General features: G+C 71.9%; 53 protein-coding genes (1 of these 53 only partly in view). 16 read left to right on the top strand and 37 right to left on the bottom strand.

Translation table 11 applies throughout. The features are described from left to right. Nucleotides 1–53 precede the first annotated feature (53 nt). The 9 genes from DZA62_RS32210 to DZA62_RS32245 form a co-directional block, all read right to left on the bottom strand. Nucleotides 54–1,436 (bottom strand): NtaA/DmoA family FMN-dependent monooxygenase, encoded by a 1,383-nt coding sequence (locus DZA62_RS32210; RefSeq protein ID WP_116953074.1) that lies wholly within the window; start codon nt 1,434–1,436, stop codon nt 54–56. Then, nucleotides 1,429–2,691: an acyl-CoA dehydrogenase family protein gene (locus DZA62_RS32215; RefSeq protein ID WP_116953075.1), complete on the bottom strand. Its 1,263-nt coding sequence runs from the start codon at nt 2,689–2,691 to the stop codon at nt 1,429–1,431. Before DZA62_RS32215 ends, DZA62_RS32210 begins: the two co-directional genes overlap by 8 nt. Continuing rightward, entirely contained in the window at nt 2,688–4,337 is a 1,650-nt protein-coding gene (locus DZA62_RS32220; RefSeq protein WP_116953076.1) for a dipeptide ABC transporter ATP-binding protein, read from the bottom strand. Before DZA62_RS32220 ends, DZA62_RS32215 begins: the two co-directional genes overlap by 4 nt. Then, on the bottom strand, nt 4,334–5,245 hold the full coding sequence (locus tag DZA62_RS32225; protein ID WP_116953077.1) for an ABC transporter permease: 912 nt from the start codon (nt 5,243–5,245) through the stop codon (nt 4,334–4,336). Before DZA62_RS32225 ends, DZA62_RS32220 begins: the two co-directional genes overlap by 4 nt. Continuing rightward, a complete protein-coding gene (locus tag DZA62_RS32230; RefSeq protein WP_198664430.1) occupies nt 5,242–6,210 on the bottom strand; it encodes an ABC transporter permease in 969 nt (322 codons plus the stop codon). Before DZA62_RS32230 ends, DZA62_RS32225 begins: the two co-directional genes overlap by 4 nt. Further along, nucleotides 6,207–7,862: an ABC transporter substrate-binding protein gene (locus tag DZA62_RS32235; RefSeq protein WP_116953078.1), complete on the bottom strand. Its 1,656-nt coding sequence runs from the start codon at nt 7,860–7,862 to the stop codon at nt 6,207–6,209. The genes DZA62_RS32230 and DZA62_RS32235 overlap by 4 nt, the downstream gene beginning before the upstream one ends. Nucleotides 7,863–7,963: 101 nt before the next feature. Next, nucleotides 7,964–8,059 (bottom strand): putative leader peptide, encoded by a 96-nt coding sequence (locus DZA62_RS37745; RefSeq protein ID WP_408620085.1) that lies wholly within the window; start codon nt 8,057–8,059, stop codon nt 7,964–7,966. A gap of 12 nt (nt 8,060–8,071) precedes the next feature. Further along, a complete protein-coding gene (locus DZA62_RS32240; protein ID WP_116953079.1) occupies nt 8,072–9,226 on the bottom strand; it encodes an FAD-dependent oxidoreductase in 1,155 nt (384 codons plus the stop codon). A 292-nt stretch (nt 9,227–9,518) separates the two neighbouring features. Then, the gene (locus DZA62_RS32245) at nt 9,519–9,980 is read right to left on the bottom strand and encodes a MarR family winged helix-turn-helix transcriptional regulator (protein ID WP_116953080.1); all 462 of its coding nucleotides are present in this window, start codon (nt 9,978–9,980) and stop codon (nt 9,519–9,521) included. Between the two features lie 139 nt (nt 9,981–10,119). Between DZA62_RS32245 and DZA62_RS32250 the strand changes: the two genes are divergently transcribed. The 7 genes from DZA62_RS32250 to DZA62_RS32280 are packed head-to-tail and all read left to right on the top strand — an operon-like array spanning nt 10,120 to nt 18,104. Next, nucleotides 10,120–11,085, top strand: a complete 966-nt coding sequence (locus tag DZA62_RS32250; RefSeq protein ID WP_116953081.1) for an ABC transporter permease — start codon at nt 10,120–10,122, stop codon at nt 11,083–11,085. A gap of 47 nt (nt 11,086–11,132) precedes the next feature. Further along, a complete protein-coding gene (locus DZA62_RS32255; RefSeq protein ID WP_232827661.1) occupies nt 11,133–11,888 on the top strand; it encodes an ABC transporter permease in 756 nt (251 codons plus the stop codon). Next, nucleotides 11,804–13,477 carry a dipeptide ABC transporter ATP-binding protein gene (locus DZA62_RS32260; RefSeq protein ID WP_116953083.1) on the top strand — a complete coding sequence of 558 codons (1,674 nt, stop codon included), beginning with the start codon at nt 11,804–11,806 and terminating at the stop codon, nt 13,475–13,477. The genes DZA62_RS32255 and DZA62_RS32260 overlap by 85 nt, the downstream gene beginning before the upstream one ends. A gap of 19 nt (nt 13,478–13,496) precedes the next feature. After that, a complete protein-coding gene (locus tag DZA62_RS32265) occupies nt 13,497–15,128 on the top strand; it encodes an ABC transporter substrate-binding protein (protein WP_116953084.1) in 1,632 nt (543 codons plus the stop codon). Next, nucleotides 15,125–15,478, top strand: coding sequence for a 4Fe-4S binding protein (locus DZA62_RS32270; protein WP_116953085.1), 354 nt, complete (start codon nt 15,125–15,127; stop codon nt 15,476–15,478). The genes DZA62_RS32265 and DZA62_RS32270 overlap by 4 nt, the downstream gene beginning before the upstream one ends. After that, the gene (locus DZA62_RS32275; protein ID WP_116953086.1) at nt 15,475–17,082 is read left to right on the top strand and encodes an FAD-binding protein; all 1,608 of its coding nucleotides are present in this window, start codon (nt 15,475–15,477) and stop codon (nt 17,080–17,082) included. Before DZA62_RS32270 ends, DZA62_RS32275 begins: the two co-directional genes overlap by 4 nt. Then, nucleotides 17,079–18,104 (top strand): LLM class flavin-dependent oxidoreductase, encoded by a 1,026-nt coding sequence (locus DZA62_RS32280; RefSeq protein ID WP_116953087.1) that lies wholly within the window; start codon nt 17,079–17,081, stop codon nt 18,102–18,104. Before DZA62_RS32275 ends, DZA62_RS32280 begins: the two co-directional genes overlap by 4 nt. Before the next feature lie 867 nt (nt 18,105–18,971). Here the strand turns inward: DZA62_RS32280 and DZA62_RS32285 are convergent. Continuing rightward, nucleotides 18,972–19,649, bottom strand: coding sequence for a TetR/AcrR family transcriptional regulator (locus DZA62_RS32285; RefSeq protein WP_116953088.1), 678 nt, complete (start codon nt 19,647–19,649; stop codon nt 18,972–18,974). 99 nt (nt 19,650–19,748) lie between these two features. On the opposite strand from DZA62_RS32285, the gene DZA62_RS32290 reads away from it, so the two are divergent. Next, a complete protein-coding gene (locus DZA62_RS32290) occupies nt 19,749–20,672 on the top strand; it encodes an NADP-dependent oxidoreductase (protein ID WP_116953089.1) in 924 nt (307 codons plus the stop codon). Here DZA62_RS32290 and DZA62_RS36075 read toward each other — a convergent pair. Then, a complete protein-coding gene (locus tag DZA62_RS36075) occupies nt 20,591–20,983 on the bottom strand; it encodes a hypothetical protein (RefSeq protein WP_157988041.1) in 393 nt (130 codons plus the stop codon). The two genes, DZA62_RS32290 and DZA62_RS36075, sit on opposite strands and share 82 nt — an antisense overlap. Nucleotides 20,984–21,211: 228 nt before the next feature. On the opposite strand from DZA62_RS36075, the gene DZA62_RS32295 reads away from it, so the two are divergent. From DZA62_RS32295 to DZA62_RS32320, 6 genes are all read left to right on the top strand, one after another. Beyond that, complete coding sequence (locus DZA62_RS32295; RefSeq protein WP_116953090.1) at nt 21,212–21,943, top strand: TetR/AcrR family transcriptional regulator; 732 nt, start codon at nt 21,212–21,214, stop codon at nt 21,941–21,943. Between the two features lie 120 nt (nt 21,944–22,063). Beyond that, nucleotides 22,064–23,059: an ABC transporter permease gene (locus DZA62_RS32300; protein ID WP_198664432.1), complete on the top strand. Its 996-nt coding sequence runs from the start codon at nt 22,064–22,066 to the stop codon at nt 23,057–23,059. Then, complete coding sequence (locus tag DZA62_RS32305) at nt 23,056–23,892, top strand: ABC transporter permease (RefSeq protein WP_116953091.1); 837 nt, start codon at nt 23,056–23,058, stop codon at nt 23,890–23,892. Before DZA62_RS32300 ends, DZA62_RS32305 begins: the two co-directional genes overlap by 4 nt. After that, nucleotides 23,889–25,568: an ABC transporter ATP-binding protein gene (locus DZA62_RS32310; protein WP_232827662.1), complete on the top strand. Its 1,680-nt coding sequence runs from the start codon at nt 23,889–23,891 to the stop codon at nt 25,566–25,568. The genes DZA62_RS32305 and DZA62_RS32310 overlap by 4 nt, the downstream gene beginning before the upstream one ends. Beyond that, on the top strand, nt 25,565–27,163 hold the full coding sequence (locus DZA62_RS32315) for an ABC transporter substrate-binding protein (RefSeq protein ID WP_116953092.1): 1,599 nt from the start codon (nt 25,565–25,567) through the stop codon (nt 27,161–27,163). The genes DZA62_RS32310 and DZA62_RS32315 overlap by 4 nt, the downstream gene beginning before the upstream one ends. Before the next feature lie 2 nt (nt 27,164–27,165). After that, nucleotides 27,166–28,410, top strand: a complete 1,245-nt coding sequence (locus tag DZA62_RS32320) for an LLM class flavin-dependent oxidoreductase (protein ID WP_157988042.1) — start codon at nt 27,166–27,168, stop codon at nt 28,408–28,410. Nucleotides 28,411–28,413: 3 nt separating this feature from the next. On the opposite strand, the gene DZA62_RS32325 is transcribed toward DZA62_RS32320, so the two are convergent. The 19 genes from DZA62_RS32325 to DZA62_RS32410 form a co-directional block, all read right to left on the bottom strand. After that, complete coding sequence (locus DZA62_RS32325) at nt 28,414–29,454, bottom strand: alcohol dehydrogenase catalytic domain-containing protein (protein WP_116953094.1); 1,041 nt, start codon at nt 29,452–29,454, stop codon at nt 28,414–28,416. Beyond that, complete coding sequence (locus DZA62_RS32330) at nt 29,454–29,750, bottom strand: YciI family protein (RefSeq protein WP_116953095.1); 297 nt, start codon at nt 29,748–29,750, stop codon at nt 29,454–29,456. Before DZA62_RS32330 ends, DZA62_RS32325 begins: the two co-directional genes overlap by 1 nt. Further along, nucleotides 29,747–31,144, bottom strand: coding sequence for an amidase (locus DZA62_RS32335; protein ID WP_157988043.1), 1,398 nt, complete (start codon nt 31,142–31,144; stop codon nt 29,747–29,749). The genes DZA62_RS32330 and DZA62_RS32335 overlap by 4 nt, the downstream gene beginning before the upstream one ends. Then, nucleotides 31,141–32,787: an FAD-dependent oxidoreductase gene (locus tag DZA62_RS32340; protein ID WP_116953097.1), complete on the bottom strand. Its 1,647-nt coding sequence runs from the start codon at nt 32,785–32,787 to the stop codon at nt 31,141–31,143. Before DZA62_RS32340 ends, DZA62_RS32335 begins: the two co-directional genes overlap by 4 nt. Nucleotides 32,788–32,816: 29 nt before the next feature. Then, nucleotides 32,817–33,245, bottom strand: coding sequence for a GlcG/HbpS family heme-binding protein (locus DZA62_RS32345; RefSeq protein ID WP_116953098.1), 429 nt, complete (start codon nt 33,243–33,245; stop codon nt 32,817–32,819). Then, the gene (locus DZA62_RS32350) at nt 33,229–34,803 is read right to left on the bottom strand and encodes a GMC family oxidoreductase (protein WP_116953099.1); all 1,575 of its coding nucleotides are present in this window, start codon (nt 34,801–34,803) and stop codon (nt 33,229–33,231) included. The genes DZA62_RS32345 and DZA62_RS32350 overlap by 17 nt, the downstream gene beginning before the upstream one ends. Nucleotides 34,804–34,810: 7 nt before the next feature. Further along, nucleotides 34,811–36,178, bottom strand: coding sequence for an amidase (locus tag DZA62_RS32355; RefSeq protein ID WP_116953100.1), 1,368 nt, complete (start codon nt 36,176–36,178; stop codon nt 34,811–34,813). Next, nucleotides 36,175–37,182 (bottom strand): ABC transporter permease, encoded by a 1,008-nt coding sequence (locus DZA62_RS32360; protein ID WP_116953101.1) that lies wholly within the window; start codon nt 37,180–37,182, stop codon nt 36,175–36,177. Before DZA62_RS32360 ends, DZA62_RS32355 begins: the two co-directional genes overlap by 4 nt. 1 nt (nt 37,183) lies before the next feature. Continuing rightward, on the bottom strand, nt 37,184–38,701 hold the full coding sequence (locus DZA62_RS32365; RefSeq protein WP_116953102.1) for a sugar ABC transporter ATP-binding protein: 1,518 nt from the start codon (nt 38,699–38,701) through the stop codon (nt 37,184–37,186). A 2-nt stretch (nt 38,702–38,703) separates the two neighbouring features. Further along, the gene (locus tag DZA62_RS32370; protein WP_116953103.1) at nt 38,704–39,738 is read right to left on the bottom strand and encodes a sugar ABC transporter substrate-binding protein; all 1,035 of its coding nucleotides are present in this window, start codon (nt 39,736–39,738) and stop codon (nt 38,704–38,706) included. A 164-nt stretch (nt 39,739–39,902) separates the two neighbouring features. After that, entirely contained in the window at nt 39,903–41,654 is a 1,752-nt protein-coding gene (locus DZA62_RS32375; protein WP_116953104.1) for an FAD-binding protein, read from the bottom strand. Between the two features lie 37 nt (nt 41,655–41,691). Further along, nucleotides 41,692–43,068: an FAD-dependent oxidoreductase gene (locus DZA62_RS32380; RefSeq protein ID WP_116953128.1), complete on the bottom strand. Its 1,377-nt coding sequence runs from the start codon at nt 43,066–43,068 to the stop codon at nt 41,692–41,694. 13 nt (nt 43,069–43,081) lie between these two features. Next, the gene (locus DZA62_RS32385) at nt 43,082–44,035 is read right to left on the bottom strand and encodes an ABC transporter substrate-binding protein (protein WP_116953105.1); all 954 of its coding nucleotides are present in this window, start codon (nt 44,033–44,035) and stop codon (nt 43,082–43,084) included. Further along, a complete protein-coding gene (locus tag DZA62_RS32390; protein ID WP_116953106.1) occupies nt 44,032–44,880 on the bottom strand; it encodes an ABC transporter ATP-binding protein in 849 nt (282 codons plus the stop codon). The genes DZA62_RS32385 and DZA62_RS32390 overlap by 4 nt, the downstream gene beginning before the upstream one ends. 10 nt (nt 44,881–44,890) lie before the next feature. Beyond that, nucleotides 44,891–45,655: an ABC transporter permease gene (locus tag DZA62_RS32395; RefSeq protein WP_116953107.1), complete on the bottom strand. Its 765-nt coding sequence runs from the start codon at nt 45,653–45,655 to the stop codon at nt 44,891–44,893. Continuing rightward, on the bottom strand, nt 45,652–46,422 hold the full coding sequence (locus DZA62_RS32400; protein WP_116953108.1) for an ABC transporter permease: 771 nt from the start codon (nt 46,420–46,422) through the stop codon (nt 45,652–45,654). The genes DZA62_RS32395 and DZA62_RS32400 overlap by 4 nt, the downstream gene beginning before the upstream one ends. Then, complete coding sequence (locus tag DZA62_RS32405; protein ID WP_157988044.1) at nt 46,419–47,537, bottom strand: class II histone deacetylase; 1,119 nt, start codon at nt 47,535–47,537, stop codon at nt 46,419–46,421. The genes DZA62_RS32400 and DZA62_RS32405 overlap by 4 nt, the downstream gene beginning before the upstream one ends. After that, nucleotides 47,534–47,953 carry a hypothetical protein gene (locus DZA62_RS36080; protein ID WP_157988045.1) on the bottom strand — a complete coding sequence of 140 codons (420 nt, stop codon included), beginning with the start codon at nt 47,951–47,953 and terminating at the stop codon, nt 47,534–47,536. The genes DZA62_RS32405 and DZA62_RS36080 overlap by 4 nt, the downstream gene beginning before the upstream one ends. Before the next feature lie 3 nt (nt 47,954–47,956). Next, nucleotides 47,957–49,942 carry a primary-amine oxidase gene (locus DZA62_RS32410; protein WP_232827663.1) on the bottom strand — a complete coding sequence of 662 codons (1,986 nt, stop codon included), beginning with the start codon at nt 49,940–49,942 and terminating at the stop codon, nt 47,957–47,959. A gap of 245 nt (nt 49,943–50,187) precedes the next feature. Here DZA62_RS32410 and DZA62_RS32415 point away from each other — a divergent pair, with 245 nt between their 5' ends. Next, nucleotides 50,188–51,087, top strand: coding sequence for a LysR family transcriptional regulator (locus tag DZA62_RS32415; protein WP_116953111.1), 900 nt, complete (start codon nt 50,188–50,190; stop codon nt 51,085–51,087). 22 nt (nt 51,088–51,109) lie between these two features. Here DZA62_RS32415 and DZA62_RS32420 read toward each other — a convergent pair whose 3' ends face one another. Next, on the bottom strand, nt 51,110–51,268 hold the full coding sequence (locus DZA62_RS32420) for a hypothetical protein (protein WP_198664433.1): 159 nt from the start codon (nt 51,266–51,268) through the stop codon (nt 51,110–51,112). Between the two features lie 112 nt (nt 51,269–51,380). Between DZA62_RS32420 and DZA62_RS32425 the strand changes: the two genes are divergently transcribed. Beyond that, nucleotides 51,381–51,689, top strand: coding sequence for a carboxylesterase family protein (locus tag DZA62_RS32425; RefSeq protein WP_116953112.1), 309 nt, complete (start codon nt 51,381–51,383; stop codon nt 51,687–51,689). 13 nt (nt 51,690–51,702) lie between these two features. Here the strand turns inward: DZA62_RS32425 and DZA62_RS32430 are convergent, their stop codons facing one another. The 6 genes in view from DZA62_RS32430 to DZA62_RS32455 are tightly spaced (at most 1 nt apart) and all read right to left on the bottom strand, a layout consistent with a single transcriptional unit that may run on beyond the window. Further along, nucleotides 51,703–53,001: an NtaA/DmoA family FMN-dependent monooxygenase gene (locus DZA62_RS32430; protein ID WP_157988046.1), complete on the bottom strand. Its 1,299-nt coding sequence runs from the start codon at nt 52,999–53,001 to the stop codon at nt 51,703–51,705. Continuing rightward, a complete protein-coding gene (locus DZA62_RS32435) occupies nt 52,998–53,852 on the bottom strand; it encodes a sulfurtransferase (protein WP_116953114.1) in 855 nt (284 codons plus the stop codon). The genes DZA62_RS32430 and DZA62_RS32435 overlap by 4 nt, the downstream gene beginning before the upstream one ends. Further along, the gene (locus DZA62_RS32440) at nt 53,833–54,630 is read right to left on the bottom strand and encodes an ABC transporter ATP-binding protein (protein ID WP_116953115.1); all 798 of its coding nucleotides are present in this window, start codon (nt 54,628–54,630) and stop codon (nt 53,833–53,835) included. Before DZA62_RS32440 ends, DZA62_RS32435 begins: the two co-directional genes overlap by 20 nt. Nucleotide 54,631: 1 nt before the next feature. Then, entirely contained in the window at nt 54,632–55,744 is a 1,113-nt protein-coding gene (locus DZA62_RS32445; protein WP_198664434.1) for a FecCD family ABC transporter permease, read from the bottom strand. Further along, on the bottom strand, nt 55,741–57,033 hold the full coding sequence (locus DZA62_RS32450; protein WP_116953117.1) for an LLM class flavin-dependent oxidoreductase: 1,293 nt from the start codon (nt 57,031–57,033) through the stop codon (nt 55,741–55,743). The genes DZA62_RS32445 and DZA62_RS32450 overlap by 4 nt, the downstream gene beginning before the upstream one ends. After that, nucleotides 57,030–57,174, bottom strand: partial view of an NtaA/DmoA family FMN-dependent monooxygenase gene (locus tag DZA62_RS32455; protein WP_157988047.1) — the 3' portion only. It continues 1,181 nt past the right edge of the window; the window shows 145 of its 1,326 coding nt (coding positions 1,182–1,326); its start codon lies beyond the right edge, outside the window; its stop codon occupies nt 57,030–57,032. Before DZA62_RS32455 ends, DZA62_RS32450 begins: the two co-directional genes overlap by 4 nt.

Consider the following 57,174-nt stretch of genomic DNA (forward strand, 5'->3'; position numbering starts at 1 on the left):
CGGGCGAGGCGGTTCGTGACGCGGGGGCGCGCCCGCACCGCCGGCGCGGGCGGTCACGACGGCCGGCGGTGGGCCGAGCCGGGATGCGTCGGGTCCGGGTACGGCGAGGCCGCGGCCGGGAAGATCCGCTCGCGCAGCGTCTCGCCCGCGCGGTAGGACTCGCGGACCAGCCCGCGCCGCCGCAGGACCGGCACGACGAGTTCCACGAAGTCGCGCAGCGAGTCGAAGCTGACGTTCTGGCTCAGGTTGAAGCCGTCGATCTCGGCGCGAGCGGCCACCCGTTCCAGGGCGGTCGCGACCTCCTCCGGACCACCGACGATCCGGAAGTCGCTCGGCCCGCTCCGGCGCGGCACCGGCTTCGACTGGAGGTCGCGGACGGTCTGGCCGGGCCGCCAGCCGCGGATGAGCATCCGGTACCCGTGGTCCTTGCGCTTGATGATGTCCTCGACCAGTTCGCCGGGGTCGTAGCGGTCCAGTTCCGGCATGCGGCGGGGCTGGGCCAGCACCTCGCGCGGCGTGCGGTGGCGGTCGTACTCGGATGCCTTCGCGGCCGCTTCGTCCGCCGTCCGGCCCACGACCACGTCGACGCTGGTGACGAACGCGATGCGGTCGGCCCGGCGGCCGTACTCGCCCGCCTGCTGCCGGACCGCCCGCACGTTCTCGCGCACCTCGTCCGCGGTCCAGCCGCCGACGAACACCACCTCGGCGTGGCGCGCGGCGAAGCTCAGACCGCGCAGGGATGTCCCGGCCTGGAAGAGGACCGGGAGCCGCTGCGGTGTCGGCGCGACCAGGTGCGGGCCCTTCACCGCGAACCGCGGTCCGCGATGGTCGATGTAGTGCACCTTCGCCGGGTCGGTGAAGACGCGCCGCTCGCGGTCCAGCATGACGGCGCCGTCGTCCCAGGAGCCGAGCAGCAACCGGTACAGGACCTCCAGGTACTCGTCGGCGATCGCGTACCGCTCGTCGTGCTCGATCTGCTCGTCCAAGCCGAAGTTCTCGGCGGCGTTCTTCAGGTACGAGGTGACGATGTTCCAGCCGATCCGGCCCCGCGAGAGCGCATCGAGCGTGGCGAGACGGCGGGCGAACGGGAACGGCGGCTCGTAGGTGGTGGAGAACGTTGCGACCAGTCCGAGGTGGTCGGTGACATCGGCGAGCGCGCCGAGCACGATCAGCGGATCGAGCGCCGGCACCTGGAACGCCTCGCGAACCGCGGTGTCGAGGCCGTCGGCGAAGACGTCGTAGGTACCCAGCACGTCGGCGAGGAACAGCTGGTCGAACGTCCCGTACTCCAGCAACTCGCCCAGCTCACGCCAGAAGCCGAGGTCGTCGACCCGGTGGCGTTGGTCGTTCGGGTGCGTCCACAGCCCGTGCGCCAGGTGTCCGGGCGTGGCCATCTCGAACAGGCTGAGCAGCAGTGGCCGGTCCCGGTCAGCCATCCGCCGTGCCTGTCTCGTCGTCCGTCGTGACGGGCTCGGGCTTCGGGGGGAACGGTGGCGGCAGCTCGCCGTGCACCTCGAAGTGCCCGATCCCTCGCTGGCGCTGCAGCAGCGGGTTGTGCGTCGCGACGGTGCGGGCGTTGCGCCAGTGCCGGTCCAGCAGCCGCCCCCGTGCGGTCGTCGACGCGCCGCCGACCTCGAAGATGCGCGTCGTCACCTGCAGCACCAGCGGGATGACGGCGATCTGCGCGCGGTACACGTCGGCCTCGATGCGCTGGTAGCAGGCCGCGCCGGTCTCGCCGCGCAGCTTCGCCTCGTAGCCGAGGTCGATCCCGGCGGCAGCCTGGAGCACAGCCGCTTCCGCGGCGTACGCGAGACCGGACGCCTCCCCCAGCACGCTCTGCACCAGCGGGTCGTCCTTCGCGGCCGTCCCGTCGGCCGACACCCGGGTGCGGGCGGCGAGGTAGGCCGTCGCGTCGTCGACCGCCGCCCGGCCGATGCCGGCGAGGACCACCAGCAGGAACAGCTGGTAGAAGGCGGGCGTGTACCCGGGCTCGCGCTCCCCCCGGGTGTGCAGGCTGAGGTGCGCCCGGTCGACCGGCACGTCCGCGAACCGGGTGGTGCCGGTGCCGGTCAGCCGCTGGCCGAAGCCGTCCCAGTCGTCGAGGACGGTCACGCCGGGATCGTCGACGGCGACCGGGAAGTTCGCGTGCCCTTCGCCGTAGCGCGCAGTGGCGTTGATCAGGTCGGCGAAGATCGTGCCGGTGCTGTAGTACTTCTCGCCGTTCAGCACCAGGCCGCCGTCCGGGGTGTCGGTCAGCTCGCTCTTCGTGTCGAGCCAGTTGGCGTTGCCCACCTCGCTCTGGGCGTTGCCGACCACGATGCCGGTGACGGCACGTTCGGCCCAGTACCGCCGGGTCTGCTCGTCCGGTCTGGTCAGCCGCACCTCGAGGAAGGCGAAGTGGCCGCGCCAGATGTGCGCGACGTTGGAGTCGATGCGGGCGAGCTCGGCCAGCAGCCGGAACAGCTCGGCGGCGCTGGCTCCGGCGCCGCCGTACTGCTCCGGCACCCGCACCGATCCGAAGCCGGCGTCGCGCAGCCAGCGCACCTGCTCGACCGGCAGGGTCCGCTTCTCCTCCCGGTCGAGGACGTTCTCCCCGATCCGCGCAAACACCGGCCGGAATTGTTCGGCCAGGCGCTGATAGCGGTCCTCGCCCGCGGTGAACCGGTCCGTCGAGACGGTGTCGATCGTCATGTGTCCCTCCCCGCTGGCGTGCTCACGTGGAGTCGTGGCACGGCCGCCAGCAGTTCCTTCGTGTAGGGCTCGCGTGGTCGTGCGAAGACCTCCTCGGTCGGGCCGCGCTCGACGGTCCGGCCGTCCTTGAGCACCAGGACGTCGTCGCTCACGTGCCGGATCACCCCGAGGTCGTGTGAGATGAACAGCAGCGCCACGCCGGTCTCGCGCTGGATGTCGTCGAACAGGTCCAGGACCTGCGCCTGGATCGACACGTCCAACGCCGAGACCGGTTCGTCGCAGACGATGATCCGCGGCTCGAGCGCCAGGGCGCGGGCGATGGCGACGCGCTGCCGCTGCCCGCCGGACAGCCGGAGCGGGTGCCGGTCGAGGAACGTCGTCGCCAACCCGACCTGGTCGAGGAGCTCGCGGACCCGTCCGGCCCGGCTGCCACGACCGTCCACGCCCGCGGCGCCGACGGCCTCGGTGAGGATCCGCCTGACCGTGTGGCGCGGGTCGAACGAGCTCAGCGGATCCTGGTAGACGACCTGGATCTGCCGCCGCAGTTCGGCGGCCTCGCGACGGCCGGCGGTGGCCCAGCTGCGGCCGGCGACGGTGACCGCGCCGGCGTCCGGCTGCGTGGAGCCGAGCAGGATGCGGCCGGCGGTCGTCTTGCCGGAGCCCGACTCACCGACCAGGCCGAGCGTGCGGCCGGACTCGAGCCGCAGGGACAGGTCGTCGACGGCGACCAGCGGCGTCCCGCCCGGCAGCCGGAACGTCTTCGTCACGCCGGCCAGCTCGGCCACCACGGTGCGCGTCGCCGGAGCCGGCGAGGCGGCGACCGGAGGGCGCCACGACCACAGCCGCTCGCCCTTGGTCCGCTCCGAGGGGACGGAGGCGAGCAGCGTCCTGGTGTAGTCGTGCCGCGGGTCCGCGAACAGCCGCGCCGTCGGTCCTTCCTCGACGATCCGGCCGTCGTTCATCACCAGGACGCGGTCGGCGATCCGGGCGACCACGGCGAGGTCGTGCGTGATGAACAGCAGGGTGTGGCCCTCGTCGCGCAGTTGCTCCAGCAGCCGCAGGATCTGCGCCTGGATGGTCACGTCGAGAGCCGTCGTCGGCTCGTCGAGGATCAGGAACGACGGCTGGGCGGCGATGGCGCTGGCGATGAGCGCGCGTTGCCGCAGCCCGCCGGAGAGCTCGTGCGGGAACTGGTGCCGACGCAGCTCGGGCTCGGGCACGCCGACGCTGCTCAGGAGCGCCAGGACCTCCTGCTGCCTACGCTCCTTCGGCCAGCCGAAGTGCGCACGGATCGGCTCCTCGATCTCCTTCGCCACCGTCCGCAGCGGGTCGAGGGAGACCAGCGCGTCCTGCAGCACGAAGCCGATCTCGCGGCCCCGGATCGAGCGCCAGTCCCGGGTGGCCAGCGAGAGCAGGTCACGGCCGCCGAAGCGCAGGCCGTCGGCCCGCACTTCCGACCGGTCACCGGTCAGCCCGACGATCGTGCGCGCGGTGACGCTCTTCCCCGAGCCCGACTCGCCGACGATCGCCACCGACTCGCCGCGCTGGACCTGGAACGAGATGCCCTTCACCACCTCGTCGCCGGCACCGCGGCCGAACGAGACCGACAGGCGCCGGACGTCGAGCAGTGCCTCGGGTGCGTTCATCCGGTCCGCCCTTCGACCCGGGCCTGCAACTGCCGGCCCATCGTGGTGGTGCTGATGACCAGTGCCGTGATCGCCAGGCCCGGGAACGCTCCGTACCACCAGGCGAGCTCCAGGTAGTTCCTGGACACCGACAGCATCGAGCCCCATTCCGGTGTCGGCGGCGAGACCCCGAGACCCAGGAAGCTGAGCCCGGCCCCGGCCAGCGTGGCCGTGCCGATGCCGATCGTGGCCAGCACGATCACCGGCCGGATCGCGTTGGGCAACACGTGCCCGGTGACGATGCGCCGGCGGTTCAGTCCGATGCCGCGGGCCGCCTCGACGTACCCGGACCGCCGGACGGCCAGGGTCTGGCCGCGGATCAGCCGGGCATAGTTGGGGATGCCGGCGATGCCGATGGCCAGGACGACGTTGAGGGTGCCGCCGCCGAACACGGCGATGATCAGCAGGGCGAGCAGCAGCTCCGGGAAGGCGAGCGACACGTCGGTCAGCCGCATGAGCAGACCGTCGAGCAGGCGGTTCCCGAGTCCGGCGATCACCCCGACGACGCTTCCGACACCGACCGCGATGGCCGTGGCCCCGACGCCGAGGAGCACCGCGTTCCGGGCGCCGTGCACCAGCCGGCTGGCGATGTCTCGGCCCGACTCGTCGGTGCCGAACACGTGCTCGGCGCTGGGCGGGGCCAGGACCGCGGCGAGGTCGGTCGCCAGCGGATCATGCGGCGCCAGCAGGCTCGGCGCGACGGCGGCGAGTGCGATCAGGCCGAGCACCGCGGCCGATACCCAGAACGCCCAGCCGAAGCCGCGACGCGACCCCGCCGTCCACCGGCGTCCCGGGACGGCCACCGTGCCGGCGAGGACCGCCGCCGGCGGCGGCTCGGCCGCCTCCGTGACCTCCGGGGTCGCGCTCACGCCGTCACCTCGCTCCTGAGCCGAGGGTCGATGAGCGGGTAGACGACATCGACCAGGAAGTTCACGACGACGTACGCCAGCGCCGCCAGCAGCACCAGCCCCAGGACCAGCGGGACGTCGTTGGCGGTGACCGCGGTGACCAGGACACGGCCCACCCCCTGCCGGCTGAACAGCGTCTCCGCGATCACCGCGCCACCCAGCAGCCCGCCGACCAGGAAACCGGTCAGCGTGGTCAGCGGGATGAGGGCGTGACGTAGCGCGTGCCGCAGCCGGACGGCGGCCTCGCTCAGGCCACGCGTGCGCGCCGTCAGGACGAACGGCTCGTCCAGCGTGTCCTCCAGGCCGTTGCGGAGCACCTGGATCAGCGGCGGGGCGGCGCCCACCGCGATGGTCAGCGCGGGCAGGACCAGTGTCTGCCAGCCGCCGCTCCCGATGGCCGGCAGCCAGCCGAGCCGGAACGAGAACACCGTCAGCAGCACGATCCCCACCCAGAAGCCGGGCGCGGAGATGAAGAACAGCTCGACCACCGAGGAGACACCACGACCGAACCGCCGCTTCGCCGTGAGCAGCGACACGGCGAACGCCAGCACCAGCGTGGTCGCGAACGCGGCGGCCGCCAGCTGGACCGTGGGGCCGAGCTGATCCGCGATGAGCGTCGTCACCGGCTGTTGCCGCTGGTACGACGTCCCCAGGTCGCCCCGGACGAGCTGGCCGAGGTACTCCAGGTACTGCTGGTACAGCGGCTGGTCGAAGCCGTAGGTCTCCCGGATGGCCGCCACCTGCTCCGCACTCAGGCTCACCTGGTCCGGATTCCCGGCGATGGCGTACACGGGATCGCCGGGAAGCACGTACAGCGCGAGGAAGCCGAGCGTCGCCGCTCCGAAGAGAACGCCGACGCCGGCCAGCGCCCGCGCGCCGATGCGGCGCAGGTACGGCCGCACGGTCCTGCCGCGGGCCTGCGTCACCCCGTGGCGTCCTTCCAGGTGTTGTAGAACCACAGATTCCCGTAGGCCCGGTCGAAGGCGATGTCGTGCACGTAGTCGTGGTACGACACCAGCGATGGCCGGTAGTAGAGCGGGATCGACGGGACGATCTCGGTCAGCCGCTCCTGCGCCTGGGCGTACAGACCGGCCCGCTCCTCGGTGTCGGTGGTGCTCCGGCCCTGCGAGATCAGCTGGTCCAGCTCGGCGTCGGCGGTGAAGGTCTGGTTGGTGCCACGGCGCTCGGGGGTGGTGATCTCCGACGAGTGGTACTTGATGAACAGCACGTCGGCGGTGTTCGTCGTCCAGATGCCGGCGCTGAGGTGGTGCCCGCCGTCGGCGACGATCTGCTGCTGCTGGTCGTCGGAGAGGACCTCGATGACGACCTCCACGCCGACCGCCTTGAGCTGCGACTGCGCCAGCTCGACGATCTGGTTCGCCTGGGTGACGTCGCCAAGTGTCGGGAAGTACAGCGACAGGCGCCGGCCGTCCCGCACGCGGTAGCCCTCGGCGTCGCGCTCGGTCCAGCCGGCCTCGTCGAGGAACTCGTTCGCCTGGTCGACGTCGTACGCGAACTCGGCGTTGGTGTTCTCGACGTACGCCGGAGTGGACGGCACGAGGAAGCCGTCGGCGACCTCCCACTCGCCGAAGGACACAGTCTCGACGATGGCTTCCCGGTCGAGTGCGGCGAAGACGCCCTTGCGTACCAGTACGTCGTCCAGCGGCGGGTTCGACTCGTTCAGCCAGAGCGCGTACGGGTGACCCGGCCGGTCGAACTTGACGAACTCGAGGTTCTCGCTGTCGCGTACGGACTGCGCGTTCTGCGGCGGCGTCCAGTCGATGAGGTCGACGTCGCCGGCGACCAGCGCGTTGTAGCGGACGCTGTCCTCGGCGATGAAGTTGATCTCCAGGCCGTCCAGGTAGGCCGGCCCGGTGTGCGTGGCGCCGGACTCGGGCGCCCAGTCGTAGTCGTCGTAGCGCTCGTAGACGATCTTCTCGCCCTTGGTCCAGCTGACGAACCGGAACGGCCCGGACCCGATGGGGTTCTCCGCGACGGTCTCCGGCGCCTCGGCGAGCTGCTGGGGCGAGATGATCCCGAGATAGCCCTGGGCAAGCACGCTGAGGAACGCCGAGTAGGGCTCGCTGAGCGTCACCTCGAGCGTGAGATCGTCGATCACCTCCGAGCTCTGGTAGGGCGCGAGGTACGAGCCGGCGAGCACGGCCTGGGTCGCCGGGTCGAGGGCATGCTCGAAGTTGAGCTTGAGGCCTTCGGCGGTCCACTCGGCGCCGTCGTGGAACGTGACGCCGTCGCGCAGGTGGAACGTGTACGTCAACCCGTCGTCGGAGATGTCGGCCGATTCGGCCAGCAGCCCCTCCAGCTCACCGTCCTCGGTCTGCCAGAACAGCGTGTCGAAGATCGGGCGGAAGATCAGCGGATCGTTGGAGTTTCCCTGCGACTGCGGGTCGAGTTTGGTCGGTTCCCAGGCGTTGAGCGCGACCTTGAGCACGCCGCCGGACACCGGCTGCGCGTCCGCGCTCTGCTCGCTCGCCGGCGTGGTCGAACCGCCGCAGGCCGCCGCGGCCGCGACGATCGCCAGGCCGGCCAGGACGCCGCCGGCCCTCTTCAGTGCTGCCATGTGGACTCCGTGTGCTCTCGGGTGTGGATGGGGTCGCATGCTGACGCCCGGCTGCGGGGACCAGGTCCCGCATCCGGCTGAGGTCTGTTCGAAAGAGGAGGTCAGACGTCCGTCGGGACCCGACACAGCAGGCTCGCGACGCGCATCAGATCGACGTGGCGTCGCTGGGTGAGGAACGGGGCGAGCATGCTGCCCATTTTCCTACTGGATCAGTAGGTTTTGAATGCCTCGTCTGCGATGTGAGACGCGAGCGGCGACCGCGCGTACGGCAGCCTGAACCGAGGCGGCGTACGCGCACTTCCGGTGGCGAGGTCAGCCAGGACCTCCGCGGCCGCGGGCGCGAACGTGAAGCCGCGGCCGGAGCAGGCCGAGCCGACGACGATCGGACCGGCCCGATCCAGGACGAAGTCGTTGGCAGGTGTCGAGGTGGAGACGCAGCTCAGATGGCGGCCGGACGTCGCCTCGACACCAGGGACCCACCCTCGGACGTAGTCGCGCAGCTCCGTGGCCAGCCGTGCGTCGGGCAGGAACGTGCGCAGGTCGGGATCGGCCCGCACCCCGCCGCGGGCCAGCCCGACCTTCAGACCCTCCCCCGGCGTCAGCAGCCCGTAGGCCGCGCGAGCGCCACCGGACGGCTCACCCGTGCCCACATGGTGCAGGAAGCTCGGCCAGGCCGCCGAGTCGTCGGCCGGAGCGAAGTGCGCCGGCTGGTCCTGGGTCACGACGAGGTCGGGCAGCCGGACCACGCCGCCGATCAGGTCCGGCACCCAGGGCCCGGCCGTCACGACGACCCGCCGCGCCCGGATCACCTCCGCATCGGTGCGCACGACCGCGCGGTCGTCGCCGTCGACGCCGACGTGCCGGACCGGCGTCCGGTACCTCACCTCGGCGCCCCGCTCCACCGCAAGCCGCCGCAGCGCCGCCACGCAGCGGTCGGCGTGCAGCCGGCCGGCATCGGGCTGATACAGCACCGGCGACTCGAAGCGCAGTCCGGGCCAGCGGTAGCGCGCCTGCGCCGCGGGCAGAACGGCGTAGGGCACACGGCGGCTCGACAGCGCCGACGCGACCGCTCGCAGCGCCGCGGCATCACCATGGTCGACACCACCGGTGGTGGTGAGGAGCTCCTGCCCGCACTCCCCCTCGAGCTGGCGCCACAGCGCGAACGCGTGCTGCGCGAGGCGGACGTAGCCGGCCCGCGGGTGGGCGAGCCGGAAGCCGCGCGACGCCCCGTGCGAGCTGCCGCGCACATGCTCGGCCTCGAACCGCTCGAGCAGGACGACGTCGACCCCCCGGCGGGCCAGGCGCCAAGCGGTGGCCGACCCCACCACGCCACCGCCGACGATGACCACGTCGCGCCGCGTCATCGCTCGACCCGGGGGACGGCCGGCGGAGGAACCATGGAACGACGCTACGGAACCAATTCCTACTAATCAAGTAGGTAAAGCAAAGGCGTCGATCTCGTCGAGGATGCCCGCTCGACCAGATCGGGAGCGAACGAGGCCCGCACGCCGACGCGCGCCGACTCCGCGCACACCGTGGCCGGCGAGCTCCGCTCACGCGCGGCCGTGCGCGGCTCCGCGCCGTAGCCGGCCACTGCGGGGCGCCGCGGACCCGGTTCGCCGCACTCGCACCGTCCCGCCCCAAACATCGCGACTGTCACGTGCGCAGGCCGGCCAACACCGCTTGCGAGATCTCCTCCAGCGCGACCACCTGGTCGTCGTCGAGACGGTCGAGCAGCCAGCGGCGGACATGAGCGGCACGGATGGGTGCCGCCCGCCCGAACGCCGCGCGGCCGGTCGCAGTGATCTCGAAGACCGCCACCCGCCCGTCGACGTCGGCGGGGCGGGTCAGCAGGCCGCGCTGCACCATCCGGTTGAGGTGATGGTGCAGCCGGGTCTTCTCCATCTGGGCGACCGCGCTGAGCTCGTACGCGCGCAGCCGCCCACCGGGCGCCTCGCTCAGCACGGTCAGCACGACGAAGTCCGGTTCGGAGAGCCCGGCCTCACGACTGAGCGACTGCGCCATCCGCCGCCAGAACAGGTCCTGCATCTCGAAGAAGACCTGCCAGGCATGTTGATCGCGCTCGTCGAGCCAGCCCGCGGTGCCGCTACTGGTCATGTGCGGAGCCTACGGCACGAGTTGACATGTCTACTCATATCCGCCTACCGTATCCTGAGTTGACACATCAACTCGAACGAATTTCCTAGTAAGTCGATCGGCTTCATGTCTATTCCACGGCGGCGCGGAGGGGGCTCGCATGGCGCGGTACGTCCTGGCCCGCCTGACGCAGGCGGCGTTCGTGCTGTGGGCGGCCTACACCGTGTCGTTCGTGGTGCTGTTCGCGCTGCCCGGCGACCCGGTCGCACTCATGGTCGGCCCGGACGCGAACGTCACCGAAGAGCAGATGGCTGCGATCCGGTCGCAGTACGGCCTGGACCGCCCGCTCGCCGTGCAGTACCTGGCCGGTCTGGCCGAGGCCACGCGCGGCGACCTCGGCGACTCGATGCAGGCCAGACAGCCGGTGACCACCGCCATCGCCGAGTCGTTCGGCCCCACGGCCAAGCTGGCCGGCGCCGCGCTGGTCGTCGGCACCGCCGCCGGGGTCCTGCTGGCGCTGCTTGCCATGCTGGCGCCGCGGCCGTGGCAACGCACCGCCCTGCTCACCCTGCCGCCGCTCGGTGTCGCGGTTCCGTCGTTCCTGCTAGGGCTGCTCCTGCTGCACCTGTTGTCGTTCCGGTGGCAGCTGTTCCCGGCCTCGGGCGACGACGGCTGGCGCAGCCTGGTGCTGCCCGCCCTCACCATGGCCGCGCCCGCGGCCGGCGTGATCGCTCAGGTCCTGGCGGCCGGGCTGCGCCAAGCCGGCCGCGAGGACTACATGGTGACGGCCCGGGCCAAGGGCAACAGCCGGCCACGCGCCTATGCGCGCCACGCCCTGCGCAACGCCGCGCTGCCGGCGCTGACGATGACCGGCCTCCTGGTCGGTGGTCTGCTGGCCGGTTCGGTCGTGGTCGAGACGGTGTTCGCGCGACCGGGCCTCGGTCGCCTCACGACCATGGCTGTGAGCGCACAGGACCTCGCGCTCGTGCAGGGACTGGTCCTGGTCGGCGCGGCACTGTTCGTCCTGGTGAACCTGGCCGTCGATCTGCTCTACCCACTGCTGGACCCACGAGTGGCGACGGCGCCGCGACGGCGGGCCGGCGTTCGGCAGATCACGGCGCTGTAGGCATGCGGCTCGTCCCGAGGCGCGGCGGGTCCGCTCCAGTCATCTCCGTGTTGTGGCTCACGGCCGCAGCCGCAGCGGCGCTGACGCCCGGTCTGCTGGCGCCGGGCGACCCGTCCGCCGTCGAGCCCGCCAACCGGCTCCGGCCTCCGTCGTGGCAGCACCTCTTCGGCACCGACGAACTCGGCCGCGACCTGTTCACCCGGGTCGTGCACGGCGCGTCGATCTCACTCACCGCGGCCCTCGTCGCCACGGCCGTCGGCCTGGTGCTGGGCTCCGCACTCGGGCTGCTCGCCGGCTTCGCCCGCGGCTGGACCGACACCGGCGTGATGCGCGTGGTCGATGTACTGCTCTCGATCCCGAGCCTGCTGCTGTCACTGGCGCTGATCGCCGCGCTAGGGCCCGGCGTCTGGAACGTCGCCGTCGCCGTGGGTCTGGCCAGTGTGGCGGCATGCGCCCGCATCATGCGCTCGGAGGTGCTCCGCGTGCGGGAGAGCCTGTTCGTCGAGGCCGCACACGCCGGCGGCGCCCGATGGTCCCGCGTGCTGCTGCGGCACGTGCTGCCCAACGCCACCGGCCCGGTCGCAGCGCTGGCCGCGCTGGAGTTCGGTGCCGCGATCCTGGCGGTCTCGGCGTTGAGCTTCCTCGGCTACGGAGTTCAGCCGCCCGATCCCGAGTGGGGCTCGCTGGTCGCGACGGGACGCGACTTCCTGCGCGAGGCATGGTGGCTCGCTCTGCTGCCCGGTTGCACCGTCGCGCTCACCGTGCTGGCCAGCAATCGGCTCGCCCGGGCGGTGCGGCCGTGACGGCGCCGCTGTTGCGGGTCAGCGGCCTGGCGGTGCGGTACCGGAGCCGCTCCGGTGACGTGGACGCGCTCCATTCGGCCGGCATCGAGATCGCGCCCGGCCAGACCGTGGCCGTCGTGGGCGAGTCGGGCTCGGGCAAGTCGACCCTGGCGCACGCGGTGCTGGGCCTGCTGCCCGACGCCGCGCGGATCGTGGCCGGCCGGATCGACTTCGACGGGATGGACCTCACCCGGCTGCACGAACGTGCGTTCACCACCCTCCGCGGGCGCGAGATCGCGCTCGTGCCACAGGACCCGGGCACCGGGCTGAACCCGGTACAGCGCATCGGCGACCAGGTGGCCGAGGTGCTGCGCCTGCACGACCTGGCCGGTGCCCGCGACGCCGCCGTCCGCACCGTCGGCCTCCTCGAGGAGGCCGGTGTGCCGGAGCCGGCACTGCGGGCCCGGCAGTATCCGCACGAACTCTCCGGCGGGCTGCGGCAACGGGCGCTCATCGCGATGGCGCTGGCCGGTCGGCCCCGGCTCGTGGTCGCCGACGAGCCGACCAGCGCGTTGGACGTCACCGTGCAGCAGCACGTGCTGGACCGGCTGGAGACGCTCACCCGGGCGTCCGGCACCGCCGTCCTGCTGATCACCCACGACCTCGCTGTGGCCGCCGACCGTGCCGATCACATCGTCGTGCTGTCCGGTGGCCGTGTGGTGGAGGCCCACGACCGCGGCGAGGTGCTTTGCGCACCCGCCCGGCGCACCGTTCCGCGCCGGCCGCCGGCACGCTCGGACGGCGACGTCCACGTGCGCGCCGAAGCGCTGGTCAAGGAGTACCCGCTCCCCCGAGGCTACGAGGGCGACCAGGTGCTCCGGGCGGTGGACGACGTCACTTTCGAGCTGCGGCGAGGCGAGACGTTCGGGCTGGTCGGCGAGTCCGGATCGGGGAAGTCCACGATCGCCCGGATCCTGCTCGGGCTGACCCCGCCGACCTCGGGCCGGGTGCTGGTCGACGGCCGGGACGTCGCCGCGCTGAGCAGCCGCGACCGGCGCCAGCTGCGCCGGACCGTCCAGGTCGTCCACCAGAACCCTTATGCCTCGCTGAACCCGCGCATGGATGTCGCCCGGATCGTCCAGGAGCCACTCGCGTCGTTCGGTATCGGCACTCGTGCCGAGCGCCGCGCCCGTGCCGCCGAGCTGCTGGACCTCGTCCGGCTCCCGGCCGTCCTCGCGCGGCGCCGGCCGCACGAGCTCTCCGGTGGGCAGCGGCAGCGGGTCGCGATAGCCAGGGCACTGGCGCTGCGGCCGCTGCTGCTGGTCTGCGACGAGCCGGTGTCCGCGCTCGACGCCTCCGTGCAAACGCAGCTCGTCGACCTGCTGGTCGACCTGCAGGCGCAGCTCGACGTCACCTACCTGTTCATCACGCACGACCTGGCTCTGGTGCGCGACCTCGCCCATCGAGTCGGCGTGCTCGAGCGGGGCCGGCTGGTCGAGCAGGGGCCGGTCGACCGGCTCTTCGCCGACCCCGGCCACGCCTACACCCGCCGGCTGCTGGCCGCCGTACCCGGCAGCCGGACGCCATCCGCTCCGACACTGCCCACCTGACTCTCCGGAGGTCCTTCTCGTGTCCATCCGATCGCGCCGGTTCCCCCGGCTCCTCGTCGCGGCCGCGGCCCTGACCGCGCTCGTCCTCGCCGGCTGCGGCGACGACGCGTCCGACGACGCCGGCTCCGAACCCGCCGACGTGGCCTCGCCGCGGCCCGGCGGCACACTGACCGTCGCGTTGCAGACCGACCCGCTCAGCGTCGACCCCCGCGCCTACACCTTCGGCGCCGCCGTCTACGTCACCCGGCAGGTCGTCGACTCGCTGGTCGCGCAGGACCCGGCCGACGGCTCGCTGGTGCCGTGGCTGGCGGAGTCGTGGCAGGTCAGCCCCGACGCCACCACGTTCACCTTCCACCTGCGCGACGACGTCACGTTCTCCGACGGCACGCCGCTGACGGCGGAGGTGGTCAAGGCGAACTTCGACGATCTGACGGCGAACCAGGCCACCGTGAACCCGGTGATCGTCTCGCAGCTGGCCGGGTTCGAAGCGGCGACCGTGACGGATGAGCACACCGTCGAGTTCACGTTCACCGAGCACAATGCCGCCTTCCTGCAGGCCACGTCGGAGCCGGGCCTCGGCATCCTGGCCCCGGCGACCCTCGCGCTGCCAGTCCAGGAGCGCACCGCCGATGTCGTCGGCACCGGGCCGTTCGTCCTGGAGTCCTACGAGAAGGACGCCGAGGTCTCGCTCGGCCGCCGCGACGGCTACGCCTGGGCGCCGCCGTTCCGCGAGAACACCGGCGCCGCCTACCTCGACCAGATCGTGTTCACCGTCGTGCCGGAGTCCGCCGTCAGGTCCGGCAGCCTGGAGTCCGACCAGGTCCTGGCCATCGCCGACGTGCCCGCCCAGGATGTCGCTGCCCTCCGCGACGGCGGGTACGCCATTGTCGACCGGCCCAACCCCGGCGTCGTCTACGGCCTGCTGCCGGTGTCGACCCCGCGCCAGCCGCTCGACGACGTGGACGTGCGCCGCGCGCTCTCGCACGCCATCGACGGCACGCTGGTCCGCGATACGGTGCTGAGCCCCGAGTTCGCCCCGGCCACCGGAGTGCTGTCCACGACGACGCCCGGGTACGTCGACCTCGGCGACGAGATCGCCTTCGACCCCGACACCGCGCGCGAGTTGCTCGACGGCGCGGGCTGGCGCGAGGGCGCTGACGGGACCCGCGAACGCGATGGCCAGCGCCTGCGCCTCGTAGCGGCGTTCCTCGACGACTTCAGCGCCAACCAACCCGCCCTGGAGCTCATCGCCGCGCAGCTGGCCGATGTGGGGGTCGAGCTGGAGCTGGCCAAGCAGGCGCCCGCCGATCTGCTGGCCGGTTTGGAGAACGTCACCACAGACCTGCTCTGGAACAGCGTCACGCGGGCCGAGGGCGACATCCTGCGGTCGTTCTCCAGCGCGCCGCCGAACTACTACCACTACGACGACCCCGAGCTGGACGCGCTGCTAACCGAACAGCGCGGTATCGGGGACCCCGGCCGGCGCGCCGACCTGCACGCCGAGATCCAGCGGCGCATCATCGACCAGGCGCTCATCGTGCCGGTGTTCGAGCAGACCGCCGTGCTCGCGACCAGCGCGTCCGTGCACGGCCTCGCGCTGGGCGCGAACTCGCGGCTCGACCAGCTCGGCGACGTCTGGCTGTCGGAATGATCGAGCTGATCAGCGCCGAGCGCTGCATCGGGTGCGACCTGTGCATCCGGGTGTGCCCAACCGATGTGTTCGACGCGGCCGCCGGCGGCGGTGTCCCGGTCATCGCGCGGCAGGATGACTGCCAGACGTGCTTCATGTGCGAGTCGCGATGCCCGGTCGACGCGATGTACGTCGCGCCGCTGCGCACGCCCGCACCGGCGGACTCCGTCCACCGCGACCTCGACCGGCTGGCGGCGGACGGCACGCTTGGCAGCTACCGGGCCCGCCTCGGCTGGGGCCACGGCCGGCGCCCGCCGCGCACGTCGGAACAGCTGTACGCCATCGCCGGCCTGACCGGGCCGGAGCGATGACGCCGCGCGAGCGCGACCCGCTGCGGGTGACCACCGACGTGCTGGTCGTCGGCGGCGGGCCGGCGGCCACCTGGGCGGCGCTGGCCGCGCGCGCCGCCGGCGCCGAAGTGCTGCTGGTCGACAAGGGCTACTGCGGCACCAGTGGCGTCACCGCGTCCGCGGGTACGACGCACTGGCTGGTCCCGCCGAAACACCGGGCCGCGGCCGCCGCCGAGCGCGACCGCCGCGGCGCCGGTCTGACCGACCCGGCGTACCTCGACCGCACCATGGACCAGTCGTGGCGGCGCTACCAGCCGGTCGCCGCCGCGATCGGCTACCCGGCCACAGGCTACTTCCGCGACGTGCTGGGCGAGCGGCACCTGGTGCAGGGCCCGGTCTACATGAAGGAGATGCGCCGGCGCGTCCGTCGAGCGGGCGCGCGGATCCTCGACCACGCACCGGCGCTCGGGCTGCTGCGCGACGGCGACGGCCAGGTCCGCGGCGCTCGCGGCGTGCTGCGCCAGGAGGACCGCGCGTGGTCGGCCACCGCAGGCGGCGTGGTGCTGGCCACCGGCGGCTGCGCCTTCCGCAGCGGCGCCCTCGGCTCGCACGTGAACACCGGCGACGGCCTGCTCATGGCCGCCGAGGTCGGCGCGGCACTGTCTGGCATGGAGTTCTCGAACTACTACGGGCTCTCCCCGGCCGGCGCCGCCATGGAGAAGAACCTGTACTTCCGCACCGCCACGTACACCGACGCCGACGGCGCCGTCGTCGCCGAGGACCCGGACGAGATCGGCGCCATGGTCACCGGCCGGGTCGCGCTGATGCGGGCCCGGCTGGCCGGGCCGCTCTACGCCGTCCTCGACCGCACGACCCCGGCGCATCGAGCAGATCTGCGAGCCCAGACCGCCAACGCCTTCCTCGTCTTCGACCGGCTCGGCATCGACCCGTTCCGCCAGCGGTTCGAGGTCGACTTCGTGCTGGAGGGCACCATCCGCGGCTCCGGCGGCGTGCGGACGCTCGACCCGTCCGGCTGGACCGGCGTCCCGGGTCTGTGGGCCGCCGGCGACACCGCGTCGCGCGAGCCCCTCGTCGGCGCGTCGAGCGGTGCCGGCGCACCGAACTCGTCCTGGACCGTCGCCTCCGGCAGCCTCGCCGGGAGCGCCGCCGCCCGGCACGCGCTGGCCTCCGCCACCTGGCCGGCACCTGCTGCCGGAACCGGCACCGCGGGCGTCTCTGCCGGCCGGACTCGCGGTCGACGGCCGTGGCGAGACGTCGTCGACACCGTGCAGGCCGTCATGCTGCCGATGGCGCCGAACGCGTTCCGGAGCGCCGGCACCCTCGCCGCCGGGCTGCGCCGCCTCGACGCGACCTGGCGCGAGCTCCGTGAGCTGCCCGCCGGCACCGGCCGACAGCAGGTCGAGGCGCGCGAAGCGGCCGCGATGCTGGCCGCCGCCCGATGGGTGCAGCACAGCGCCCTCGCACGCACCGAGTCCCGTGGCCTGCACCGCCGCCTCGACCACCCCGGCACCGACTCGGCGCAGCGCGGCCACGTGCTCGTCCACGGCGTCGACCACCCCGTCGTCCAACGCATCCCAGCGATCAGGAAGGACCCGGTCCGATGAAGTTCATCCTCCTCCCCCACGTCGCGGACCCCCGCAAGCCCGAGCACGTCCAACTGGCCGAGATCGTGGAGCTCGGCGTCTTCGCCGAACAACTCGGATTCGACGGCTTCGGCGTCGGCGAGCGGCACGACCGGCCGGCGCTGTCGTCCTCACCGGCCGTCATCCTCAGCAACCTGGCCGCCCGGACGTCGACGATCCGGCTGTTCACCGCGATCACCGCGCTCGGCCTGCACGACCCGTTGCGCGCCTACGAGGACTACGCGACGCTGGACAACCTCGCCCAGGGCCGCCTCGACCTCATCATCGGCAAGGGCGCCTACACCACCACCCAGCGCTTGTTCGGCGTCACCACCGACGACCAGTGGCACCGGCTGCAGGAGAACTACGACTTGTTCCGGCGGCTGTGGACGCAGGATAGCGTCACGTGGGCGGGCCGCTTCCGGCCCGCGCTGGGGAACGCCGAGGCCCTGCCGCGCCCGTTCCAGCCGCGGCTGCGCATCTGGCATGGCAGCGCCACGAACCCGCAGAGCGCCGACTTCGCCGCCCGTCACGGCGACCCGATCTTCTCCTCCAACGGCGGCGTCGGGATCAACCGGTACGTCGGCCTGATCGAGCACTACCGCGAGCAGTTCGCCGCCTACGGCCACGATCCCGCCGAAGCGCTGGTCGGCATAGGCACCGCCGGCTACTTCGGGGCCCGGACGACGCGCGAGGCGGTGGAGAAGTACCGCCCGGTCTTCCAAGCCCGGCTCGCCGTGAACCACAAGTACGACGGCGCCACCATCGGCGGCTCGCTGGAGGAGTGGATCGAGCACAGCTCCGTGCTCGTCGGCACACCCCAGCAGATCATCGAGAAGATCCACGCCCAGCACGAGCGGTTCGGCCACGAGGTCTTCCACATCCACGTCGACGCCGAGATCCTCCACCGCCGCGACTACCTGGACACCCTCGAACTGTTCTTCACCGAGATCGCTCCCGTCATCCGCAAGGACCTCCCTGGCCGGACCCTTGACTGGGTGTGACGGCCGGCTTGGTCGCGGACCACCAACACCGCCCTACGACGCACGACCGCCCGTCCATCTAGGTCGAGCAGGACTGGTACGCACTGCCGGGGCCGCCTCGGTGAGGCCTGGCGTCCTTCGGCCAGTATCGGACATGTCGAAGGGGGTCTGCCGAACAAGACCCAAGCTCGATGCGGGGTGCGGGACGGGCTCTACCCGTCAGTCCGTACGCGTGCACCAGTCGCGCGGCTCGGCCTCGCGGTCCTTCTGGACTGGTGGTAGGCGCGCAAGTGCCCGCACATCTCCACCGCGTCATCGAGGATGACGTGCCGGGAACTGGTCGCGATGTCGCCTGATAAGAACACGACAGGTTGAACAAGATTTGATCTCATCGTCAGCGACCTGCTGGCCGGAGCAACACTCCTCCGAGACGCGTTCGGGTTCACTGAAGTCTGTTGTGAAGCAGCATTTGCCGAACTCGTCTCTGGCGACTTCGCAGTAATGCTCAGCCCGAATGCGAGAATCGACCTTCCCGAAAGCAATGGCATCGTTCTGCACATCGAGGTGGATGATCCTCGCGAGGCAACGCGGATCGCGGTCGCGGCTGGCGCCGAGGTTCTCCTTGACACGGAGGCGACGGGATGGGGAACGGTGTCCACCCTGCTGAGGGGGCCAGGAAGGACCGTAATTGATCTGTACAAGAACAGTGCAGGACGATTGCCGGAGCACGGCTCCCCGCCGCCCCGCGCGAGCTGGTCACCGAAGGGGTCCAGCGGCGGCGCCGTGACCGACGAAACTACTCCGAGCAGGTCATCAGGATCGGCACCGTCGAGAGCGGTCTCGAACTCCTCGACGACCTCGAGACCGGCCCCGTCACGGTCGAACCGATCACCTGACGTCCCGCGACCCCGAGAATGTCGCCGGACGCGAGAGGCGGACCATGGCGCGGTAGAGCGCCGGGGGTGCGGGCGGGTCTGCGAGGGGCAGCAGCGGGGCGCCGGGGGTGGCGAAACCGCGGATCAGGTGTCCGACGACACGGCGCCAGCTACCGGGTGCGGCGTCGCCGGTGGCGGCGATGACGCCGGCGTTGGCCATCAGCACGAGGACGAGGTCCTCGGCGACGAAATCGGCGCGCAGGTGACCGGTGGCCTTGGCGCGGGTGATGAGCTCCAGGAACCCGTCGTACGCCTCGGCGCGCCGGGCTTCGAGGCCTTTGGCGGCGGGGAAGGTCCTGGTCAGGACGTCGGCGAAGCCGCGGTCGGCGGCCTGCATGGCGCAGACGGCCTCGAGGAAACGGGTGAAGCCGTGCCAGGGATCGGGGTCAGCGAGGGCGTCCGCGGTGGCCGCGGCGTAGGCGTCCATCCGGTCGGAGAACACCGCGGTGACGAGGTCGTCACGGGTGGCGAACCGGCGTGCGACGGTGGCCTTGCCGACCCCGGCCTCCCGGGCCACCGCCGCTAGTGAGACGCCCAGGCCTTCGGCTGCGTACAGGCGGCGGGCGGCCACCATGATGCGTTCGCGGTTGCGTTCGGCGTCGGCGCGCAACCCCGGCTCGGACTCTGTCATGCGCACCACACTACTAAGTGGAACACCCTTCCCGATTCTGTTGTTACGCTACGGCAGGAAAATGGGAAGGCCGTTCCAATTAGTCTCGAGGAGATCGTCATGCGCGCTGCCACCCTGGAGTCCGTCCCCTCCAGCCCGTCTGTGTCCGAGGTCGAAGCCCCGCCGCTGGAGGCGGGCGAACTGCTGGTCCGGGTCGAGTCGGCCTCGGTCAACGGCTTCGACGTCGCCACCGCCGCCGGCTGGCTGCAGGGGATGATCGAGCACAGGTACCCGCTGGTGGTGGGCAAGGACTTCGCCGGTACGGTCACGGCTCGCGGCGACGGCGCCGACGGGTTCGCAGTGGGCGACGCCGTCTTCGGCGTGGTGATGAAGCCGTTCCTCGGCGCCGGCTCGCTGGCCGAGTTCGTCACCGTGCCCGCGGCCTACGGCGTCGCGCACATCCCGGACGGGCTGAGCGTCCGTGACGCCGGCGCGCTCGGCCTGGCCGGCACAGCCGCGCTGGACAGCGTGAACGCCGTCGACCCGAGTGAGGGCGAGACCATCCTGATCTGCGGCGCCACCGGCGGTGTCGGCAGCCTGGCCGTGCAGCTCGCCGCCGCCCGCGGCGCGCGGGTCATCGCCACCGCCCGGCCGGGCTCGGAGGCCGGCTTCGTCACCGGTCTCACCGCGGCCGAGATCCATGTGGTCGACCACACAGGTGACCTGGCCGCCCAGGTCCGCGCGGTCGCGCCGGACGGCGTCGACACGGCGCTGCACCTGGCCGGCGACGCCGACCAGCTCGCGGGTCTGCTGCGGCCGGGCGGGCGCCTCGCCTCCACCCTCGGCGTCACCCCCGACGGCGCCACCGCTGTCTCGGTGATGGCCGACACCAGCCCGCAGACGCTCGCCCGTTTGGCCGCCGACGCTGCCTCCGGCGCCCTCCGCGTCCCGGTCACCGCCAGCTACCCGCTGGCGCGGATCGACGAGGCATTCGCCGCCTTCAGAACGGGCGCCCTCGGCAAGATCGCGCTCACCATCGCCTGACCGCACACCCCACTGATACAGCAAAGGATCAACATACCCAGCATCGCCATCGTCGGTGCGGGTCCCGGCCTGGGCCTGCACAGGCAGCTCACGCGGCGCCGCAGCTCACCCGGCGTCGCAATGTCCCTGCCGCGCATCAGCGGGTAGGCAGTGAGCAGGCGCTGGCTGATGACGTCGGGACCACAGGCCAGGTCGACGATCGTGCACGCCTCGCCGCGCAGGGCGACGGTCGTCTCCACCATCACGTCGAAGCGCCGCTCGCGAGTCGGCATGTTGGCCGCCTGCTGGACGTCCCAGCGCTCGATCCACACCGACACATCTACTGATGGCGGGAGCAGCCAGACGTGGACGGACTTGGCCGGACGACGACCCGGCGCCGAATGAAGCTAACGGTGTTAGCTAAGGCATTGGTGGATACCTCGACCGGGATCCCTGCGAGGTGTGGGCCCAGCACTTCGAACATCGGGTGAGCCTCGAGCAGCTCCTCGCCCGGTCACCGCCGAGGCCCGCGCCCCGCCGGCAATGAGTAGCATGATGCAGTGTCGCCATCCGAGGCCGCGCAGCGCCGAGCCGAGCGCTTCAGCGCACGACACCACCGGTTCGTGCGCGCGGCGCTGCTGCGGATGCGCCGCCACGGGTTGTCGGGAGTCAACCTCACCGACTTGGCCGCGGATAGCCCGTACTCGAAGGGCACCTGGTACAACCACTTCAGCTCGGCCGAGGCCCTCTACCTCGACGTCGCACTCATCAACGCCGAGTTGCACACCAGGTACGTCGACGACATCCGCGACGATCCCACTCTCGATCCGAGCGCCCGACTCGTCTCGGTGTTCATCAGCTCGGTCGCGCACGCCATCGCGCATCCGGAGATCTGGAACCTCGGCATCAACGCCCGAATGTGGAACAAGAGCCCGGACGACGACGTGACCGGGTCGGTGCGCCGGCTCGCCGAGAGCGAGCGAGCCATCTACGGCCACATCCTGGAGTTCGCCTGCGCTGCACAGGTCGACCCTGGCCGCGGCGAGGAGGAACTGACCCGCGCCCTCGACATGGTGCGTGCCGCCGCCGACGGTCTCTCCGTCCTGACGACCACCAAGCCGGACCATCGCTGGACGCGGGAGGTCACCACCCGGCAGACCGGGGCACTGCTGCGCGGCGCGCTCACGGTCGCCGGGTTCAACTGCCCTCCGCCCAACGAGATGGACGCGCTCTGCGCGAAGAGCCGCGAGCGGGTATCGAAGCTCTCCGGGGAGTGGCTGCTCGACGGTTGACCCCGCGCCGCCCAGCTTCTCATGGTGGCCCGTCGCTGCGTTCACAATGCGTTAACACTGCAGCTTACAGTGCTTTAGATCACTTTGACGGATCGTCAAAATCCCTGGGATGCTCGCCCGGTGACGAAACAGCCGACGGGTGCCGACGCGGTCTGGCCGGTTCTCGGCTATGTGCTGCGGCGGTTCGGCTACTTCGCCGTCGTCGTCCTGGCCGTCTACACGCTGGCCTTCCTGCTTCTGTACGCGCTACCCAGCGATCCGGTCGCGGTGATGCTGGACCGGCGTTCGTCCGGAGCCGGCGGAAGCACCCCCGAGCAGATCGCCGAACTACGCGAGCGGTACGGCCTCGACGAGCCGTTGCTCGTCCGCTACGCCGGCATGTTCGGCCGGCTGCTCGGTGGTGACCTGGGTGTCTCGTTCCAGTCCGGTCAGCCGGTGCGGGACGCGCTGGGCGCCGTCGCCCCTAACACCCTGGCTCTCGCGGGGGCGGCGCTGCTGATCGCGCTGCCGCTCTCGGCGCTTCTGGCGCTGGTCACGTCCTGGCGCGCGGGCGGCGTCGTCCACCGCCTTCTGGTCAACGTGCCCGCGTTCATCGCCGCGATCCCGGCGTTCTGGCTGGGCTTGCTCCTGCTCCAGGTGTTCTCCTTCTCCCTGCGCTGGGTCCCGCCGGCCGGCGGGACCGGGCTGGCCGGGCTCGTGCTGCCTGCCGTTGCACTGGCCCTGCCGGTGTCCGCGGCCCTGACCGCTGTGCTAATGCGCAGCCTCGACGACGTTCAGCGTGCCCCGTTCGTGACCCTGCTGTCGGCGCGAGGGCTGCGGTGGCGGCGCGTGTACCTGGCCCACGTCGCACGCAACGCCCTGCTGCCGTTCTTGACCCTCGCCGGCCTCACCGTGGGCGGGGTGATGGCCGGCACCGTCATCACGGAGACCGTGTTCTCCCGTTCCGGGCTGGGCCGGCTGCTGGTGTCCTCCGTCGAGGTCCAGGACGCACCGGTCGTGCTGGCCATCGCGGTGTTCGGCGCGGTCGTCTTCGCTGGTATGAACCTCGTGATCGATCTGCTGTATCCACTCCTGGATCCGCGGATTCGCCGCCCGGGCAGTGGGGTGCTCGCATGAGCCGGCCCTTCCCGGCTCTGACGCGCGGCGCCTGCGGCGGACGCCGGCCCTGGGCGGCGCTGGCCATCCTCGGCGTGGCCGGCGCGGCCGCGGCGCTGCCCGGGCTGGTCGCGCCGCGCGATCCGCTGGCCGAGGACGTGTCGCGGCGCCTGCTCGCCCCGTCGCTGCACCACCCGTTCGGCACCGACGAGCTCGGGCGGGACCTTTTCAGCCGGGTGATCCACGGCGCTCAGGCGAGCCTGTCGACGGGGTTGCTGGCGCTGGCCTTCGCCTTCGGGGTCAGCGTCCTCATCGGCCTGCTGGCCGGCTACCTGGGCGGCGCCGTCGATCGCGCGCTCATGGCCGTCGTGGACGTGCTGCTCGCGCTGCCGTCGTTGCTGATCTCGCTACTGATCGTCGCCAGCCTCGGTACCGGTCCACTCAACCTGGCCGTGGCGGTCGGGCTCGCGTCCGTCCCGGCGTTCGCCCGGGTGACCCGCGCGGAGGTCATGCGGGTGAGCTCACAACCGTTCGTGGAGGCCGCTGGCGGTTTCGGTCTGGCCCGCCGGCGGATCCTGGTGCGGCACGTCCTGCCGCACACGCGCGGGCCGATCACGGCGCTGGCCGCTCTGGAGTTGGCGACCATCGTCCTTTCGGTCTCGGCGCTGAGCTTCCTCGGCTACGGCACCCGGCCACCGGACCCGGAATGGGGGAACCTCATCGCGACCGGACGTGACCACTTCGCGACGGCATGGTGGCTGACGAGCCTTCCCGGTGCGGTGCTGGCCGCCGTCGTCGTCGCGCTGCACCGGGTCGGGCGTTCGCCGGGCGACCCGGGAACGAGCCTCGTGTGAGCCGCATCCCGAAGCAGCCGGCGGCCGGCCCGCCGTCGCTACGCATGGAAGGGCTCCGCGTGACGTACGCGGGATCGCGTGGCCGGAGCCAAGGCGGTGTCGTGGCCGTCGACGACCTCAGCCTCACCGTGCCGGCCGGGTGCACCGTCGCGCTCGTCGGCGAGTCCGGATCAGGCAAGTCCACCACTCTGCACGCGTTGCTCGGCATGACCCCGCGCTCCGCGACGGTCGGTTACCGACTGCTGGAGGTCCGCGACCACGCCGGAACCGCCCTCCGGGTCGACGATCCGGCACGGCTGCGAGGCCGGTCGATCGGGTTGATCCCTCAGGACCCGGTCCGTGCGCTCGACCCCCTGATCCGGGTCGAGAGGCATTTCGCGGAGTTGCACCGCCATCTCCTCGGCATCTCCGGCCGCGATGAGAGCCGGCAGCGCGCCCTCGACGCGCTGGAGGCCGTGGGTGTCGACCGGGCGCCGCTGCGGCTGCGCCAGTACCCGCACGAGCTCTCCGGTGGACTGCGCCAGCGGCTGCTGATCTGCCTCGCCCTCGTCGGCGAGCCCCGGCTGCTGCTCGCCGACGAGCCCACCTCGAACCTGGACACCAGCGTGCAGCGGCGCATCCTGGACCTCCTGGACCACCTGCGGGCCCAGCGCGGGCTGTCCGTGCTGCTCGTCACGCACGACCTCGCCGTCGCCGCGGAACGTTCCGCCGAACTGGTGGTGATGCGGCACGGGCGGGTGGTCGAGGCGGGCGGCACGGCCACGGTGCTCGGCGACCCGCAGGCGCCCTATACCCGGCAACTGCTGGCCTCGGCGCCGAGCCGGCTGCCGGCGCGCCCTGTCTTCCGCCCGCACCAGCCGCCCCGGATCCTGCTCGAAGCCCGCGAGGTCGGCAAGTCGTTCTCCGGCGGGCGGCGCACGGAGCCGGTGCACGCCGTCGCGGACGTCGACCTCCAGTTGCACCACGGGCAGACGGTAGCCGTCGTCGGCGAGTCGGGCGCGGGCAAGTCGACACTGCTGCGCCTGCTCACCGGACTGGAGCGCGCTGACCGCGGCACGATCCTCGTCGACGGCCGGCCGCTCGGCAGTGGGCGCACCGCCCGCGCCGGCCTCGCCCGTCGCGTCCAGCTCGTCTACCAGAACCCGGCGAGCAGCCTGAACCCGGCACTGCCGATCGGCCGCATCATCGCCGAGCCCCTCGAAGCGCACCGTGTGGGCAGCGCGGCGGCCCGGTCCCGCCGCGCCCGCGCGCTCCTGGAGCAGGTGGAGCTGCCGGAACAGTTCGCCCTGCGCCGCCCGCCTCAACTGTCCGGCGGCCAGCTCCAGCGCGTCGCGATCGCCCGGGCCCTCGCCCTCGAACCGGAGGTCGTCGTGCTCGACGAGCCGGTCTCCGCGCTCGACCAGGTGGTGCAGCACGCCCTGCTCCGCCTGCTGCTGTCGCTGCAACGGCGCCTCGGTATGGCGTATCTGCTGGTCTCGCACGACATGGGCGTGGTCCGCGCGATGGCCGACGAGGCCCTGGTGATGCGCCGGGGACGAGTCGAGGAGCGCGGCGCCACCCACGACGTCTTCACCACTCCCACCAGCCCATACACCCGGGCGTTACTCGACGCGGTCCCCACGCTGGACCCCGTCGGTGACCCCGCGCCACAGGAAGAAGGGACGGCACACCGATGACCCGTGCACCACGGGGCCTGGCCGCCGCGGCAACGGCGGCAGCTCTGGTCCTCACCGGCTGCGGCGCCGGCCAGGACAGTGCGTCCTCCGACGACGGCCACCTGACACTCGCCTACGGCTGGTACCCAACCTGCTTCGACTACGCGCAGTCGAACCCGTTCGCGATCTTCGGACGGCAGGTGCTCGACACCCTGCTGAGCGAGAACCCCGGCACCGGCGCGATCGAGCCCTACCTGGCCGAGTCGTGGGAGGTGCTCGACGACGGCCGCGTGTACGAGTTCACCGTGCGCGACAGCGTCACGTTCAGCAACGGCGAGGAACTCACCGCGCAGGTCGTCGCCGACAACTTCGAGACCCTCGCGCGCCTCGCCGAGCAGGGCGTCTCCCCCACCCCGGGCGCGTACCTGCGCGGTTTCGACCACGCGCAGGCCGTCGACGAGCGCACCGTTCGGGTCGTCTTCGCCGAGCCCAACGCCGGCTTCCTGCAGGCGAACACCGAGGGCCAGTTCGGCATCATCGCCCCCGAGTCCCTGGCCAGGACCCCCGAGCAGCGCTGCGCCGAAGGCACTATCGGCTCCGGCCCCTTCGTCGTCGACGAGGCCGTGCAGGACGAGCGCGTCGAGTACGTCAGACGCGACGGCTACGACTGGGCGCCGGAGTCGTTCGGCCGCACCGGCGAGGCGGCGCTTGAAGGCGTCACGATCCAGATCGTGCCGGAGGAGAGCGTGCGCGCGGCCGGCGTGATCGCCGGCGATTACGACCTCGCGTACTCGATCACCCAGAGTGGCCTGAGCCAGGCGGAGGGTCACGACGACATCGCCACCGTGCTGGCGCCGAACCGCGGCGTCGTGAACAACTTCGTGATCAACACGACCGACCCGATCCTCGCTGACGTCGCCGTGCGTCAGGCGCTCCAGCACGGGATCGACCGCGAGGAGCTCGTCAGCACGTTCTACGGCGCGGGTGTCGAGCCGGCGACCGGGGTCGTGTCCAGCGGCCACCCCTTCTACACCGACCACGCCGACCTGCTCAGGTACGACCCCGGTCTGTCCCGGGGCATCCTCGACGACGCCGGCTGGGTCGAGGGCGCCGACGGCATCAGGGTCAAGGATGGCCGGCGCCTCGAGATCGCTCTCACCTTCGTCGGACTCGACATCGGCACCGCCGCGGCCGGATGGGAGTACGTCCAGAGCCGACTGGCCGACATCGGCGTCGCGCTCGAGCTGAACCAGGTGTCCGACGCCGAGCAAGTGGACCTGCGCACCGCCGGCGACTGGCAGTTGGCCGTGGTGCAGGGCGCGGCACGTGGTGACGCCGACGGCATCGCGGCGTTCTACTCGACCGAGCTCACCACCTGGGCCGGGCAGGCGCCGCGCCCCGAGGTCGACGAACTGCTCGCTCTACAGGCCTCCACCGTCGACCCAGACCAGCGGCGCGCTCTCGTCGACGAGGCGGTCGCCGCCATCCTGGAGCAGGCGTACGGGATCCCTCTGTTCGACTCCGCGCAGGTCCTGCTCGTGCGCGACTCCGTGGCCGAGCTGACCTTCCCCGTCAACTCGTGGGAGCCGATCCTCTACCGCGTCGAGAAAGGCTGACGGTGCCCACGCTGATCCTCAACTCCCAGTACCTGCCCTCGAGCCGCGACTGGCGGAGCGACGCCGGCCGGGCCGACACCCCGTTCGACGTGGCCACGTTCATTCGTGAGGCGCAGCGGGCCGAGGCTGCCGGCTTCGACGCCTTCTTCCACGCCGACTTCTCCGGGGTCGACCGCACCCACCTGCGCTCGGGCCCGCCGTTGAGCGCCTTCGAGCCGTTCCAGCTCGCGGCGCTGGTGGCCGCTGCGACCTCCCGGATCGCGGTGATGCCGACCATCTCCACCCTGTACACGCATCCGTTCACGTTCGCGCGCAATCTCGCCAGCCTCGACCGGATCTCGCAGGGGCGAGCGTGGGTCAACGTCGTCTCGTCGTTCCGTTCCGGCACGGCCATCGGCATGAGACGCGACGTGCCGCGCGGCAGCCGGCACGGCCAGACCGAGGAGTTCGTGACCGTGACCCGGCGGCTGTGGGAGAGCTGGCCGCCGCGGGCCAACGTGCCGGACCTCGCCGCCGGCCGGTACATCCGCGATGACCTGATCATCGACGTCGGCCACGCCGGCGAGTTCTACGAACAGGCCGGACCGATTGACGCGCCCCCGTACTCAGAGCGGTTTCCGTTCGTCCTGCAGGCGACCTCGTCGCTGGAGGGATTCCGGCTGGCGGCGCGCACCGCCGACGCGGTGTTCGTCGGGACGCCCACGCTCGGCGCCGCGCGGCAGCTGCGGCGCATCCTGCGAGCGGAGACGCGCCGCGCCGGCCGCGATCCCGGCAGCGTCACCCTGCTGCCGGGTGCTTTCTGCCGGGTGACCGGATCTCGGCCCGGAACCGACACGGACGCACCGGCGCCGCGGCGGTGGCATCGAGCCCGGCCGCGCCCCGACGACTCCACGGTGCAGCGGCTACTGGCGCAGTTCCCCGGTCTGCGGCTGCAGGGGGCGTCCGCGACCGATCCGCTGCCCGCGGACGTCCTCGCCGACGACCCCGACGACGTCTTCGCCGAGCTCGGCTCGCGCTATCTCCCGTTCTGGGACCTTGTGCAGACACCGGGGCAGACCGTTGGGGAGTTCGCCGCCGACGCCCTGGCACTCGGTGAGCACGCGTATTTCAGCGGCAGTCCCGAGCAGATCGGCGACGAGCTGCGCCGCTGGTACGACGAGGAAGGTGTCGACGGGTTCCAGTTCATCCTGGGCGACGACTTCGAGGCGCTGTGCGAACGCGTCGTGCCCCGGCTGCTCGGGAGGTGAACGTCAGCCGGCGGCGGGCAGGTCGATGAGGATCTTGCCCACCGCCGTCGCGTCGTCACGCATCGTCCGCAAGGCCGTGTCCAGTTCGGACACGGCGAAGCGGTGCGTGATCAGGTCCTGCAGGAGCGCTCGGTGACGGCCGGCGAAGCCGAGTCCTTCGCCGATGAGGTCCAGGCTGTTGCGGCTGCCGAGCACGTCGAGCTCTTTGAGCGGGACGGTCCGCATAGGCACCTGAGCGGTCCGGTCCGAGATCCCCACGAGCACGACCCTGCCGGTGGGAGCGGCCACCTCGATCGCGCCGGCGAGCGCGGCGGGCGATCCGGTCGCCTCGATGACCAGGGTGACCGGGCGGCGCGACTCGGACCGCCCGGCGGCCGCCACCGTCTCGCGAGCGGGAAAGGCACCAGCCGGGTCGATGACCAGAGCGCCGACGGCGCCGAATCGCCGCGCGGTCTGCGTCCGCTCCGCGACGGTGTCGGCGGCGACGACGTTGACACCACGGTCGGTCAGGTACCGGGTGGCGATCAGGCCGATCGGGCCGCAGCCCAGCACCAGGGCCAGTTCGCCCTCCTCAGGCCGCCCGCGGCGAGCGGCCTGCATGGCGATGCTCACCGGCTCGCTCAGCGGCGCCAGGTGTGCGGGCAGGCCGGCCGGAACCGGCCACACGCTCCCGCTCGGCACGACGACGTACTCGGCGAGCGCGCCGTCCTCGTAGCAGCCCAGCACCGAGATGTCCTCGCACACGTTGTGGCGGCCGGACCGGCAGGCCGGGCAGTTCCGGCAGAAGCGCATGGGCGACGGGACGACCCGCTCGCCGACGGCGGCGCCGGCGAAGTCCGGACCGGCCTCGACCACCGTGCCGGTGAACTCGTGTCCCTGCACGATGGGGAACGGGTTCAGGTAGTCGCCCTCCCAGATGTGCAGGTCCGTACCGCACAGGGTCACATGCTCGACCCGGACCAGCGCCTCATCCGTGCCGATCGACGGTGCCGGACGCTGCTGGAGCTCGATGCGCTCCGGGCCGGTGGTGGTGGCGATGAGCATCAGCCGAGCACCTCGCTCCCGAACACCACGTCCCACGCGATGACGTCGCGCCGTTCGACGAGGCGGGCCGACCAGAACGGGTCGCCGTCCAGCAGGTCCGTGACCGCCGCGGCGTTGCTGCCGGCCAGGACGAGCAACGCCCCCGCGCGGTCGTCGTCGTGCAGCCGCCCGCTGACGCGCAGCGACCGCGCCTCGTGCAGCCCGCGCAGGAATGCCACGTGGTCGTCGCGCAGGGCTGCGCGCCGGTCGTCCGAGCCGTCGGCGTAGCGGTAGACGACGGCGAAGTACTGGGTCATCGGCGTTCTCCGTCCTGTGGGAATGTCCAGCGAGTCACCAGGTCGAGCAGGTGACGGTCGGTGTGTCGGGGCATGGTGAGGTGGATGCCGACGGCCGGCTCGCCGTCCTCCGGTGACACGGGAAGCGACACCGAGGGCAGGCCGGCGAGGCACCACGGGTAGGTGAAGCGGGTCAGCTCCTCCGTCACGGCTTCGTCGTCATCGCCGGCCGCCGGAGCCTCACGCGGCACCGTGCACGAGACGATCGCATCGAACTGGGTGAAGAGCTTCGACAGCGTCGCGATCCACACGCCACGGCGGCTTCGTGCCGCGATATAGTCCCCGGCCGAAAGCGACCGGCCGGCCTCAACCCGCCGCAGCACGCGTTCGTCGACCGGGTGCGGACCGGACCCGTCGAGCAGGGCCTGCCAGGCCACGGCAGCCTCGGCCCACACGAGCGTCCTGATCGCGTCGAAGATCGCCTCCGTCTGGTTCAGTTCCACCGGCTCGATCTCGACGTCATGGCTGCTGACGAGCGTCCGGACGAACCTGTCCCGGCCCGCGCGCACCGACGGTGCGACGTCACGGTCGAACCATCCGCCGGCCACCGCCACGCGCATCCGGCGGCGCCGGCCGATCAGGCCGGCGGGCTCCCATGGGGAGGCGCGGTCATCATCGGTGACCGTGCCCCACGGCGCGGCGACGCTGGTACGCGAGGTCAGCGCCGCCGCGACATCGCGCAGGTCGGCGCCGTCGCGGCACAGCAGGCCGGGCGTGTCCAGCGACGTGCTGAACGGCGTCACGCCGTCCGAGGGAAGCCGCCCGGTGGACGGCCGGTAGCCGTAGAGACCGGTCAGCGCCGCCGGGATAAGCACCGACCCGCCGGTGTCCGACCCCACCCCGAACAGCGCCATGCCCGCGGCGACGGCCGCGGCGGTGCCGCCGCTGGACCCACCGGGGCTCGCCGACGGGTCACGCGGGTTGCGCGCGGTGCCGAAGTACGGGTTCACCGTAGTGGCCGCCGTGCCGAGCGGAGGCATGTTGCCGCGCCCGACCAGCTGCGCGCCGGCGCTCAACGCCGCCGAGACGACACCGGCGTGCGTCGCGGCGACCGGCCGGTCGAGCAGCCAGGCACACCCGGCCGTCGTCGGATGACCCGCGACGTCCATGTTCTCCTTGACGACGAACGGGAGCCCGGCGAGAGCCGCGGAGCTCCGCGCACTCCCCCACCTCACCGGCGGCGTGAAGATGGTGCTGAGGGCCGCGAGCGATGCGTTGTGCCGCTCGATGGCCGTGCCCGCCGCCGCGGCGAGATCGGCTGCGTCCACCGCGCCCAGCTCGACCGCCCGCGCGACGCCGCGCGCCCCGCCATGGGCGGTCCAGTAGTCGTCGAGCGGTGCCCTGGTCGCGGTCATCGCGCCGCCGGGACCACGGCGCTGCGCCGCCGGTCCACGTAGCCGAAGCGACTCGTCGGGGTCAGTGCGCCGACCCGCGGCCATTCCAGCGGTACGTCGAGCCGGCCGCTCAGATGCTGTTGGAACTCCCCCAACAGGCGGTCGTCGGCGCGGACCTGGGACGGCTCGGCGCGTCGTGCGACGCAGAACGCGGCCAGCGCCCCGGCCGCTTCACCGATGGACCACTCCACCGGATGCACCCGATAGGCGCCGTTCGTGATGTGAGTGGTACCGATGTTCTTAGCGGCGGCGAGCAGGTTGCACACACGCTGCGGGAGCAGGGCGCCGAGCGGGATCTGGAACGGCCACGTGTCGATGTCGAGCGTGTTCCGTCCTGAGGTGGACGGGTGCAGGTCGATCCGGTAGGCGCCGATCCCGACGGTGTCGTGGAAGACCTCCGAGCCGATCAGCCCGTCGCGTGCCTCGACGCCCAGGTGCGACTCCGTGACGGTGAACTGCGCCCGGATCCGTCGTGCCTCCCGGACGTAGGGCTCCATCGCAAGGCCGTCGGCGGTGCCGGTCAGGTCGGGACGGGGACGCACCCCCGGGTAGCCGACCCCGCCGTCGTGGCGCGGCGCCTCGGTCTGGATCCAGTACACCAGCGACAGCGAGAGCTGCCGGGCTCCTTCCAGCGCGGCGGCCTGCTCGGCGGCGCCGACGCCCAGCAGCGGCCGGTCGAAGTAGTCCATCATCGGCCAGACGGCGGCGGTGAGGTCCGACTCCCAACTCCCGGCCAACTGTTCGGTCGCCAGGATCCGCCGCGACGACCACAGGTCGTAACGCAGGCCGGACTCGTGGACCTCGTCGGTGAACAGTGGACGGTGCCTTGGCTCGTGCGTCACGAAGTCCGATACGTCCCAGCCCAGGAACGGGCCGGGCCAGAACTCCGGCCGGTAGTCGCGCCAGAAGTCGTACTGGGCGGGCCGATCGATGGTGAAGTCCCCGTCGGGCACGTAGCCGAGGATCATCGACCAGGTGACGGCCTGCTGATCCAGCGGGTCGGCGCCGATCGGCGCGTGCGGCTCGCCGGTCTCGTCGCGGCTCTCGGCGCCGATGACGTGCTCGACGCCGGAGGCCTCGACCAGGTCGCCGAGCTCACTGGCATCGAGGAAGTACGATGCCGTGTACTCCTCGACGCGGCCGTCCCGGTGCCGCACGGTCAGCGCGCGGATCCGGTCGTGCTCGACGTCGGCGGCGTCGAGCGTGGCCTGCCTGACGATGCGCAGGCGGCCTCGGCTCACCCAAGGGTAGAGCTCGGACTCCAGCACCAGGTGCGCCACGTACGGTTCGTGCGTCAGCGGCCCCACATTGCCCATGCCGGGGTTCAGCGCGCGCCGCCGCCGCGCCTGGGCGGTGAGCGGATAGTGCCGGCGGTAGAAGGCCCGCACGCCGTCACGGAAGTCGCGGTAGCCGGCCGAGCACCCGAACGACTCGATCCACGGGTGCTCGTCGGGCGGCACGGCCTGCGACGTCACCTGGCCGCCGACCCATTCGCCGGGGACGACGAGAAGGGTCGACGCACCTGTGCGCAAGCTGGCCAGCGCGGCCGCGACGCCGCCCAGCCCGCCGCCGTAGATGACGACGTCGTAGTCGTGAGACGTCAAGCTCTGCTCCTTGTCCTGCTGTCCCGGCCTCAGCCGGCGTCGTGGTAGGCGGCCAGCGCGGCCTGGGCGATCTGGACGTCGGCGGCGCTGCTGGCGCCGCTGACGCCGACTGCTCCGCAGCAGTGACCGTCCACCACGATCGGGAAGCCGCCATCGAAGGTGGCGATCGGCGAACTGAGCGCGGCGGCCAGACCGTAGAACGGCGCGCCGGGCACCACACCGGCGCCGATGTCGCCGGACGGCTTGGCCAGGCCGGCGGCGGCGCGGGCCTTCGCGGCCGCCAGGTCCAGCGACGCGGTGACCGCGTCGTGGTGCCGGTACGAGGCGATGACGCCGGCCCGGTCGACGACGCAGATCGTGACACGGGCGGACTGCTCGGCCGCGAGGCGGGCGCCGTGGGTGACAGCGGCCAGCGCGCGGTCGCCGTCCACGACGGGGCGGTCAGTGGGCGTGGACATCGTGGCCCACCCCCGCACCAGCGAGGACGAGCCGGTCGCCCAGCAGCAGTTCGGCCGCCTTCTCGCCGATCATCATGGCCGGCGCGTGCGTGTTGACACTGGGGATCGTCGGCATGATCGAGGCGTCCGCGACGCGCAGCGCCTCGACACCGCGCACCGTGAGCTCGGGATCGACGACGGCGTCGTCGTCCACGCCCATCCGGCAGGTGCCGACCTGGTGGTGGTAGGGGATGCAAGTCCGCCTGCCGTACTCCTCCAGTTCGGCCCGGCCGCGTCGCCCGGGATCCGGCGCCAGGAGGGTCGTGCCGAAGGGGGCGAACGGCGCCGACGAGCCGATGGCCAGCGCGATCTCCAGGGCGTCGACCAGCGCTTCCCGGTCGTAGCGCTGGGACAGGTAGGCGGGGTCGATCACCGGTGCGTCGAACGGGTCGGCCGAGCGCAGGGTCAGCCGGCCGCGCGCCTTGGGTCGGACGATCCCGGCGGCGATCGTGAAGCCGTGCTCCGGGACGGGGTAGCCGTCGACCGGCTTGACGAAGTGCATCAGCAGCGGCTGCAGGTCGGGGACCAGGAGGTCGTCGTGGGTCTTCCAGAACAGCATCGTGTCCATGTTGTTGCCGCCGGGTCGTGGCGGCTCGGCCGTCGTCTCGAACGTCACCGGCGACACGAGATGGTCGTGCAGGTTCTCCCCCACGCCGGGTGCGTGGACCACCGGGTCGATGCCCAGTGACCGCAACGCGGCGGCGTCGCCGATCCCCGACCGCAGCAGGATCGCCGGGCTCTCGATCACACCAGCTGACACGATCACCTCCCGGCGCGCTCTGATGGTGTGCAGCGCGCCGTCGGAGCCGGCGACCTCGACGCCGACGCAGCGCCCGGCCTCGATCACCAGCCGGTTCACCCGAGTGCCGAGGTGGAGCGAGAGACGCGGGTGGTCGAGGACCGGCCACAGGAAGGCACGCGAGGCCGAGACCCGTTCGCCACCGGACGTGGTCGTATCGACGGTTCCGACGCCGAACATGGACGCGCCGTTGAAGTCGGTGTTCTCGGGGATGCCGATGGAACGCGCGCCCTCGATGAACGCCTCGGTCAGCGGGTTGCCCCGTTCGACCCGCGACACCGGGAGCGGTCCGGAGTCGCTGTGCCAGGCCGAGCTCCCCAGCTGGTGGTTCTCGCTGCGCAGGAAGAGCGGGAACACCGAGTCCCAGCCCCACCCGTGGCACCCGTCGTACTCCCAGGCGTCGTAGTCGAGGCGGTGGCCGCGCACGTAGATCATCCCGTTGATCGAGCTGGTGCCGCCGAGGATCCTGCCGCGCGGCCAGCCGAGCGTGCGCCCGCGCAGGTCCTTCTGGGGCACGGTCTGGTAGGCCCAGTCGTAGGGCCCGCCCCACAGGCCCCGCCAGTTCTCGGCGCGGCCGATCTCCTCGATGCCGTGGTCCGGGCCGCCGGCCTCGATGAGCGCCACCCGCCCGACGTCGGAGTCGACGAGGCGTCGCGCGATGACGCTGCCGGCCGACCCCGACCCGATGACGATGTAGTCGTACTCGTTCTGTTCGGACATGATCGGCTCACTTCCTGGGGTTGCGGGCGTCGAGGTGCTCGGTCAGATGGGTGGCGAGGGCGTACAGACGCGCCTCGCCGCCGGGTGGGCCCACGAGCTGGATGCCCGCGGGCAGCCCGTCGGCGTCGTGTCCGGCCGGGACGCTCAGGGCGGGGAACCCGGCCACGGCGGCGACGCTGTTGTAGCGCAGCATTGCCGGGGAGGAGAGCTCGAACGTCCCCGCCGCCGTCTGCACGGTCTCAACGCCGTGCTCGAGCCGGGTGAACGGGAACACCGGCAGCACGAGGACGCCGTCGGGCCCGAGCACCGACAGCGATCGCGAGACCACCGCGGCGCGGTCATCGGCGGCCCGTGCGTACTGCTCCGGGGTGATGTCCGCGCCGACGCGGAGCCCGGCGAGGACGTCGTCGCCGTACTCGGTGGCCCGTGCGTGCAGCCACGGCGCGTGGTAATCGGCGGCTTCCCGCAGGAACATGGTCTCCGCGATAGCGACCGACTCCGCGACCCAGCCGGTGTCGGCGGCCCGATCGACCCGGCCGACCCCGTCCAGGGCCGCCAACACCGCCGACATCGTCTCGGCGACCGGCTGGGCCAGCGCGTCGCCCTCATGAGCCGTCACGAACCGCAGCCCGACGGACGAGGACAGCGGCACGTCCGGCGCCGCCGGCCGGGCCGTGAGCACCTCGAGGACGGCGGCGTTGTCGGCGATCGTGCGGGTCATGGGCCCGACGGTGTCCAGGGTGGGCGCGAGCGGCACGGTGCCTTCCACGGGGACGGCGCCGAAGGTCGGCCGCAGCCCGACGGTCCGGGTCAGCGACGCCGGCATCCGCACCGACCCGCAGGTGTCAGTGCCGAGCGCGATCGTGCACAGGCCCGCGGCGACTGCCACCGCGGACCCGCCCGACGAGCCGCCGGGCGACAGGCCCGGACCTAGCGGGTTGGCCACCGGCCCCCAGTGCGGGTTGTCGCTGGTGCCGCCGAGCGCGAACTCGTGCATGTTCGTGCTGCCGACGACGATCGCCCCGGCGGCCGTCAGCCGGGCGACGGCGGGCGCGTCGGCCGCCGGAACCCGATCACGCAGGATCCGGCTCCCGGCGCTCGTGCGCCGACCGGCGACATCGATGTTGTCCTTGACCCCGACGGTGACGCCGGCCAGCGGCAGCGAGGCGCCGCCGGCGAGCGCCCGGTCGACCCGTCGCGCCGCGTCGAGGGCAGCCTGGTGGTCGACCCGGACGAACGCGCGCAGCTCGTCGTTGGCCGCGTCGATGGCCGCGAGCGAGCGCTCCACCTCCGCGACGGCCGACGTGACCCCCGTGCGTATCCGCTCGGGCAGTTCGCGGACGCCCGGCAGCGCCGCGGTCGAGAATCCGGTCATCGTGACGATGGCCTCCTCGTGAGACGACGGGACTGATCGAAGGCGACCGCCAAGATGAGCAGCGCCCCCTGTGCCACGCCCTGCCAGAACGAACCGACGTTCGTCAGGACCAGGCCGTTGCTCATCACGCCCACGATCAGCAGTCCGAACAGTGTGCCGAGAATCGTGCCGCGGCCGCCCTGCAGGCTCGTACCGCCGAGGACCACGGCCGTCAGGACGGCGAGCTCCAGGCCGCTGCCGCCGCCCGGCTCGTAGCCGCGCACCTGCGAGAGGAACAGGACGGTGCCCACGAGCACGCCCAGCCCGACCAGGAGGTAGGCCACGAGCGTCACCCGGCCGACGCGGATGCCGTTCAGCCGGGCGGCCGCCTCGTTGGCCCCGACCGCGTACAGGTCGCGGCCGAAGACCGTCGAGCTGAGCAGCACGTGGCACAGCACCATGACGCCGAGGAGGATCACCACCGACAACGGGATGTCTCCGGGCAGCCGGGTGGCCGCCAGCTCGCTGAACGCGGCGGCCGGCACCGACTGGCCGTCGGCGGCGACCTGCGCGAGCCCGCCGAAGATCGCCATCATGCCGAGGGTCGTCACCAGCGAGTTGACGCGGATCACGGTCACGAAGAATGCGTTCAGCAGTCCGACCAGCAGCGCCACGCCGCCCGCGGCCGCCAGCGCCCCGGCGGCCTGACCGGTGTCGCGGGCGATCACCGCGAAGGTCGCGGTGGCGAACGCCAATGAGGAACCCACCGACAGGTCGAACCTGCTGGAGATCATCAGCATCGTGACGGGTGCGGCGATGATGCCGGTGACCGCGATCGAGTCGACGACGTTGAGCAGGTTCGACACCGTCAGGAAGTAGGGCGACGCCAGGGAGAAGAACACGCTCAACGCGATCAACAGCGACCCCAGCGCCCACGCCTGTGGCAGCCGCCTGGGTGCCCGCTGCGGTGCCCGCGTCGTCGCCGGAGCCCGGTTCTCGGGCTCGGCCGTGAGTCTCGTGGTCATGTCACGTCACCGCCAATCTCGTGAGCGCCTCGGCGCAGATGTCGTCACCGCGCAACTCGCCGACGACTCGTCCACGGTTCATGACGAGCACCCGGTCGGCGCAGGAGACGGCCTCATCGACGTCGCTCGTCGCGGCGAGAACCCCGCGGCCGCCGTCGACGAACCCGCGCAGGGCCGTGTAGATATCCCGGCGCGAGGCGACGTCCACGCCGCGGGTGGGCTCGAGCAGGGCGAGCACGTCCACGCCGTACTCCAGCCACCGGCCGAGCAGGATCTTCTGCTGGTTGCCCCCGGACAGCTGGGCGACCTCGATCTCCGGTGAGGCGACGTTCTTCAGGAACAGCGGTTCCTTCCACCGCCCGTAGACCCCGCGTTCGGCGCCGGACCGGATGAGCCGCGACCAGTGCGCGAGGCGGCGCCACGACGGCACCGCGAGGTTCCGCGCCGCGGACAACGGCGAGAAGAGTCCCTCTGCCTTGCGGTCGAGGGCGACCAGGCCGACACCGCGCGCGATGAGACGGCTCGGCGTCGCCCGCTGCACGACCTGGTCCCGGACCCGGAGGATCCCGGACGTCAACGAAATGTCGCCGGCCGCGGCCCGGACCGCCTCGACCGCCCCGGAGCCGAGCTTGCCGTAAAGCATGACCGCCTCGCCGGCCGCGACCCGCAGATCCAGAGCGTCGAACGCTCCGGCGACACCAGCCTGCGACAGCGAGAGCAACGGCGCGGAGTCGTTGTCCGCGCCGCGGGATGCGGTGCGCCCGCCGGTGCCGGCGTCCGCACCGCGCGAACGTTCCGCGCCGACCATGGCAGTCACGATCCTGGCGGTGTCGCAGCTCGCCGTCGCCGCCTGCAGGGTGGTCCTGCCGTCACGCAGGACCTGGACCCGGTCGGCGATCTGCGCGACCTCGTCGAGCCGGTGGGTGATGTAGATCATCGCGACGTCGCGCGCCCGCAGCCGCCGCAGCAGGTCGAACAGGCGTTGCGTCTCGTACTCCGACAGCGCCGCGGTCGGCTCGTCGAGGATGAGCACCGTCACCTCGCGCGAGATCGCGCGAGCGATCTCGACAAGCTGCCGCTCCCCCAGACTGAGCTGCTCGACCGGGACGCTGACGTCGATGACCTCGGCCATGTCCAACTCGGCCAGCGCCTCGCGGGCCCGGCGGCGCACCGCCGGCCAGTCCACGAGGCCGGCACGATGCGCGAGCCGGCCGAGCGCGATGTTCTCCGCCACCGACAGCGACCCCGCGTCGGTGATCTCCTGCGAGATGTAGCCGATGCGGTGGTCCCGGGAGTCCTGCGGAGTGAGGGCGCCGGTCGTCGTGCCATCGATCTCGATGACACCGGCGTCGGGCGCCTCTACCCCGGCAATGATCTTGACCAGGGTGGACTTGCCCGCGCCGTTCTCGCCCAGCAGCGCCAGCACCTCACCCCGGCCGACCTGCAGGTCGATGCCATGGAGTACCGGCACGCCGGCGAAGCCTTTAAGGATGCCCCTCAGGGCCAGCTGTGCGCACATCGTCAACAGCCCGTCGTGTCGTACAGATCGCCGACGTTGGCGGCGTTCGCGACCTCGACCGGCGTACCCAGCACCGCGCCCGGAAGCTCCTCACCGTCCAGGACCTGGAGCAGGTACGGGATCGCGACCTCGCCCAGCCGCTCGGGGAAATAGGCGACGCTGGTGATGAAGTTCGGGTTGGTGGCCAGCTCGCACACGGCCGAGGAGTCCAGCGCCTGACCGGCGAAGAACACGTCGTCCTCGCGGGAGGCGGCCTGCGCGGCGCTGTGGGCGCCGAGCACGGCATAGTCGGCGACACCGACGACCATGATGCGCTCTGCCGTGGGCACGGAGCTGAGCAGGTCCCGAAACGCGTCTCGCGCCTCGGTCGGCGTCAGAGCCTCGAACGTGCGCTCGTCGGTGATCTCACCACACACCGATGCGAAGCCCTCCCGGAATCCGCCCATGCGCTGGGTGTTCGCGTCACCCAGCATGCTCAGCTCGATCGACACGTACAGGTCGTACTCGCAGTCGAAGCTCTCCTCGATGTGACGGCCCAGGGCCTCTCCGCCCAGCCGCCCGGCCTCGAAGTTGTCAACCCTGATGTTGACCTCCTCGCAGGGCTTCTGCGGGAAGTTCAGACCGATCACCGGGACGTCCGGACCGGCCGCGCAGATCGACTCCGCTGCCGACACGGTAAGCTGGTAGAGGAAGTACGCGTCGAGGTCGAGCGCGCTGAATCGGCGGGCGCAGTCCAGCGCCGTCGACGCCTGGCCCTCCGCGTCGCACACGACCAGCTCGATGCCGGCGATGCCTGCGTATTCGCGCACGCTCTCGGTGTACTGGTGGTTGACGGGGACGGCCTCGTTGGCCGAGATGTAGCCGACCCGCAGGCCCTCGCCACTGCCCGGCTCGACGGTGAGGAAGTCCACCGGAACGGGGGTCTCCTCCGCCGACGCCGCCTCGACGTCGGTGTCGGCGGCCGGCTGCTCGCTGCACGCCGCCAGCACGAGGGCGGCGAGGACGGCCAGGCCGGCGCCGAAGGTGATTCTGGCCATGCTGGTTCCCTTCACGATTGATAAGCCCCGATCATGGCTTCGTCGACGATGTCCGCGACGCTTCACGGCGGATGACCCGCCTTCACCCTGCTAGCCCACGACCTTGGAGCAATTCCAAGCCGGTGTCCAAGTCCGATCCGAGACGTACTCATAACGTGACGTGATCACGATGCGTAGTCCTCACCCAAGGCGTGCCGGACCGCGAGATGGGCGAACACCACGGCAGGGCCCAGGGTGATGCCCGGACCCGGATACCGGCCGCCCATGATCGAGCGCATGTCGCTGCCAAGGATGTACAGCCGGCCGATCGGCCGCCCACCGGCGTCGAGAGCCCGTGCCCGCTCGTCGGTCGCGAAGCCCGACGCCGAGCCGATGTCGCCCGGATACAGCCGGACCGCGTAGTAGGGCGGAGTGCGCAGCGGGCCGAGCGACGGGTTCGGCTCCCTGCCGCGAGCTCCCAAGTTGCGTTGGTACGGCGTCTCGCCCCGGCAGAACTGCGTGTCCAGGCCTCGCTCGGCGTCGGCGTTGAAGCGTTCGATCGTCTGCCGCAGCACGTCGTTGTCGACGCCCAGGGCGTCGGCCAGCCGGGCCGGGTCACCGGCCTGCACCACGTAGCCCTCCCGGAGTCGCCGGCGCAGCCCCCACCCACCCGGCCGCACCGCGCCGATGCCGTACCGGCGCACCGCGGCGGCATCGGCGATCAGAAAGGCCGGCGGGACGACGTCGTGGGCGATCATCGTCTCGCCGAAGGTGTGGTAGGCCTGGGACTCGTCCAGGTACCGGCGTCCCCCGCTGTCGACCACGAGGAATCCGGGCTTGCCCCGGTCCAGCGCGAAGTGCGGATAGACGCCCTGGCTGCCGTCGCGGCGGGCCGGCAGCGACACCGGCGCCCAGAACGCGTCGCTGCCCTGGCGGACGAACGCGGCGCCGGCCCCCTCGAGCAGCCGGTGGGCCCGGCCGCGGTTGCCGTCGGCCACGGCGCTCCACCGCTCCGGCGTCGTGCCCAGCAGCTCGGCGCGGCGTGCGCCGTCGCGGTTGAACCCGCCGGTAGCCGATATCAGCGCGCTCCGGACTGTGAGCGTCCGCCCCACGGTGCCCGATCGCAGCCGGACACCGGTGACCCCGGAGTCACCGGTGACCAGCTCCGTCGCCTCGGTGTGCAGGAGCACCGTGGCCGTCGGCCGGGACAGGAGCGTGTACAGCAGCCGCCCGACGAGCGCATTGCCCATCGTCAGGTGCGAGGAGCGGCGGCCGCGCACCCGGTCGCCGACGTGCCGGATCATCCGTGGCGCGGCCTGCAACGCGGCGCGGAACGAGCCGGCACTGAGCGGGTCGGTCGCGATTACGCTGTACGCCGCGGTCTCGTCCCGGTTCGGGGCGAACCCGCCGAGCACCGTGAACTCCTTCAGGGGCGGCCGGATCAGCGCGAGGGCCGGCCCGAGGAGCCGGCCGTCGAAGTCGACGGCCTCGATGGCGCGTCCCTGGATCGCGGCGCCGTCGACGTCACCGACGTAGTCCGGGTGGTGCGAGCGCTGGACGAACCGCGCCGCCGTGGTGCGCTCGATGAGCTCGATGGCGGCACCCGCCTCGTCGAGGAACGTCTCACGCAGCGCCGCCAGGTCGTCGGCCCCGATCAGCTGCTCCAGGTACCGTCCGGCCCGCACCCGGTCCTCCGCAGGCGAGAGACCGTCGCTCCCGTACCGGCCGGGCGCCCAGAGCGTTCCCGCCGTCAGGGCGCTGGTACCGCCGACGAGCCCGGCCGCCTCGACGATCAGCACCCGAGCACCGGCGCCGGCGGCCAGCGCACCGGCGGTCAGGCCGGCCGCGCCGGCCCCGAGCACGATGACGTCGAACGCGTCGCCCTCCTCGAGGGTGTCGAGCCGGGCCACGAGCTCGTGCTGTCGCGTGCCTGCCATACTCCGTTCCTCCCTTGGTCTGCGCTGAGGCTGGGACTCAGCTGCCGGTGAACGGCCGGCTCCGCGCCGGATCGAGGATCGCCCCGGCGTGTTCGAGGCGCGCGCGGAGCACCTCGGGATCGAGATCGGCCGGCCGCGTCCGCGCCGCGACGCTGAGCGCGGCGGCCGTGCCGGCGGCCTCGCCCAGCGCCATCACGGTCCCCATGTGCCGGATCCCGGCCATGGCCTCGCTGGTCGCCGAGATGCACCGCCCGGTCACGAGCATCCCCTCGACACCCGCCGGCACGAGGGCGCGGTAGGGGATCTGGAACGGCTGCCGCGGCACCACGAGAGACAGCCCCGAGCCGTCGGCGTGATGGGTGTCGATGGGGCCGCCGCCGAGCGCGATCGTGTCGGCGAAGGACGTCCCTGTGTGCACGTCGTCCCCGTCCACCACGTACCGGCCGATGACCCGCCAGGTCTCGCGCACCCCGATCCAGGAGGCGAGGGTGCCGAGCCGGGCGTTCTCGAACCCCGGCAGCTCCGTGCGCAGGAACGGGATCAGCCGGTCGACCATCCGGCGCCCGTCGATCTCCGCGAGGGCCAGTTGCGCCTCGTCCGTCCCGTCACGCCCGGAGACCCGGGTCATCAGTACGATCGCGTCGTCGCCGTGCGGGGAGCTGACGATGGACAGCAGCTTCTGCGCGAGCACTCCGCGCCGCAGGCCCTCCTCGGCGATCCGGTGCTTGTCCTCGCGTGGCAGCGACCGGAAACGCGCCACGTCGACACCGACGACGCGTGCGATCTGGGTCATCGGCTGCCGCTTGCGCGGGTCGGCACGTTCGCCCTCGCGGGCGGCTCCGGCCTGGACCGCGATGGTGCCGTTCGCGCTCGCCTCGACGACGACGCCGGCGCGCAGCGCCTTGCGCTCGACGACGCCCTGATACACGACGCCGGCGCACACCCCGTCCTCCATGAGCGGGGCGACCGCCTGCGCATGCAGGTACGGCTGGACCCCGGCGTCGACGAGCATGTCGTCGAGGACGATCTTCAGGAGTTCCGGGTCGAACGGGAACGTGATGACGTCGAGCGGGTCGTCGCTCGCCTCGGCGAGGACGTAGCGGCCGAAGCCGGGCGACGCACCGCGCTGCTCCAGGCGATGCGTGACCTCGAGGGGCAGGCCGCCGACGACACGACGGTCCCGCCAGAAGAAGCCCATGAGACTGGCGACCATGGCGCCGGTCGCGGTGCCGCCGAGGAACGCCGCGCGCTCGACGAGCGCGGTCCGGGCGCCCGTCCGGGCGGCGGCGATCGCGGCGCACACGCCGGACGGCCCACCGCCGACGACCACCACATCGAACCGTCCGGCGACGCGGACCGAGGCGCCGTCCTGCCAGACCTCGTCGCTGCCGGAGGACCCGGTCACCGGCGCCACCGGCCGCACCTGGTCACGGGAGCAGTCCGTCGATGTCGGCCGGGTTCTCGATCCAGCCCTCGAGCTCCAGCAGTTCGCCGACCCGCACGAGCGGATCCCGCGGCACCTCGGTGTCGTAGACGTCGAGATCGAGCCGCGCGACGATGTCCGGATCGAGCTCGCTGAGCACCGTCGGGACGTGTGCGCGGACGTCGTCGGGATGCTCGCCGACGTAGGCCAGCGTCTTCTCCAGAGCCCGGGTCATCGCCGCCACCAGTTCGGGGTCGCTCTCGATCAGACCGCCCGAGGTGAAGATGAGCTGGGTCGGCATCTGGGGCACCGCGTCGGAGTTGTTGGTGCCCTCGACGGCGTGATGGCCCTCGGCGATCAAGCTGCTGATGAACGGCTCGGCCGTCCACACACCGTCGACGTTCCCCTGCGCGAGCGCGGCCGGCATGTCCGCGAAGCCCATCTCCACGAACGTCACGCCGTCCGGGTCGCCACCGGCCTGCCGCACGGCCTCTCGGATGGTCAGGTCGCCCACGCTGGTGAGGGCGTTGATGGCGACCGTCCGGCCGTCCAGGTCGGCCGCGCCGCGGATCGCGGGGTCGGCGGCGAGCACCACGTTCGCGGACGCCACCGTGCCCTCGGCCGCGGTGCCGTCACCGGTCCACGGCGCGATGACGCGCACGTCCAGGCCACGATCGCGGGCCAGCAGCAGCGACACCGGCGTGCTGGAGGCGAACTCCATCTGGCCGGACGACACCGCCGGCAGCAGCGCGGCGCCGCCCTGGCCGGTCTCGACCGACAGGTCGAGTCCTTCCTCCTCGAAGAAGCCCTGGTCGATGCCGACATGGATGGCGGCGGTGACCGACGCCGGCAGCAGCCCGATGGTCACGTCCCGCACCCCGTCGTCGTCCTCTCCCTCGCCGCAGGCCGCGGTCACGGCCAGGACGACGACGGCGACGATCACTGCAATGCGCCTCATGTGGTCCTCCCTTCGTAGACGTTCGGTCGGCCGATGGCCGTGGGGTCCGCCATGACCGTGCGTGCGCCCCGCTTGGCCTGCTGGACGAGGCCGTAGACGTGAGCGCGCAGCTCGGCGAACCGGGGCAGCGCGCGGGTGCTGAGCTGATCGCGCGCCGCGGGCAGGTCGACGGCGACGTCCTCGAGGACGACGGTCGGCGAGTTGGACAGGACGAGCACGCGTTGGCCGAGGTAGACGGCCTCGTCGATGTCGTGGGTGACGAAGAGGACGGTCACGCCGAGCCGCGACCACAGCGCGCGCACGAGATCCTCGAGGTCGGCCCGGGTCTGCGCGTCGACGGCGGCGAACGGCTCGTCCATCAGCAGCACGTGCGGCCCGTAGGCGACCGCCCTGGCGATCGCGACACGCTGCTGCATGCCCCCGGAGAGCTGCCACGGATACGCGTCGTGGACGTCGTCGAGGCCGACCGTGGCGAGCGCATCGCGCACCAGGACCGCGCGGCGCTCGCGCGGGACCCTCTTCTCCTTTAGCGGGAGCTCGACGTTCGCCCGCACCGTCATCCAGGGGAAGAGGCTGCGCCCGTACTCCTGGAAGACCACAGCCATCCCGCGCGGCGGCCCGTCGATGGGCGCGCCCTCGAAGCGCACCTCTCCGCCGGTGACGTCGAGCAGTCCCGCGATGCAGCGCAGCAACGTCGTCTTGCCCGCGCCGGACGGGCCGACGACGCACACCAGTTCGCCGGCGGTGACCTCGAAGTGCAGGTCCCGCACGGCCTCGACCCGGCGGTCCCCGCCGGCGTAGATCTTCCGGACGTGGTCGACCGCGAGTACGGGTGCTGTGGTCATGGATGCCCTCTCATTGGTGCCGCCGGAGGCCGAAGTACCAGGCCAGAACCCGGTTCTCGACGAGCTTGAAGGCCAGCGCGAGGGTCACGCCGATGACGCCGAGCAGGAGGATCCCCGACCACATCTGCGGGATCGCGAAGGACCTCTGGAACTGCACGGTCGCGAAACCCAGGCCGTTGCTCGCGGCGAACATCTCGCTGATGACCATGAGGATGATGGCGATCGACAGCGCCTGCCGGGCGCCGGTCACGATGTGCGGACTGGCGCCGCGCAGCAGGAGGTGCCGGAATCTGGCCGCCGGGCGCAGGCGGTACACGCGGGCGGTGTCCCGCAGCACCTCGTCGATCGCCCGGGCGCCCTCGGCGGTGTTGAGCAGGACCGGCCAGACGCACCCGGAGACGATCACGATCACCTTCATCTGGTCGCCGATGCCGGCGAACAACATGATGATCGGGATCAGCACCGGCGGCGGGATGGAACGGCAGAACTCCAGGACGGGCTCGCAGTACTGCCGCAGCCTGGCCGACAGTCCGATCGCCAGACCGGCCAGGATCCCGGCGGCCAACGCCAGGGCGTAGCCCGTGGCCAGGCGCAGCAGCGACGGCACGACGTCGGCCCGCAGCCGCTCGCCGAGCCAGGTCGGGCGCAGTTCAGCGACGATGTCGCTCAGCGGCGGCCAGAAGAAGCTCTGGCTGCCACGGGAGATCAGCCACCAGGCCGTCACGAGCGCGACCGGCAAGGCGGCGGCGGTGAGCGTCGAGCGGAGCAGTCTCATGCGGCGGCCTCTCGCCGCACCGACACGTGCCATCGCAGCGTACGGCGTTCGACGGCGCGGATCGACAGGTTCACCGCGACCCCGAGCAGGCCGGCCACGACCACCAGCGCGTACATCGTCTCCACCGCCCCGGCGGACTGAGCGAGCGCGATCTGCCGGCCGAGCCCGGGCGATCCGATCACCAGCTCGCCGGTGATGGCGAGGACGAGCGCGACGGTCGCGGCGAGCCGCAGCCCGGTCAGCACATAGGGCAGCGCCGTGGGCCACACGACGGTCCGGATCCGCGTGCGCAGCCCGAACCGGTAGCTGCGGGCGGTCTCGGCGGCCACCGGATCGACGTCGCGGACGCCGTCGAGCACCTGCACGAGGACCTGCCAGAAGCTCGCGTAGACGATCAGCAGCACGGTCGAGCGCATACCGGTGCCGTACAGCAGGACCGCCAGCGGGATCAGCGCCACCGACGGGATGGGACGCAGGAACTCGATCGTCGACGCGGTCAGGGAGCGCAGAGGGGGAACGACGCCGATGGCCACCCCGAGGACGAGCCCGGCGACGGCGGCTATGCCCAGGCCGGCCGACCAGCCGCGCAGGGTGTCCAGGAGCGCAGACCAGAACGCCGGCTCGCCCACCTGACGGCCCAGCGCCGACACGATGGAGCTGAAGGGCGGCAGGTAGCCCCGCCCGACGACGTCGGTGCGCGGGAAGACCTCCAGCACGGCCACGAAGACGCCGAGCCCGGTCAGGCCACGCCGCAGGGCCGGGTTCACGGCGCCACCGCCTCGTCCAGGACGGCCTCCAGGCGGTCGATGACGCGCGCCTGCTCCGGGGTGAGGTCCTGGAACGGGTTCGTCTCCACGATGAACCCGGCCGGGTCGCCGATCCCGGTGTCCTCACCGGCGAGCGTCTCGACGACGGCGAGCGTGCAGTACGGGACGTAGGACGGCGAGTACCCGCCCTCATGAGCCACGACGAGCCGGCCCTGGCAGACCTCGGCCGCGAGCTCCGCCACCTGCCCGGCCAGCCACCGGTAGTCCCCGACGCCCAGCAGCATGTGCCCGTTCGGATCGAAGAACGACGCGTCGTAGCCGCTGGCCACCAGGATCAGCTCCGGCGCGAACGCCCGGACCCGCGGCGCCACGATCCGAGTGAACGCCTCCCGGTACGCCTGCGAGCCCGAACCCGGCGGCAGCGGGACGTTCAGGCAGGCGCCGAGCGCGTCCGGACCGCCGACCTCTTCGACGTCGCCGGTACTGAGCTGCAGGAGCCGGTCCTGGTGCATCGAGACGGTGAGCACGTGCGGGTCGTCCCAGAAGATCTCCTGCGTGCCGTTGCCGTGGTGGACGTCCCAGTCGATCACCGCCACCCGGCCCACGCCGTGCTCTTGACGTGCCGCCTCGGCCGCGACGGCCACGTTCGCGAAGACGCACAGCCCCATGCCACGGTCGGGCAGCGCATGGTGACCGGGCGGGCGCACCAGCGCGTACGCGTTCGACACCGCGCCGTCGAGCACCGCCTTCGTCGCCGCCACGACGCCGCCCGCGCTGAGCCGGGCGATCTCCAGGTTCCCGTGCCCGAACGGGCTGCGCCAGAGCCCCCGGTCGGCGTAGCCGCCCTTGGGCAGGGCGTCCTGGCCGATCAGGAAGTCGAGGTAGTCGGGCGTGTGCACGCGCAGCAACTGCTCGTCGGTCGCCGCCGTCGCCGGCACCGGAGTCAGGCGGTCGGCCAGGCCGCTCACCCTGATCAACGACGCGGCCCGCTGCCGGGTCGCGGGCTGGTCCAGGTGATCGCCGGGCTCCACGTACCGCCCGGGCGGGATCAGCCCTGGGCTGTGCCCCATGTCGTACCAGCTGTAGTCGTCCCGCCAGACCCATCCCGTGCTCATCGGTTCCGTCCTCTCCGGCCGAGCAGGGCGGCCGACGCCAGCACCATCTCCGCGACCGCCAGCCACAGCGCGACGCTCATGAACAGGCCGCCGGGCGTGCCCGGCGCCGTGTGCGCGTGCTGCCCCACGGCGACGGCGCCGGAACTGGCGGCGCCATGGCCGAACACGGCGTGTGCCAGGACCATCGCCGCGCTGAAGACAAGCATCATCGTCCAGGCCCGCTGCTCCGGCCGGCGCCACACGTCGGCCGCGCAGCCGGCGCACGCCAGCGCCAGGACCGTCATGACAACGGCGCCCGAGGCGTCCGACGACCAGGCCGTCAGCACGTGCAGCACCGCCGAGAGGACCGCGCATGCCGCGGCGATCGCGGGCAACGCGGGCCCGCGCACGACCACCTGCCGGGGTTCGGCCGTCATCGGTCAGCTCCCGTGCCGGCCGTCGGCATGACACGACGGCGCCGCGCCATGGCCGGCGTGACCGCCCTCCGGCGGCAGGTCGAGCATCGGGTTGCCGTCGAAGAAGCCGTGCGGCCTGAGGTGCAGCCCGACCGTCGCCACCGGCATGACCGGCCAGTCCTCGGGACGGACCACGTGGTGGGCGCACAGCACCGGCCACAGCACCAGGTCCGCGCCGGCCAGCGATCGGTCCTGACCGGTGTACGCCGGCAGCCCGCCTCCGCCGGGATGCTGCGCGACGTATTCGCCGGCCGCGTAGCGCTCGCGCGGACTGTACGGCGTGGCCCACAGGTGCTTCGTCGCGAACCCTCCGCGTTCGGCCTGCTGCGATCCGGGCCTGGCGAGGGGCAGCGTCAGCGAGCCGCCCAACTCCAGCTTGTACCCGATGAGCGAGCCCAGCGCGCTGCGCCGGTCGGCGTTCGCGACGAGCCAGGACTTGCCGATGGCCGGGTCGGCGAGCTGCCGGGCGGCGTGCTCGGTGTCCAGGTGCGTGTACACCTGCCGCCACGCGTTGCCCCGCGGGTCGGTCTCGTCGTCGGCGGCCTCGGCGTGCACGGAGTAGAGGTCGTTCCGGTCGCCGTCGACGGCCATGTCGAGCCGAAGGCCGAAGAAGTGCTGGTGGTTCGGCCCGTAGAGGCCGGGCGCCACCAGTGCGCCGAACCGCGGCTCGGACCCGTCGTCGACCGCGCCGGTCGACAGCACGCCGGTGAGCTTCGACTCGAACTCGATCGTCCCGTCCAGGTACAGGTACCAGTAGAAGCCGTAGTCGTAGTTGCCCACGGTCGTGAACACGGAGATGACCAGCCGGCGGTTGCGCCGCACCTCGGCCGCGCCGCTCGAGTCGGTGTGCTTCCAGCCGATGCCGGCGTCCTCCTCGTGAACGCAGATCGCGTTCTCGATCCGCACCGGCTGGCCGTCCTGATCGGCGACGTACGCGTCGAGGTAGCTGATCTCACCCAGACAGTCGCAGCCGAGCACCAGGCTGTTGGCCATGGCGCCCAGGCCGTACTCGCCCTCGTCGAAGACGTTCTTGTTCCAGTGCGTGTCGCCCGGGTCGGCGTAGGGCACGTACATCTCCGCCAACGAGGCGCGATGAATGACGGGCCGCTCGACGCCGCGGTCGACGTAGGTGATCTGGTGGAGCACGAGGCCCTCGCGCGGCGTGTAGCCGACGCGCAGCCGCCAGTTCGCCCAGCTCACGGCGTGACCGTCCAGCGTGAACGACGGTCCGTCCGGCTGGGCGATGACGATCGGCTTCAGCGGTTCGCGCACCCCGGGAAACGCCGGCGTGTTGTCCGGGTCGGCGATCCGGTCCGGGGTGTAGTTGCCCCGCCTGGGTGGGAGCGCCACCACACCGGTGTCGACCACCTCGACGACCTCACGAGCGTCCAGGTCGACCGTGACCACCAGGTTCTCCACCGGCTTGGCGTAGCCGTTGCCGTCCGGCGAGTCCTTGACGAACGTCAGCGGCCGAGCGATGCGCCGACGGTCCGGAGCGTCCTGCGGACCGGTGTACCCGCCGGCCCACTTGTCCACGACGGCCAGCGAGAAGTCGGTGACGCCCCGGTCGCGCATCGCCTGCTGCCAGCGCGGATCCTGCCGGACCAGCCCTTCGCAGAGCCGCAGCTCCTCCTTCGTCATGGGCGCCTGGATCCCCGACACCTCGACGAGGCTGACGACCCGGCCCGCGGTGAGGTCGACGACCGCTTCCAGGGCCCGGCGGGCCGCGCGGTCGTGCAGGACCACGAACGCCTGCCGCGTCCAGGTGTCGCCCGGGCGGAACCCGGCGACGACGTCCTTGGGCGGCTCGCACAGCTCGACGTAGACGAACCGGTGATCCGGGCCCAGGCCGTGCTCACGCACGAGGATCGCCGACGCCGCCCTGATCTCCTCGGGCGTCAGCGGCTCGAGCGGATGCGCGACGGCGGCTGGGGTCTCGGGGCCGGTCACGCCGTCCACCCCCGCCAGGACCGGTGGGGCGCGCTGCTGTGCTCTGAGGTCAGGAACAAGTAACCGAAGTCCTCTCTGCTTATTGACGATGGGCCGTGAAGGTCGGCTCATCCGCCGATGAAGGGCCCGCACCAAGCGCTGAAGATCGCGATTTACGCTGGTTAACCAACTGGGCAGAGCGATCGTGACACGCCTCACAGCGACACGTCCAAGTCCGTCTGGTGAACTGCCGATAACTTGCCCTTATGGAGTCGTCGGCAATCCGGGTCGGATTCGACCTGCGCCTGCTGGAGACCTTCGTCGTCGTCGCGCGCGAACTGAACTACCGCCGGGCCGCCGAGTTGCTCTACGTCTCGCAGCCCGCGGTCAGCCAGCAGATCAAGAAGCTGGAGCAACAGCTCCGATTCGCGCTCTTCGAACGGTCCACCGCCGGGGTCAAGCTCACCGCGGACGGTGCGACCCTGTACGTGGCCACGCAGCAGGCGCTTGGCACCCTTGACGCGGCCGTGCGCTCGCTGCGGTCCGCTCAGGAGCTGGAGTCACGCCGGATCAAGGTGGGCTACCTGACGACATGGGCGCGTGCGGAGATCCCTAGGCTGATGACCGCCATCGAGCGGCAGCTGCCCGACCTCACCATGACGCTGGAGTCGTTCATCCTCGACGACCTGCTGACCGCGATCCGCGGCCAGGAGCTTGATCTGGCGATCTTCCATCTGCCGGACGTCATCGAGATCGACACCAGCGACCTCACCCTGACCCACGTCGGCACCACGGCCCGTTTCGTCGCCGTGCCGGTCGGGCATCGGTTCTCCGCTCGCCGGACGGTGGCGCTCACAGAGCTTGCGAACGAGACCTGGATCGCGTCGACCGGACTGTACGCCGAGAACTTCGCCGCGCTCTGCCGGCTGAACGGGTTCACCCCGAACGTCACCGTCACCGCGGCGAACGCCGAGACCATGCTCGGTCTCGTCCGCGCGGGGCTGGGCGTCACCGTCGTCCCGAACGTGCCCGTCGGCTGGAAGGACCTGGCGTTCGTCCCCATCGCCGACGAAGAGCTGGAGGTCGTCGTAGCACGGCACCACACGAACACCAGCGCGCTGGCCCGCCAGATCACCGACATCATCGTCAGCACCTTCGACGCCTGATCCCGAGGCGTGGGCTCGTGGCTCAGATCTGAGCGTGATTGGGCGGCTCGGCGCCGTCCACGATCCACCGTCCAAGATGCTTCAGTTTCCAGGTGGCCGGGTCGTGCAGGGTGTGGGTGCGGGCGTTGCGCCAGCGCCGGTCCAGGCCGAGCGCCCGCCAGCGCCGAGCGGGTGCCCGCAAGCTCGAACAACCTGGTCCCGACCTCGACCGACGCGAGCGTCGAGGAGGCGCGGACGGCGGCGACCGCCAGGCTGGCGTCGCGGGCCGCCCGCGCGGTGGGGTCCGCGTCGTCATGACCCGAGCCATGTACCGCTGGGCGCACCTGCAGACGCGGACCGGCGACGTGCCCGCCTACCTCTATCACTTCACCCGCACCCCGCCAGAGGACGGCCTCGAGAACTTCCGCGCCTACCACGGCGCGGAAGTGATGTACGCCTACGACAACCTCGGCCAGGACAGCGACGCCAGCTACGAGAAGGCCGACTACAGGCTGCGCGACCAGATGAGCGCCTACTGGGTCAACTTCGTGCGCAACGCGGACCCGAACGCACCGGGCCGGCCGATCTCGCCGACGGTGGCCCGATCCCTTGGCGGACGGTGACGGGACGCTCCACTCAGTACCGCAGACCCAGCCGCTCCTTGAGGGTGCGTCCCGGCGGCGGGTCGCCCACGAGACCGCGGCGCCGCAGCTCCGGGACGACGAGGTCCAGGACGTTCGGGCCGCTGCTCTGGGTGACCTGAGGAAGGATCGTGAAGCCGTCCGCCGCTCCCTCGGCGAACCATTCCTCGAGATGGTCGGCCACGTCGCCGGGATCCCCGGTGATGCTCGACACCCCCTGGCCGCCGTCGAGGCGCTCGATGAGGTCCTGCGCCGTCCGGACCTCGCCGTGCTCCACGAGCGCGCGGACCATCACGAGCTGGGTCTGGAACCGGTGGCCGTCCCGCGGAGCGGGCAGCGGCGGCAGCGGGTCGTCCGGGGCCAACGTGGTCAGGTCGACCTCCAGGATGCGCGAGATGCCGGCCAGTTTGTGCTCGTAGGGCAGCAGGTCGTTCAGCTCGGCGGCCTTGGCCCGCGCGGCCGCACGTTCCGGTTCCACCAGCACCCGGACGCCGAGCAGGATCTTCACCTGGCCGGGATCGCGCCCGGCGCCTGCGGCCCGGCCCTTGACGTCGCGGTAGAACTCCTGCGCGGTGTCGAGCGACTGGCTGATGGTGTAGACGACGTCGGCGTGGCGGGCGGCGAAGTCGCGGCCGTCCTCAGATGAGCCGGCTTGGACGATCACCGGCCGGCCCTGCGGCGAACGCGGAGAGTTGAGCGGGCCGTCGATGCGGTAGAACTCGCCCACGTGGTCGATCGGGCGGACGGCGCCGTCGCGGACGAACCGGTTCGCCGCCGCGTCGGGCGCCAGCGCGTCGGCGTCCCACGACCTCCAGAGGTCCACCAGCACCCGGGTGAACTCGTGGGCGCGCCGGTACCGCGTCGGGTGATCGGGCAGCGCGTCCAGACCGTAGTTGCGGGCCGCGGCGTCCGAGGTGGTGGTCACGATGTTCATGCCCGAGCGGCCGCCGCTGAGGTGTTCCAGCGAGGCGAACTGCCGGGCCACCGTGTACGGCGGCGAGAAGGTTGAGGACACCGTGAGGATCAGCCCGATCCGGTTGGTCCGCGCAGCGAGCCCGCTGAACAGCGTGAACGGCTCGAATCCGAGCACCGGGTTCCAGGTGTCGCCGGCCCGGTGGGACAGCCCGTCGGCGATGAACACGGCGTCGACACCGGCATCCTCGGCGTGGGTGGTGAGCCGGGCGTAGTACTCGAAGTCGGTGGCTAGGCGCGGGTCGGTGTCGGGGTGCCGCCAGGCGGCGTGGTGGTGCCCGATGGGGTCGATGTTGAAGTTCAGCAGCAACCGCCGGGTCACCGCGGGTCGCCGCCGGTCACGAGCGGCTCGTCGTGCCAGGCCCAGTCGGCGAGCGACCCGTCGTACAGCAGACCCGGCTCACGTCCGGCCTCGTGCAGGGCGAGCAGCACGAGGGTCGCGGAGATCCCGCTGCCGCAGTAGGCGACGGCCGGCTCGGGCCCGGCCGCGTCGAGGAGCCGGCGCCGCGCCCGCGGCCCGGCGTCCAGCGTGCCGTCGGCCGCGAGGAGCGACTGCCACGGCACGTTCACCGCGCCCGCGATATGCCCGCCAGAGTACGACTCGTGGTCCAGCGCGTGGACGAGGACGCCGGCCCGCCGGCCGTCGCTGGCCTCCCTGACCTGCTCCCGGGTGGCGTAGACGTCCTGCTCGTCGATAGCCCCGTACCGCTGCGCTGGCGTCCAGTCGCCCGTGCCACGTTCGAGCGGCAGTCCGGCGCGCACCCAGGCGTCCCGGCCGCCGTCGAGCACCCGGACATCGGGGTGGCCGATGCCGCGCAGCAGCCACCACAGGCGTGCGGCCCAGCGGGTCTCCCCGGTGTCGTAGGCGACCACGGTGGTCTCGCGGGTGATCCCGAGGGCGGCCAGTGCCGCGGCGAGCCGGGCCGGCGCCGGCCGGGTGAACGCCGTCGCGCCGTCCGGGTCGGAGAGATCGCCGAGCAGATCGGCGAACCGCGCGCCGGGCAGGTGCCCGATGTCGCCGAACGACGGACGGCCGGACAGCCACACCCGCCGTCCGCCGTCCTCGCTGCGCAGCACCGTGGCGTCGACGATGACCAGGGCGGGGTCGTGACGGCGGGCGTCGACCCAGCCCGCCGTCACCAGTGCGTGGCGCTCATCGGCCGGCGTTGTCATGGGTGTCTCCTCCGGAGTCGAACAGGGCAGGAAAGATCTCGACGCGGGATCCGCTGGGGCGGACCACGACGTCGATGCCGTAGAGGTCGGAGATGCGCTCGGCCGACAGGGCCGCGTCCGGTGCGCCTGCGGCGGCCACCCGGCCCTGGTCGAGCAACACCACCTGGTTGCAGAAGAAGTGAGCGTGGGTGAGTTCGTGGATGGCGATCAACGAGATGATCTGGCGGCTGGCCGTGATCTCCTGGATGAGCTGCAACGTCTCGATCTGATAGCGCAGGTCCAGCGCGCTGGTCGGCTCGTCGAGCATCAGGATCCGCGGCTCCTGCGCCAGCGCGCGGGCGATCAGCACCCGCTGGGCCTGCCCTCCGGACAGCGAGGCGACGCTCCGGTCAGCCAGGTCGCCGAGCCGCAGCAGGTCGAGCGCCGACTCCACGACCTCCCAGTCGCGTGCCGCCGGCTGGACCCGGATGTGCGGGTTGCGGCCCAGGAGGACCGCGTCGCGCACGCTCAGGTCGAAGGCGACCTCACTGCTCTGCGGGACGTAGGCGATGAGGCGGGCGGCCTCGCGGCGAGACATGCCCAGGACGTCGGCACCGTCGTAGGTCACCGCGCCGCACTCGGGCCGGTACACGCGGGCGAGGATCTTGGCCAGCGTCGACTTGCCCGAGCCGTTGGGCCCGAGCAGCCCGCAGAAGTCGCCCCGGTTCAGGTCGAAGCCGACGCCGTGCAGGATGGTGGTGCGCCCGTGGCGGAAGGTGACGTCGCGTACGGAGAGCATCTCAGCGCCCCGTCCGGCGGGACAGGATGAGGTAGATGAACAGCGGCGCGCCCACCACCGCGATCACGATCCCCACCGGCACGACGATCGGCGAGATGATCGTGCGGCCGACGGTGTCCGCCGTCGCCAGCAGGATGGCACCGGTCACCACGGAGAACGGGATCAGGTAGCGGTGGTCCGCTCCGATGATCATCCGGGCGATGTGCGGCCCGACCAGTCCGACGAACCCGATCACCCCGCACAGGCTCACCACGACAGACGCCAGCAGCACGCTGACCCCGATGAGCCCGAACCGGATCGCCGTGACGTTCGCCCCCAAGCTGCGGGCGGCGTCCTCGCCCGCGAAGGCGATCGCGTTGAGGTGTTTGGCGTTCGGCAGGATGACCAGCAGGCTCGCGACCAGCACGACCCCGATCAGCGAGAAGTCCGACCAGTTGGCGTCGTTGACCGAGCCGAACGTCCACCGGACGATCGCGGAGAGCGTGTCCTCGTCGGCGATGAACTGCAGCGCCGACGTCGCCGCCTCGAACAGCTGGGTCAGCGCGATGCCGAGCAGCAGCACGGTCGCGGTGATCTGGCCGGACGACTTCGAGTGCGCGAGCCCGAGCACCAGCACCGACGCCACCGTGGCCGTGACGAACGCGGCCGCTGTCACGAGCACCGCGTTGCCCGCGCCACCCGTCGTCAGGATCACCAGGGCCGCGCCGAAGGCGGCCGCCGGCGAGACGCCGAGCGTGAACGGGCTCACCAGCGGGTTGCGCAGGATCGCCTGCATGACGACTCCGGCCAGGGACAGCGACGCCCCCGCCACGGCGGCGACCAGGATGCGCGGCAGCCGGAGTCCCTGCACGATGGTGAACGTGCTCTGGAAGTCCTCCGGGACGGCGGCACCGGTGACGGTGAACCGCAGGACGCGCACCACGTCGCCGAACGTCACGTCGGCGGTGCCGATCGGGACGTACCAGATCAGCAGCGCGGCCGCGAGGACGTAGCTGACGACGACGATGAGCGCCTTGAAGCGGCGCGGTGGCCGGCGGCCGGGACGGCCGGACGGTCGCGGAGCCGGCCGCGACGGCGTTGCGTCGGCCGCGACCTCGTTGGACGGTGTGGTCATGGCCATGGCAACCCGATGTTCTCCCGGAGGCTCCGCCCCGCGTAGCCGCGCGGATAGGCGCCCGCGGCCTGGAGCAGGGGGACGACATGGTCGACCACGTCGTCAAGGTTCGTCGCGTCGTCCTTGTCGCCGGGGACGGTGTTGACGGTGAACCCGTCGGCCGCGCCGTCCCGCCACCACTCGACCAGGTGTGCCGCGATGGTCTCCGGTGTGCCGACGAGCGTGCCCGTCGCCAGGACGAGGAGCTCCTTGACCGACGGCGTCCGTGTCCGCACGAGTTCCAGGAGGCTGTTACGAATCCCGTCCGGCACGGGGGCGGCGGGCAGCCGGGGCTCCAGCCGCTCGATGCGCAGGGGCGCCTCGAGGTCGCCCGCGGGCAGGTGGCGGCCGAGCCGGTCCTCCAGTCCGGCGATCTGCTCGCCGAGGTCGCCGGAGGCATCGATGAGCTCGTCGAGCACCCGGTCCCGGTCCGCCTCCGCGGCGACGACGACGGGGTTGACCAGCGGCGCGACGAGAACGGCCGCCGGGTCCCGCCCGTGGGCGCGCGCGGCGGCGCGGACCCGGTCGCGGTAAGCCGCCGTGTAGGCCTTCTCGTGGCCGATCGCATAGACCAGGTCGGCGAAGCGCCCGGCCAGCTCCACCCCCTGGTCCGACCCACCCGCCTGGACCTGCACCGGCGGGCCCCAAGGCGGCAGGGGGACATTGAGCGGCCCGGCCACGGAGAAGTACCGTCCGCTCCAGTCCAGCGGCTCGGCACTCCCCCAGCCGGTGGCGTCGCTCCACGGGTACCGCCAGCTCCCGTACAGCCGGTGCACCACGTCCAGGAACTCCGCCGCGCGGTCGTAGCGGTGGTCGTGGTGTACGACCGGGCCGCCGTAGTTGGCCCCGACGCCCGGGTCGAGGGACGCCACGGCGTTCCAGCCGATCCGCCCGCCGGAGAGGAGGTTCACGCTGGCGAACTGACGGGCCAGGGTGTACGGCAGGTTGTAGTTCGCCGACGCGGTCGCCACAACCGCGATCTCGGGCACCCGCGCCGTCAAGGCCGCGGCGAGGACGACCGGGTCGAGGGTGGACTCTGGGAGCCGGCCGTCACGCAGCCGGAGCTGGGGCTGGTCGGCGAGGAACACGGCGGCGAACAGGCCACGCCGCGCGCTCTCGGCCCGGCCCACCCAGTGGTCGAGCTCGAACAGCGCCGCGGCCCGGGCCGGCGCGTGCTCGACCGCGCGGTCCTGCAGGCCGCCCGCGGGGTTGATCCGCGCGGTGAGGAACAGCGGACGGCGCCCGCTCATCCGGCCACCTTCAGGCCGAGGTGGCCGCGCAGCGTGCTGGCCTCGTACTCGGTCCGGAAGATCCCCCGCTCCCGCAGCAGCGGGACGACGGAGCCGGTGAAACCGGCGACGGCGTGGATGGTCGGCGGGATGATGTTGAAA

It is taken from the genome of Jiangella endophytica (assembly GCF_003427025.1).
Lineage (GTDB): Bacteria > Actinomycetota > Actinomycetes > Jiangellales > Jiangellaceae > Jiangella > Jiangella endophytica.

Bases quoted from the DNA above. Each gene is read 5' to 3' on its own strand.
- DZA62_RS32210 (WP_116953074.1), bottom strand. From the start codon at position 1,436: ATGGCTGACCGGGACCGGCCACTGCTGCTCAGCCTGTTCGAGATGGCC.
- DZA62_RS32215 (WP_116953075.1), bottom strand. From the start codon at position 2,691: ATGACGATCGACACCGTCTCGACGGACCGGTTCACCGCGGGCGAGGAC.
- DZA62_RS32220 (WP_116953076.1), bottom strand. From the start codon at position 4,337: ATGAACGCACCCGAGGCACTGCTCGACGTCCGGCGCCTGTCGGTCTCG.
- DZA62_RS32235 (WP_116953078.1), bottom strand. From the start codon at position 7,862: ATGGCAGCACTGAAGAGGGCCGGCGGCGTCCTGGCCGGCCTGGCGATC.
- DZA62_RS37745 (WP_408620085.1), bottom strand. From the start codon at position 8,059: ATGGGCAGCATGCTCGCCCCGTTCCTCACCCAGCGACGCCACGTCGAT.
- DZA62_RS32240 (WP_116953079.1), bottom strand. From the start codon at position 9,226: ATGACGCGGCGCGACGTGGTCATCGTCGGCGGTGGCGTGGTGGGGTCG.
- DZA62_RS32245 (WP_116953080.1), bottom strand. From the start codon at position 9,980: ATGACCAGTAGCGGCACCGCGGGCTGGCTCGACGAGCGCGATCAACAT.
- DZA62_RS32250 (WP_116953081.1), top strand. From the start codon at position 10,120: ATGGCGCGGTACGTCCTGGCCCGCCTGACGCAGGCGGCGTTCGTGCTG.
- DZA62_RS32260 (WP_116953083.1), top strand. From the start codon at position 11,804: ATGGTGGCTCGCTCTGCTGCCCGGTTGCACCGTCGCGCTCACCGTGCT.
- DZA62_RS32270 (WP_116953085.1), top strand. From the start codon at position 15,125: ATGATCGAGCTGATCAGCGCCGAGCGCTGCATCGGGTGCGACCTGTGC.
- DZA62_RS32275 (WP_116953086.1), top strand. From the start codon at position 15,475: ATGACGCCGCGCGAGCGCGACCCGCTGCGGGTGACCACCGACGTGCTG.
- DZA62_RS32280 (WP_116953087.1), top strand. From the start codon at position 17,079: ATGAAGTTCATCCTCCTCCCCCACGTCGCGGACCCCCGCAAGCCCGAG.
- DZA62_RS32285 (WP_116953088.1), bottom strand. From the start codon at position 19,649: ATGACAGAGTCCGAGCCGGGGTTGCGCGCCGACGCCGAACGCAACCGC.
- DZA62_RS32290 (WP_116953089.1), top strand. From the start codon at position 19,749: ATGCGCGCTGCCACCCTGGAGTCCGTCCCCTCCAGCCCGTCTGTGTCC.
- DZA62_RS32305 (WP_116953091.1), top strand. From the start codon at position 23,056: ATGAGCCGGCCCTTCCCGGCTCTGACGCGCGGCGCCTGCGGCGGACGC.
- DZA62_RS32315 (WP_116953092.1), top strand. From the start codon at position 25,565: ATGACCCGTGCACCACGGGGCCTGGCCGCCGCGGCAACGGCGGCAGCT.
- DZA62_RS32325 (WP_116953094.1), bottom strand. From the start codon at position 29,454: ATGCTCATCGCCACCACCACCGGCCCGGAGCGCATCGAGCTCCAGCAG.
- DZA62_RS32330 (WP_116953095.1), bottom strand. From the start codon at position 29,750: ATGACCCAGTACTTCGCCGTCGTCTACCGCTACGCCGACGGCTCGGAC.
- DZA62_RS32335 (WP_157988043.1), bottom strand. From the start codon at position 31,144: ATGACCGCGACCAGGGCACCGCTCGACGACTACTGGACCGCCCATGGC.
- DZA62_RS32345 (WP_116953098.1), bottom strand. From the start codon at position 33,245: ATGTCCACGCCCACTGACCGCCCCGTCGTGGACGGCGACCGCGCGCTG.
- DZA62_RS32350 (WP_116953099.1), bottom strand. From the start codon at position 34,803: ATGTCCGAACAGAACGAGTACGACTACATCGTCATCGGGTCGGGGTCG.
- DZA62_RS32355 (WP_116953100.1), bottom strand. From the start codon at position 36,178: ATGACCGGATTCTCGACCGCGGCGCTGCCGGGCGTCCGCGAACTGCCC.
- DZA62_RS32360 (WP_116953101.1), bottom strand. From the start codon at position 37,182: ATGACCACGAGACTCACGGCCGAGCCCGAGAACCGGGCTCCGGCGACG.
- DZA62_RS32365 (WP_116953102.1), bottom strand. From the start codon at position 38,701: ATGTGCGCACAGCTGGCCCTGAGGGGCATCCTTAAAGGCTTCGCCGGC.
- DZA62_RS32370 (WP_116953103.1), bottom strand. From the start codon at position 39,738: ATGGCCAGAATCACCTTCGGCGCCGGCCTGGCCGTCCTCGCCGCCCTC.
- DZA62_RS32375 (WP_116953104.1), bottom strand. From the start codon at position 41,654: ATGGCAGGCACGCGACAGCACGAGCTCGTGGCCCGGCTCGACACCCTC.
- DZA62_RS32385 (WP_116953105.1), bottom strand. From the start codon at position 44,035: ATGAGGCGCATTGCAGTGATCGTCGCCGTCGTCGTCCTGGCCGTGACC.
- DZA62_RS32390 (WP_116953106.1), bottom strand. From the start codon at position 44,880: ATGACCACAGCACCCGTACTCGCGGTCGACCACGTCCGGAAGATCTAC.
- DZA62_RS32395 (WP_116953107.1), bottom strand. From the start codon at position 45,655: ATGAGACTGCTCCGCTCGACGCTCACCGCCGCCGCCTTGCCGGTCGCG.
- DZA62_RS32405 (WP_157988044.1), bottom strand. From the start codon at position 47,537: ATGAGCACGGGATGGGTCTGGCGGGACGACTACAGCTGGTACGACATG.
- DZA62_RS36080 (WP_157988045.1), bottom strand. From the start codon at position 47,953: ATGACGGCCGAACCCCGGCAGGTGGTCGTGCGCGGGCCCGCGTTGCCC.
- DZA62_RS32415 (WP_116953111.1), top strand. From the start codon at position 50,188: ATGGAGTCGTCGGCAATCCGGGTCGGATTCGACCTGCGCCTGCTGGAG.
- DZA62_RS32425 (WP_116953112.1), top strand. From the start codon at position 51,381: ATGACCCGAGCCATGTACCGCTGGGCGCACCTGCAGACGCGGACCGGC.
- DZA62_RS32435 (WP_116953114.1), bottom strand. From the start codon at position 53,852: ATGACAACGCCGGCCGATGAGCGCCACGCACTGGTGACGGCGGGCTGG.
- DZA62_RS32440 (WP_116953115.1), bottom strand. From the start codon at position 54,630: ATGCTCTCCGTACGCGACGTCACCTTCCGCCACGGGCGCACCACCATC.
- DZA62_RS32445 (WP_198664434.1), bottom strand. From the start codon at position 55,744: ATGACCACACCGTCCAACGAGGTCGCGGCCGACGCAACGCCGTCGCGG.
- DZA62_RS32450 (WP_116953117.1), bottom strand. From the start codon at position 57,033: ATGAGCGGGCGCCGTCCGCTGTTCCTCACCGCGCGGATCAACCCCGCG.